Below are 44,225 nucleotides of genomic sequence, written 5' to 3'. Positions count from 1 at the left end.
GTCGAAAAATATTTTTTTGACATCCCACCAACGGGTCAAACCGTTGATATATCAATATTTATAGAGGGAGGTATAGATATGGATCAGATAAAGAGTGCATTTGGTAAGGATCGAAATTATATATGGCATGCCATGAACCGTTTCTCACCTGACTCGAAACCTTTAATTATCGAAAGGGCTGATAGCGTTTTTGTCGAAGATATAGAGGGTGTAAGATATTTAGACGCTATGAGTGGACTCTGGTGTGTGAACTCAGGTTATGGGAGGACTGAATTTGCAAATGCTGCAGCAGAACAATTAAGTAAGATGGCTTATTTTCCTATGTCTCAAAGCCACATGCCTGCTATAAAGTTAGCAGAAAAATTAAATGATTGGCTTGAAGGGGAGTATATTATTTTCTTTTCGAATAGCGGATCTGAGGCTAATGAAACTGCCTTTAAAATAGCCCGCCAATATCATGAACAGAATGGTCAATCAGACCGATTTAAAGTCATTTCCCGTTACAGGTCCTATCACGGGAACACAATGGGAGCTCTTTCAGCAACCGGTCAGGCGCAAAGGAAATATAAATATGAACCACTTGCAGCAGGGTTCGTCCATACTGTCCCCCCAGATTGTTATCACTGCCCGGTTAATAATAATCCTGAAAATTGCAATATTGAGTGTGCAGGACTCTTAGAAAAAACAATAAATTGGGAAATGAACGAAACAGTGGCAGCGGTAATCATGGAACCTTATATCACAGGAGGCGGAGTGCTGATTCAGCAAGACGGGTACTTGAAAAAGGTTGAAAAAGCCTGCAAAAAAAGCGGTGCCCTGCTGATTATGGATGAAGTAATTTGCGGTTTTGGCAGGACAGGTAAAAAATTCGGTTTTATGCATGAAGGAATCAGCCCGGATATAATTACAATGGCAAAGGGCATTACAAGTGGCTACCTTCCTTTAGCAGCAACTGCAGTACGAAAAGATATATTCGACACTTTTAAAGGAAGTGAAGAGTATGACCATTTTCGCCATGTTAATACGTTTGGCGGTAATCCCGCTGCCTGTGCTTTAGCATTAAGGAATCTGGAGGTTATGGAAGACGAGAGATTAATAGAAAGATCAAAGTCAATGGGAGTGCAGCTAATGGATTTAATGAAAGAGATGTTGTCTCATTCAAACGTTGGTGATATTCGTCAAAAAGGACTTTTGATGGGAATTGAGTTAGTTGAAGATAAAATCACTAGAGTGCCTCTTAATACAGGGAAAGTTAATCAAATCATTGAATCATGTAAAAGTTTCGGCGTGCTCATTGGTAAAAATGGAGATACCGTCGCAGGATTTAATAATGTGCTCACAATTGCTCCTCCATTAACCATTAGTACCAGCCAATTACAGATTTTGACAGGTGTTGTCAAAAAATCCATCAATGAAGCGTGCAAGGGATAAAACACAAAAGGGGGGAATGGGATGAAGTATGAAGTTGATCAAAGAGATCCACGGTTTAAAATTTCGCATAGGGAAGCTTGGATTGGTATTATCCTGGTAACCATTAATTTCATATGGTGGTTTGGCTTTGCATATGGAATGGGATCGAAATCCGTAGAGAGCTATTCTTATGTTTGGGGTTTACCAGCATGGTTCTTCTATAGTTGTGTTGCAGGATTTGCAGTAATGGTTATTTTAGTTATACTCGCTGTGAAATTTTTATTCAAAGAGGTACCCTTTGAGGATGAAGGGGGCAATTCATAATGAATTTGGAAGTGATGATTCCGCTTATCATTTTTTTAATCGTGATTTTCTTTATTGGCTTTTGGGCCAGTAAACCATTGAAAAACACCAATACTTTCCTCGAGGAATATTTTCTAGGGGGGAGGCAGCTCGGCGGGTTTATCTTGGCGATGACAATGATAGCCACATATGGAAGTGCCAGCAGTTTTATCGGTGGGCCGGGGGTTGCATATAATCAGGGGCTAGGTTGGGTATTGCTCTCAATGGCACAAGTGGCAACTGGCTATTTTGTTTTAATGGTTTTAGGGAAAAAATTCGCGATTGTTGCCAGGAAATACAACGCTGTAACATTAATTGACTTTCTTAAAGAGCGCTATCAAAGCAAATGGGTGGTATTGCTTTCAGCACTTAGCATAATCATATTTTTGTTCTCTGCCATGGCTGCCCAATGGGTAGGAGGAGCAAGATTAATTGAGTCATTGACAGGTCTGTCATACACTGCTGCCTTGTTTCTTTTTGCAGCATCAGTAATGGTTTACGTAATTATTGGGGGATTTAGGGCAGTAGCACTTACGGATACAGTACAGGGACTTGTAATGTTCTTTGGTACACTTATTCTATTAATTGCAACTGTTATCGCGGGCGGTGGCCTATCCAATATCATCTTGGATCTGTCTGCTGAAAACCCAAATTTAATAACACCTTTTGGCCATGATGGAAGTCTGACGCCTCTATATGTTTCTTCCTTCTGGATTTTAGTAGGTGTCGGGGTAGTAGGGCTGCCGCAGGTAACAGTAAGGGCTATGTCTTATAAAGATTCAAAAGCGATGCACAAGGCTCTGATTATCGGAACCATTGTAGTTGGGTTCATTATGCTGGGAATGCATTTGATCGGTGTCTTTGCCAGGCCAATACTGCCGGGAATCGATGTCGGTGACAAAGTGATGCCTATGATTGCGATGGAAGTCCTGCCAGCATGGCTGGCTGGTATAGTTTTAGCAGCACCTATGGCGGCCATTATGTCAACGGTCGACTCACTTTTGTTAATTGTAAGTTCAGCAGTAGTTAAAGATGTTTATCTTAATTACATAAAGCCAGATGCAACCGATAATAACATAAAAAATATTAGTCTTACTGTGACGACTGTTTTGGGCGTATTAGTCTTTTTGATGGCCCTTAGTCCTCCTGATCTATTAATATGGCTGAATCTTTTTTCTTTTGGCGGTCTTGAAGCAGCTTTTATTTGGCCAGTTGTTCTCGGTTTGTATTGGAAAACCGGCAATAAATTTGGTGCAGTCACTTCGATGGTCCTAGGTGTAGGTTCCTATATACTTTTCCATACTTATTATCCAAACGCATTTGGAATGCATACAGTAGTTTTGCCAATTCTTATATCCTTAATAGGGTTTATTACAGTTAGTTTAGCCACCAACCATAGTTTTAACAAGCCTTCGGACAGTAAATTGCAGACTGATGGCAAGGAAGGAGTTTTTTAAAATGATCCAAACAAATGAAAGGCAAGCGCGACTGCAAAGGGATGGAAAAGAAGTCGTGGAATTAACAAAGAATTTGGTAAAGATTCCGAGTGTTTACCGACCTGGGGTAGAGGGAGGAAATGAAGAAAAGGCAGCCCAGTTTACAGCTGACTATTTGAAGGGGCTAGGAATCGAAGTTCATATAGAAGAAGTAGAGCCCGGAAGACCAAATGTTATTGGGATTGTAGACTCTGGAAGACCAGGAAAGACATTGTTGTTTGAAGGGCATACAGATGTTGTAACAGAAGGTGACCGTGATGCCTGGACACATGACCCCTTTAGTGCAGAAATAATTAATGGCAGAATGTATGGAAGAGGTACAAATGATACAAAGGGAAACCTGGCTTGTATGATCACTGCTGTTCATTCACTTCTGAGAGATAATGAAAAATGGAATGGAAAAATTATACTTTGTATTCCGTGTGATGAGGAAGGTATGATGATCGGCATAAAGAATTTTATTAAGCGTGGATGGGCGGATAATGTAGATGGGGCAATCATTTGTGAACCAGAAGAAAATCAAGTCTGCGTTACACAAAAAGGTGCTATGCGTGTAGTTGTAAATGTATTTGGTAAAATGGCCCATGGAGCAATCCCTTTAAGTGGAGTTAATCCTAACACGAGAATGGCGAAACTAATCTGTGAGCTGGATCGACTGGAACAGAAAGAGAAAGAAAGATTGGGGAATCATCCTATGCTGGGCTGGCCAAGTATCACTCCAACCATTTTGCAGGCTCCAGTCAGAGGCGATGCTCAAATTAATGTTATACCAGATCAGTGTATGACAACGTTGGATATAAGGACTGTACCCGGCCAGGACCACAGTGAGCTGAAGAGAGAGATTAGAGATATAATTAATCGATTATCCGAGCAGGATCCAGATTTTAAGGCCGAATTTGAAGTAATCGAAGACCGTCCATGGACTGAAACTGATATGGAAAATGCGATAGTAAAGGCAACAGCAAAAGCAGTATTTGAGGTTACCGGGAAAGAACCTGTTTATAATGGAGTTCCAGGTGCTACAGACGGCACTTTTCTCCATGTTGCGGGGGTTCCGATTGTAACTATTGGAGCTGGTGACCGAGAAGTTCCCCATCAAATAGATGAGTATGTAGATATTTTGGAACTTGCAGAGACCACAGAGATTTTTCGTACAGCAGCATTATTGTTTTTAAATGAAGGGGAGGAAGAATAGAATCATATAAAATAGCTATCCTAGAGATACAAAAAAGCATAGGGATATTGACGAAAAATATCCGATTGGAAAAATGTCCCGATTTTGGGACATTTTTTTTGAAAAGTTCTTTGTAAAACCATATAAATGGTATATTATATGAATTTTAAGGGGAAGAATACTATTCTTAAAAAAGAATATCGACTAGTAGCTAAAATATCCTTAACCAATTCTTGAAGGTGTTCCTGTAAGCAGCTGAAAAGGTGGTGACATATCGAAGGTCGGAATAATAGGGAATCGGAAGCTTATTTCCTAAATTTCATAATTATATATTATTAGCGCCTAAGGAGTACTGCAGCCTCTACATAAACGGGGGAACACCTTTGCTGATTTCTGAAACAAGAGAGGCGAGGGATTGCAGCTGCTGATCATCCAGGTCAAAGGCAGTTTTGATCTTGTTTTCTAGGTCTGCTGTGACTCTTCTTTTGCCTACCTCCACTAGAGCGATTAAAGAAAAGCTGCAGCTGACAATTCTTGCAAAGTCACGCTGTGTCATATTATAGCTTTTCCTGATCAGCTTAATTATTTCTTTATCCATTACAAATCATCCTCTAAAAAATTGTACCCATTATTTATGGGCCGTTCTGTTGTATTAATGAAGTTTCTTTAGCTATAAAAATAGCATTTGGTTTGGGCTTTGTCAAAGTAATTTATTGAAAGTGAAAATGAGGTTTAATAGAGTTAGAAAAGGTATAATTAATCCAATTATAGGAGCAGAATTAGGTAACCAAAAGGAAGGGAGAGATACATAATGAAAATACTCTGGGATTTTGATGGAACTTTGTTTGATACGTATCCAGCCTATACGGAAATTGTAAAAGAGGCAATAGGTGACACGAATATTACGGATAAAGAGATATTTGCCCAATTAAAATTTTTTCACAGATGCCTTCCAGTACTTCCAGCTTACTGAGGAACAAATTAAGACTATCCAAAAAAAGGCAAGGAGGCTTAAGCCTAAAAATTTAAAGCCTTTTCCAAATTTGGAGGATGTGCTTAAGCTGGCAGATAAAAATGTCATTATGACTCATAAGGAACGAGAGGATGTTGCAGCCATTCTTGCTTATCATAAGCTAGACGGTTATTTCGCGGATATGATAGCCGGCGATGATGGATATCCGCGAAAGCCCCATCCCGCTTCCTACCAATTTCTGCATGAAAAGCATAGGATTGATTTAGCGGTAGGGGATAGGGAAATCGATATACTTCCAGCCAAGCTCCTAGGAATTAAAACGTGCCTATTTCAAAATAAGACACCGGGAGCAAATTATTATTTAAATGATTATAGTGAATTTATTAGGGTTGTTAAATAGAAAAGTCAGCACTTCGGCCAGTGCTGACTTGTGATTTATTCTCCTGTTCCATCATCGTATTTATCGCCAAATAGCTTTTTCTTTTTTATGGTTTCAAAATCTGCTTTATACTTTTCCTCAGTAGATGAACTTCTTTTAATATTAGAGCCGTTTTTTTCCTCTTCTTTTTCCAGGTTTAAATCTTCTACAGGCAGTGGGTCAACATTTTTTTCACTTTCAAATTTATCAAATAAGCTTTCTTTTTCAGTTTTATATTGTTCCGGATTGTCCATTTTTCCTTTTTGAAGATTTTTATCTGCCATGTCAGTAATCCTCCTTATTTACCGTTCTCTTCCTGTGGTTTATCAGGCTCCCTTTGGGGCTCAATATCTTTGTTGTTTTCTTTCTTTTTTTCTTGTTCAACAGAGTTATTGTCTCCAGCTCTTTTTTTGGCCAGCGAATAAAACCTCCTTTTGGTAGTTAGTATTTATTACCCGCTGCAGGATAAGTGAAACGTATAAGCCGATATGCATCATTTGGATTAACCAGACTAAAAAAAGTGCACCTTTTTATGAAGGTGCACTTTCGTATGACTAAGCAGCTTTTAAGGTGGATTTATTTTTTCGAATTTGTTTTTGTTTCATAATTTGATAAACATACCAGCCTGCTATAGCTAGTGTAATAACCGATCCGATGATCATGGACAACTGATAATCCATCTGAAAGCCCTCAGGCGCATAGAAGATGTACGTAGATACAACACCTGTCATAAACATGGCTGGAGCTCCGCAAATCCAATGAAACTTATTGTTTTTCAATAGATACATTGCACCTGTCCAGAGCATAACCGTAGCAACAACCTGGTTTGTCCATCCTACATATCTCCATAAAAAAGAGTAATCAATTGTAGAAAGGTATAAAGTAGGAATTGCAACAGGCAGGGTAGTTAAGATAACTTTCCACTTGCCTTCCATATTCAAGAAGGAAGATAGTAAGTCTGTCAGCATCATTCTAGAAGACCGGAGAGCTGTGTCACCCGTTGTAATCGGGAGAATGATAACGCCTAATATTGCCAGGATTCCTCCTAGTGTGCCAAGCAGGCTTTTGGAAATTTCATTGACTGCTCCAGCCGGACCGCCGGCTGCGAGTGCCTCCTGAAGTCCTCCTGTACCTCCGAAAAAGGTCATTCCCGCTGCGGCCCAAATGAGTGCGATAACGCCTTCCGCGATCATGGCGCCATAGAAGACCTTTCTTCCATCGCTCTCCTTTTTTAACGTTCTGGCCACAATTGGACTTTGTGTTGAATGAAAACCTGAAATGGCACCACAAGAAATGGTAACCATTAATAGTGGCCAGATCGGAAGTTCCCCGGGATGGAAATTAGCCAGAGTCACATTTGGAATCGATTTTCCGCTAAAGAGCAAAGCAATCCCAATTGATACCGCCATAAAGATCAAAATTGCTCCAAAAAGAGGATAGATCTTTCCAATAATTCGATTTACAGGCAAAATGGCAGCCAGTAAAAAGTAAGCAAAAATGGCAAGCAGCGAGGCCATAAAGCTTAATGGCGTTAAACTGGAAATAAGCTGTGCCGGACCAGCTGTAAAAGCGGCAGCAACCAATACCATTAATATGAGGGAAATAATATTAATGGTCGTTTTAGCAGTCTTTCCTAAATATCTGCCAACAAGGCTTGGATATTGCTCGCCTTTGTGCCTCAATGAAAGCATCCCTGAAAAATAATCATGAACTGCGCCTGCAAAAATGGAACCTGCCACAATCCAGATAAACGCTACAGGTCCGTATAAAGCTCCCATAATTGCACCAAAGATTGGACCAAGTCCAGCAATATTCAATAATTGAATTAAGCTTCCTTTCCACCAGCTCATCGGAACATAATCCATTCCGTCTTTTTCTGTATATGCCGGTGTTGGGCTGCTGTCATTTATTCCGAAAATTCGCTCTACTACCTTTGAGTAAACTGCATACCCCGCCAAAAGCAAGACAATTGAGCCTAAAAATGTCACCATGCTAACATCCCCCTGTTGTAATATGTGTTTCCAGTCTAATATCTGAAACTTATGAATATGTGGAATATTGTACTAGCAAAACAGATGAAAAAGCAAGATATTTTCAGAAAAAAAGATATTTTACAAAAATAATAACGCTTTCACTTTAGCGATTAAAAGAGTCATTACATTTTTTTTCGCTATTTTTAGAGGAACCCTCCATAAGGGAACCCCATAACCTATTATAAGATTCATTTGAAGGGAGGAATACGATGATTGTCCTTGCAAATAATCAGAGTAAACCTGGGATTGACCGTTTTTTTGGTGTTCAGCGAGAGATATTTTTTGCTCTTGAAAACAGTCCCGAGGTTCATCAATATGATTCCATGCATGAATTGCTGTTCGAAATTATGCTAAGGGAAAATATTATAAATGCAGCAAGACAGTTACATGCAAGTCCTATAGAATTCGCCCCCTTTAACACTTCCCGGTTTAATCCGCTCATCTGGAGAAGAACTAAATACGGTTATCTTCTTGATCCTGCAGTTCTCCCATCAGATGCCATTATGGACGTATATATACACAGCAGGGAATATGCTTTTGAATGTACAACAGCCATTGTGCTGATTTTTTATAAAGCTGTATTAGGTTCCATCTCAGTCAGCCGTTTTAACACTCTTTTCCAGGGTCTTCTCGTATGGGATTGGAATTATGATTATGACTTATCCATTATCACAAAAAAAGGAAGAAATTTCATACCGGGAGATGTGGTCTATTTTTATAATCCTGATTATGAACATCCTGTTTGGATGGGGGAAAACGCTGTGTATTTGGGTGGAGGGATGTACTTTGGACATGGTATTGGCATGGAAACCGAAGCGGGAATGATTAGGGCACTTAACACATTAAGAAAACCTGGAAGCATGAGGGATGCCTATCTTATTTCCCAGCATAGCAGATTGAATGTCAAGTATTTATCCCAATTTGCCAAACGTCCTTTATCTTTTGCTTAAGATTTTCATCACAGGAAAAGGATCTAAAATCCTATAAAAATCGGTTCAAAATGCCGGGAGCAAGTGATTTGGAGAATTGAAGCCCCTGCAGGAATCGGACTGAAAGCAAGGAGTTGTTTAAAAAAGGTTGCAGACATGAGTCTGCAACCTTTTTTTAAACGATAAAAATAAGCTTTGAATATAGAAAATGGTCTAGCTACTGCGCTTACCCCCTTTCGGCCACAAGACATTGGTTAGCAGGGCGCTTGCGCTTTTCTAGTTGATAAGATCTAAATAATCAGCTGCGATTCCATCCAGGGGAAAATGCTTTAATTTATCAGCTTCACGTTTTGACCTGACAGTCCAGGATATGGCTTTCATGCCATTTGAATGAATTAGGTAAAGGACACGCTTATTAACGATTGTCCATTTTGGATTAACATAACTGGCGTACTTGGATATTTCTTTCATTTCGATTTTGTCCGGAGGATAATTAATCAGGATGCCTACAGGCACTTCAGGCAATAGCTTCTTAAACTTCTGCATGGATTCCTTTTCAAAAGACTGGACAATTATATGGTCGTTACCCTTGAGATGAAGATTCCGCTTTCTAAGCTCTTCCGCTAAACGCTCCTCGATTCCGGGATATAATGATGGCTTTTTCAATTCAATTAAAAGGCCGACGCGATCAGCATATAAATCGAGAACTTCTTCCAATAATGGGATAACGGCACCTCTGAACTTTGGAGAAAACCAGCTTCCTGCGTCCATCTTCCTTAGTTCATCAAACGTATAATCCGAAACCTTCCCCTTATGGTCAGTCGTACGGTCTACAAGCGTATCGTGAATGACAACCAGTTTTCCATCCTTGCTTAATTGGACATCAATTTCAAGATAATCTGCTCCCATCTCAAGCGCACGATCATAAGAAGGAAATGTATTTTCGGGACAATATCCGGCCGCGCCTCGGTGGCCAATTTTTTTTACTTTATGTGTAGAATTGGCCATCTTTTTTATGCCAAAGAAAGATATAACCGTAGCCAAAACTGTAAAAAATGCATTTTTCATAAAACTCACAGCCATTTCTCCTCACAATTTTTTGCTCATCTTAAAGGATACGAAAACATTTTGTCAAATATTCGCTTTAAGAATGCAAATTTATTCTAAAATCACCCCAATAGACCTGATACCTTTTCGGGTAATGATGAATTCGGCGTAGCTCTATCGAAATCTAAATAAATAGATTTGCTTATTGAAAGTTTCTGAATATTTTAAATATAATTAATATACATCAGGTGAGAACGGGAATACACAAATGAGAGGAGCGATTGAATGAAGAAAAAAAGAGTTTTGGGAGCAGCCTTACTGAGTATAACAATGGGATTATCCATGTTTTCAGCAGGTGCATTCGGTCAGCAGCCAGACTCGAAGGAAGATTACCGGGTATGGATCCAAGGGCCCTCAGCTGAAAAAAGTAAACTGAAAACCCAGTATGAAGCGAGATGGGATTTTGGTGAGACAGGTTTCACAGCCACTGTCAACATCAAACAATATCAGGCCTTGCTGAAAAACAAAAATTTAAAGGTTCAGCTTGTAACCGAACATACTGTTGATGCAAAGCCAGGAGCTGGGACAGAAGCAGTTCCTTCTGACGGCACTCCATGGGGAATAGAAGCGATCTATAATGACAGCAGCATTCAAGCGGCATCTGGCGGGGATGGCATAAAGGTGGCTGTTCTCGATACAGGTGTTTATACGGCCCATGCTGATTTAGCTGGAAGCGATGAGCAGTGCAAAGATTTTACTCAGAGAAAGAGTCCTCTTATAAATGGCTCCTGCAATGATAAAAATGGTCACGGGACGCATGTAGCAGGTACTGTTCTTGCTCACGGCGGTGCCAATGAGCAGGGTATTTATGGTGTCGCCCCGGATGCTGATTTATGGGCATATAAAGTGCTCAATGACCGCGGATCAGGTTATTCGGATGATATTGCGGGTGCTATCAGGCATGCTGCTGATGAAGCAAGCCGTACAAACTCCAAAGTTATCATTTCCATGTCTCTAGGATCGAGCGGGAAAGACTCGATGATAGCAAGCGCAGTGGACTATGCTTACAGCAAGGGCGTATTGGTTGTAGCGGCTGCTGGAAACAGCGGACCTGGAAGCAGCACAATCGGTTATCCGGGAGCACTCACGAATGCAATCGCAGTAGCAGCTCTTGAAAACGTGCAGGAAAACGGTACATACCGTGTAGCGGATTTCTCTTCACGCGGCAATCCGCTTACAGATGGAGATTATGTTATCCAGGAAAAGGAAGTTGAAGTATCTGCACCGGGACGTGCTATCGAATCGACATGGTACAATGGTTCTTACAACACAATCAGCGGGACATCCATGGCTACCCCGCACGTGTCAGGACTTGCGGCAAAAATCTGGGCTTCTAATCCAAACATGAGTCATGCCCAGCTTCGTACTGAACTGCAAAACCGTGCCAAGTCCAATGACATTATAGGCGGAAGCGGCGCTGCAGCAGGAGATGACTATGCATCCGGATTTGGCTTCCCAAGAGTAAAATAAAATTTATGAACAGACCCGGCTGATTATCAGGATTGGCCGGTTTTATTTTAATATCAGACAAAAGCATCTTTGCACATAAATTAGATGGATATAGACAATCCTCCCTTGATTGAGACTTTATTAATATATTTTTCACTAACAGTGATGCCTCTCACTTCTTATGGCTTGTTAAGATTCTATACTGAGAATAAATTTCAATATAAATCGTGATGGAGGTATCAGAATATGTCCAATCAGCTTAAAGATAAAGTGTTTGAGGCATTGGAGGAAGTAATTGATCCTGAGTTAGGAATAGACATTGTGAATCTTGGTTTAGTGTATGAAGTAAATATCACAGAAGATCAAGCACATATCGTTATGACGATGACATCTATGGGATGCCCGCTGGCCGGCCAAATAATGGCTGGGGTTAAATCGAGCGTCCTGGAAAATGTGGGAGAAATCAAATCTGTTGAGGTAGATGTTGTCTGGAGTCCGCCATGGACAAAAGACAGGATGTCTAGATACGCACAGCTTGCTTTAGGTGTCCACCGATAAATCATCAAAAAGAATGAGGTATTACCCTTATGGCGGCTTATTCCATTAAGCTGTTTTCGTAGAGTTTGTTTCTTTTGGTCAAACTTACTAGGTTTTACCTCTATGTTGATTGTAGTGGGGGACGCTTGATCCTCGAAAATGCTACCGCATTTTCTTCGTGCTGTGCTAATTCAAGGAAGCTTATTCAATGTCCTGCTGGGAGTGAGGAAGTGGGATACCCCATAGGCGAAGCCGTGGAGGCTCCCACTTTTCCCCGCGGAAAGCAAGTGCCCGTGCTGAAATCAACGGACAAAATATATAAGTAAAACACCAATCATGGAAAAAAGAGCTTTCCATTAAAATAAAAAATCTCTGCTTCATCATATGAAGCAGAGATTTTTTAATAAATAGAAAGAGTTATTCCCATTCCTCATAAACTATGATTCCTCCTGTCAAATCCAATGTATTTCTTTCCCCTTTGTAAAAGAGCTTTCCATCTTCTTTTACAACTAGGTTCTCATATGTAAAAACACTCTTGCCGGAAGGCAGCTGAATGACTATTTTTTGTCCGAGTTCTTTCTTAGGTGCTTCAATCGTAATGAGACTTTGAGAATAGAAATAAAGTGCTGTGAAAATGGCCAGTAAACTGCTCAATAGGATAATAGACACCAGCATAATTTTGCTCTTTGGTTTTTCCAGGTGCAGCTCGGTTCTTGTCATATTCCCTTTCCCTCCGCTAACTAAGTATATTTTTCTATTCCACCATTTCTCGGCTTTTAATCCGGAATACTGGTTTTTTATCCCTGAATAAGGTATTCAGCAAGAGGTTGAAAAATGACAAAAATGGGTTAAAAGGCAGGAAAGCTATTTAAAAATTTCATGGAGACGAAAGATAATTACTGACATAGGGGGGATTTTCATAGTGTATTTTACGGGAATATGGTTATCTGGATTTACAAGGAGGACCAAGGATCACTCAGAACGGAAGACAGATTTGCTTCAGCAAAATCCGGATCGAAGCGTTCAAGGCAAAAAAATCTATATGCCTATTTTTTTAAAAAAATCAGTCTGAAAATCCTGATATATAAGGTGAAATGGGAGCTTTCCGCAGAAAGGCTTCTTTTTTGCCGGGCAAATCTGTGCATTCGTCTATCGCACAATTTGGGTGAAGTGAATAGGATATATTGAATCAAACAAAGGAGGTAATTGACTATGTCAGACGGATGCGGATACGGTGGAGGTTTCGCCCTTTTAGTTGTATTGTTTATTTTGTTAATCATCATTGGTGCTTCTTGGGGTTACGGTGGCTACGGATACTAAAAGTTAACTGCAGACTAGAAAAGGAGGGGATTCGATTATGTATGGCTATGGCTACGGAGGCTGCGGTTATGGAGGAGCTGGATATGGCGGCGGTTTTGCTCTAATCGTTGTTCTATTCATCCTGCTTATTATTGTAGGCGCGTCTTGTTTTAAGTGGTAATAAAGTAAAAGAAAAGCAGGAGATGTCCTGCTTTTCTTTTACTTTTTAGAGATACATATGTTTTCCGGAGATGGAAAACCCATCTGTTATCAGTACTTTAGCTAAATATAAATCGTAAGGCTGCCGAAAAAAAAGGAAGATTGACAGCCGTTTTGAAAAATAGCCTGAAGGTTTCATAACCGGAAAAAGGTTTCAGTGAAAAATAATCAAAAGTATATGGAATTATGTGGAGGGAAAGAATCATTTATAAAATTACAGACTGGAATAATGTATTTGTATGGAAAAAATAAGAAATTAGGGGGAGGCAGTATTTTTTATGAATGATAAAATGAATAAAAAGGAGAACTTCCTAGAAGTGTTTTATTAAAAATGTAAAGAATGTGTTTCTTTTTTTTATCTAATTCGTCTAATACTATGCGAGGGGGCACCGCTAAATGGAGCGAATATCCGTAGAAGCATTTGAAGAAATGTACAACGAATATAGCGATCGCATTTATGGATACATATTTCTTCTCGTAAATGAAAAAGAAATTGCAGAAGATCTGACCCAGGATACCTTTATTAAAGCCTATAAATATATGAACCAATTTAATGGGGAGTCCCAAATCTTTACTTGGCTTGTAAGGATATCAAGGAATGTAGCCATTGATTATTTGCGCAAGAAAAACAGATTTAAATTTTTCTCTATTGAAAAGTTCCAGTTGCCATCAGATGAAGATACGCCAACAGAGATTATCATTAAGGGAGAAAAAGCTGCACTCTTATATGAAGCAATCCGCCATTTGAAACTAAGTTATCAAGAAGTTCTGATATTAAGAAAAATAAAAGAGTTTTCCATAAAGGAAACGGCGGAAATTTTGAATTGGAATGAAAATAAAGTAAAAATCACCACTTCCAGGGCACTCGCCGCGCTAAAAAAAGAACTGCAGAAAAGGGGGGAGATCCATGAAGAACTCATTCGGATTCGATAATTCTTTCCGCGAGCTGGACTATATCCCGCGTTCACAGAGACAAAAACGGAAGAGCTTTAGAAAAATAATAAATGAAGCAGAAACTCGGCAAAGGGGCAAGAAAGACATCCTCCCGCGATTATTATCTGCTGCCGCGGTATTGGCTGCCTGTTTTCTTTTTTCAATTATCATTTATTCTGATGATTATATGAACCGAGGCAGCAATAGCTCTGCTGTGATGGGCAATAGTGTTATTACAAAAACAGCAGTTTCTATATCTGAATCTGAAAAGTCTTTTTCAGCAGAAGGGCCATACTCTCCAGGCATAGCAACCATACAGGATGAAAAATGGGAAGAGGCAGCCAGAAAAGCCATTAATTCAGCACATTCTGTAAATACTGCACTGACATCGAAACCGCAGTATGATGTGCAATTTATGTTAAAAGGGAAGGAGCCGCTTAAACTAAAAATCTGGGAAGAGGATGGAGAGGTAATTTTCAGGACGCTGGCAAGTGAAGAGTACTATATCCTTTCTTCAGAAGAAAGCAATCTTTTTCTGCAATACTTAAAGGCCGTAACTAAAAGCGTAGAGAAAAATCCTTAAATGACTTCATTTTGGAGTCTTTTTTTGACTTAATATCTTATTTGTTTACATTCCTGATAAGAATTCCTAAAAAATGCTTAAAACTAAATATTAGTGGTACTTCTACTTTAAAGGTGTAAAGTTTATTCTTCTCCTTCCAAAGGCACTTTATTGAAGGCTCAAAAATTGCCTCAAGTACAAAGGGATGAAAAAACCGGCTAAGCTGCAGCTTAGCCGGTTATAAGTGAAATGATGAAAGTAAGATCCGCCAGTCTATTGAATTGGACAATATGTTCTCCATTCTCCTGCTACGCAAACCTTGTATCGGGGAACATAGCAATCAGGTGTAACACCATCTTCGGTTAATCCATTTTCATTCAGCTGGTAAGAAACAGATGCTGCTGATTGCAATTCTGCAGGAGCACAAGTGTGCCCTCCTCGCCACTCATATTTTGTACAATAGTAGCAAAGCTGGCCTGCAGCAGTAATATTTTCAGAAGGCTCCACTTTATTTTCATCTGCCTTCTCAATCGCTTGCTTCTTGTTTATTTCTACTTCTGTCAAATACTTTTGGAAAATGCTATCGTTAGAAACATCTATCTTGGTTTTCTCACCGATTCTTAGATCGTTTACATAAAAAGCTAAATCTTCCATGAGCCTGCTATAATCGACGAGGCGAACCTTCAATCCGTTATCAAATTCATAAGAAAAAGATATAAGGGAAGAGAAATTAACTAGGGCATCTTCGTTCAGAAAAAGATTCTTTTCATTATATTCAATTTCGTATTGGATCGTCCAGCCATACTGGGATCCGCTATCATCGATAAGAGGTTTTGGCTTTACAGCTGAATTGTTTAGGAAGGATGATTTAAAATCTTTAAACTCATCAGCCTTTTTGACTGCCTTCATAAATTCCTTTTCAGTAAAATCCGCATTACCGCTTTTAGGCTGTGCAAACGCATTGCCTGAAAAAACTAGTAAAATAGACAATAGCAAGAAAATATACTTTTTCATCCCATACCTCCTAAAAATATTATCCAATTTAAGGTTAACGCATATTTCCAATATAAGGAATGGTGCGAATTGATTATATTTATCTGGTAAATTAATACTATTTTGAAACATTTGGTTACTTAGAAAAGAAATAGACATGGGAAGGGGTACCATTGTTTTGGAAAAAAAAGCGGGGTCGAAGTGAACCAGCATTTCCGGGGAAAAGAGCCGCATGGTTTTATGTGTCTTCTGCGGACAGGAGATTTTAAGTCTAAAGAAAGATCAACATTCAAAACGGCCATTGACACCGAATGACCGTTTAAAAGCAACTGCTTAATCCTGCAAAACTTTAATTATAATAGAAGCTTACGGTATTATCATATATCTGCCTTTGAACGATTTCGGAAGGTATTTTCCTTATATGAGCCAATGCTTTGATGGACCGAAGAATCATAGCTGGATGGGTAGGCTGACCTTTAAAAGGACCTTCAAATGGCCATGGTCCATCCGTTTCAGCCATGAGCCGATCAAGCGGATAATATCGGACAATGTCTTGTATTTCCCGTTCGTAAATAATATCTGGAGTAAAGGAGATATAGTATCCATTTGAAATCAGTCTTCTGACAATCGCCGATTCACCTTTAAACCAATGGAAATGTGCTTTTTGTATAGAATGCTTCTCCAATAGATTGCAGACAATAGGGGCATCGTCATAAACAGCATGTAGAGCTATAGGTTTATCCCGCTTCTTAGCGAACTTGATAAATGCTTCGAGCAATTCTATATAGCCTTCAATCTGAAAAATGCCAGAATGCTTTTTTCTTAGATAATATGGAAGCCCGACTTCTCCAACAGCTGACATTTCCTCCTTATGGAGCTCCATCCAGCTGAAAAGTTCTGAAATAACCTGATCGCCGGGAAGACTTTGTTCAGGATGAAAACCAAAAGCGGGCCTCACATGAGGATATACATTAGAAAGGTCGAGGTTTCGTTTGCAGGAATCCAAATCATTTGAAACGGAAATAACAGAAAGCTGATGCGTTGTGCGATTGAAAATTTCTGTTATTGCATCATCATCATATTGATCAAGATGTATATGGGAATCTATGATTTTAGCCAAAAAGCATCACCTCTGCTGAAGTTTAAAAGCGGCATGGATGCCTCTTTTGCAAGCAAGGAAATTTTCATCAAGAAAAAGCTCTTCCTTTCTCGGCCTGGTAAAAGGTACGGTAACTTCTTGCACCACTTGAGCAGGCTTGGTGCTTAGAAGCAAAATGCGATCAGAAAGGTATATAGCTTCTTCAATATTGTGTGTAACAAACAGGATAGTCGGTTTGTGTTCATTCCAAATATCGAGCAGCCATGTTTGCATTTCGTGGCGTGTCAGTTCATCCAATGCTGAAAATGGTTCATCCAATAAAATAACTGGCTGGGGACTTAGAAGGGCCCGAATAAAAGCAGCCCTTTGCTTCATGCCTCCGGAAAGTTCCTGGGGGTAAGCATTTTCATAGCCTTTTAATCCGGCTTTATACAGCATTTTCCTGGCAGTTTCAGGATTCGTTTTGCCCTGAATCTCTTGTCCGAGCAATACATTTTGGAGAATAGTTCTCCATGGCAGCAAAGAAGGGGTCTGTGGCATATAGCTGATAGAACCCCGCTTCCCATTGATCTTCTCGCCTTTCAGCTGAATCGTGCCGCTATCTGGCAGAAGCAGTCCGCCAATCAAGTTGAAAATAGTGCTTTTTCCGCTGCCGGATGGTCCGAGAATAGACACAAATTCACCGTAGTTTATATGAAAGGTAAGATTGTTTAAAACAAGGGTTGAATCAAAACTTTTTGATAATTGATCAATTGATAATTGAATCATTTTTTCTTAGCCTCCCGTGGTTTCCACTTGACGAGCAAACGCTCTGCCAAAAGAATTGCCCCAAAAAACAGTAAGCTTAGACCCATGATGGCAAAAATGGCAACAAACACTCGGTCAGTCCGAAAAGAAGAGGAGGCGAGAGTCATATAAACGCCTATACCAGCTTTTGCCCCCAGCCATTCGGAAATGACTGCACCCATCACACTGTAGGTGGCAGAGATTTTCAACCCGGAAAACAGGGAAGGGAGGGAGTATGGAAGCTCCAATTTCCAAAATAGCTGATCTTTACTGGCTCCAGCCATTAACATATAGTGCTTAAGCTCCCCGGGTGTTTGCCTAAATCCATCTAATGCTGCAACGGTAATAGGGAAAAAGCAAACCAATGTGATAACGATCAGCTTTGGAAGTATGCCGAAACCAAGCCACACCACAAGCAAAGGGGCCAGAACAATAATGGGCACATTTTGCGAAAGGATGAGAAGGGGATAAATGGCTTCCCTTATAAATGGAATTAAGTGCAGCAAAACCGCTGTCAGCAAACCGATGCCTGTACCAATCGCAAATCCGAGCAAAGAAAGCATGACAGTCGATCGAAGGTGGAGCTGCAAACCATTCCACCCTTCAATAGCTTCCTTAAAAATATCAGTTGGAGGCGGAAGGAGCCAAGCTGGGACATCAGCCAGCTTGACAGCAATCTCCCACAGAATGAATAAAAGGAGGAGAACCGCAGCCGGTCTCCATCCTTTCACAAAAACATTTTTCATGAACGATATTTCCCCGTTAAATTTTCCATTTCGATTCCTGTTGGCTGATACAGTATTTTTACCTGAGAGATTACGTTGCTGCTTCCTATTTCAATCATTTTATTATTCATATCTGCTATTACTTTCAATAAATGGTCCAAATCGCCTTCCATGGTTGTTTCTAAAGGATGGACTTCATGCTTAACCCCTGAATCCTGTATTACCTTAATGGCTTCATCTACATATGGAATTACATTTTCCCCGTTTTTTGTTTTAGGTATGATTTGAATGCTTACAAGTGCGTTCGCCACTTCATCTACTCTCCTTTATTCCGGCAGGAAGTCATTTGTAAAAGCTTTGCCGGTGTCTAATTCTCCGTCTAAAAGCCCATTTTCATGCATCCATTCAGCATAGTTTTCCCAAACTTCAAGCTTTTGCTCGCCCCATCTGGCTGCATCGTCCTGATAGCGAGGAGAAAGCCAGGCCTGGCTCTTCTTCACTAGATCGCTATCAAGGTCTGGTGCATTGGTTAATAATATATCAGCTGCTTCTTCTGGTTTTTCAATTGCGAACTCATAACCTTTCGATGCGGCTTTAAGGAATGCTTTAACAGTCTCCGGATTATCTTTTATCATTTTTTCATTAGTTGCCAGTACAGGTGTATAATAATCCAATTTCTCAGAATAATCGGTAAGGTAAACCATATTAATTTTTTCCCCGCGGAGCTCAGCTTCTACACCTGTCCACCCATAATAAATCCAGGCAAAGTCTATGTCCCTTTTCACTGCGGTAAAAAAGTCAGCGTCACCCATGTTGACAATAGATACTTTTTTTACATCGGCATTTTCTGTCTTCATGAGTGACTCCATTACCGATTTTTCAACAGGAGCTCCCCAGCCGCCATAAGTTTTCCCCTCAAAATCCTTTGGAGTCTTAATATTTTTATCTGCAGGAGAGGCAAAACCAGATGTATTGTGCTGAATGACTGCGGCAATCGATACGAGGGGAACGCCCTGTACGCGTGCCTCTGTGATGCTTTCCTGATAGCTTACCCCGAAATCCGCCTTGCCTGAGGCTGTGAGCTGATCTGCACCAGCTTCGCCGGGCATAATAATTTCAACATCAAGACCTTCCTCTTTAAAATAGCCTTTGTCTTTTGCCACATATAAACCAGTATGGTTGGTGTTTGGAGTCCAGTCCAAAACGACTGTAATCTTTTTTAGATCTTCTTTCTTTTTTTCGCTGTTTTGTTGTGTCTCTTGCCCATTTCCTGAACAGCCGGCAAGAAGCAGTACAGAACAAACAGCTGCTGCAATCCAATTTTTCATCTTTAAACCTCCTGTATGTCTTTAGGTAATGTCGAACAAAGGAAAGATGATTATAGTTTGCCCTGCAAAACAAAAAACACCCAGGCATAATACCGGGGCGCATATAAACAATATTATAATGTTAAATAATATGTTCCCTACGCTGGTATTAGCCAGATCAGGTTCAAAGGGTCAACATCTAAAGGATGAAGTCTCAACCGGCATAACCGGTTCCCCCACATTCTAGTTATTCAATTATGTTGGCCAACAGACCCTGCGAAATAAATAATGATAACTGGCATGCTATTTCACTTTCCACCATTATTATATCAAAAAGTATTCGTATGAACAGCAAAAATTTGACTGTTGTTTGACATATCCGATAAACCCGATTGTTTTGCTGATTATGTTACGATTAGATTATTTCATTTCTATCGTGCGGCTTTCCTTCCAAATCTTAAACTTTTCAAGTTCCCCTGTAACTTGGCTAACAGCAAAGCCTAGCACAGCAGCATCATCAAGAATTCCAATTCCAGCTAAAAAATCCGGTACTATATCGATAGGTGAAACAAAGTATATTATGGAGGCAATAATAAAGAGTATTGATTTTTTTGAGATATGGCGGTAATCTCCTCTTGACCAAGCTTTAATCATATCGATCAAAAGCTGAAATTTATCCCATATATCACTTAAGGAAGATTTATTATGATTCGCTTTTGTCGTTGCCTTGTTTAACAGGCTTCTTGTCTTTTCGGGATCTTCTGCATACTTTTTGGCTTTGGAGGTAAATTTTTTAAAGCCTTTCCGATAGTCTTTTGTTTCCGTCTCTTGCATATTAATCACTCCCTATTGATAAGTAGCGTAAACAGTTATAATCTATTATTTACCGCAAATAAAGGAATAAATAAACATTTTATCCTTTTAAAATAATGGGAAAACCATTAAATGAAGCTGATATCTATGCTTGAGACATGGCTGAAGGAATCGGGGTATACGGTTATTTTAACAGGAGCGGGCATGTTAACGGAAAGTGGCCTCCCTAATTTTAGATATGCCAATAAAGGGTCTGTAATAAATAAAATGTTGACTATTGCTATGCTTTTTACTTTCTTTCTACTATAATGAACAGAGAACCGTGATTTTGCTTATTGTTTTTTGTATATTTCCATGTGATTTCGATATATAAGGAGTGTATAGCATGTTAACAAACATTGGTATTCCAGGTCTGATTCTGATATTGGTACTGGCTCTTATAATCTTTGGACCGAAGAAGCTTCCTGAAATAGGGAAAGCGTTCGGTGAAACATTAAAAGAATTTAAAAAGTCAACCCGTGAATTAACCAATGATGATGACGATGATAAAAAGAAAGAGCAGATGAAAAAAAATTAAAAGACGGCTTTGCAGACCAATTTTGGTCTGGAAGCCGTCTTTTTTTTAAATATCAGAAAGTATATCCCCTTGAATTTAGAGAACTGTCTAGCGCAAGCAGCCTATCCCCTCGAGGTCACAAGCCTGTTCTAGTTGCGGCTCCTAGGGGCTCGGGGTCATGCAGACGTTGCCACAGGACGTGGCGCTTTTAGTCTGCGTTCCTTCGTGGGCAAGGCGCCCTGCGCTTTTCATCTTTTTTTAGGGTAATATAACAGATGGAAAGTCACGGCAAAGAAAAAAAGTTGACGGACATGTATATACAAGATAAAATGAAAACGTAAACAACTCATGTATATACAAGTTGGTTTCCACTTAAAGGGTTAACGATTTGCATAATTAAAAAATTGGATTGGTATGTAAAGATCGAGAAAAATTATTAATAAAACCTTTAAGTTGTTTTTTTTAAAATAAAATGAAAACGGTAACAGGAGGAGAGAGAAGAATGGGTGCAAATAAACAGACAGCCGAGCAAATCGTCGAAGCAATTGGCGGCAAAGAGAACATTGCCGCGGCCACTCATTGTGTCACACGATTACGATTTGCTTTAAAAGATGAAGGAAAAGTAGATAAGGAAAAACTTGAAGATATAGAAGTTGTAAAAGGCTCCTTTTCCTCTAATGGGCAGTTTCAAGTTGTCATTGGACAAGGTCTCGTCGATAAAATTTACAAGGAAATGACAGAAGCAACAGGCATCGGGGAATCTTCTAAGGAAGAAACAAAAACAGCCGCTGCAGAAAATCTGAATCCATTGCAGCGTGGAATAAAAACACTGGCTGATATCTTTATCCCAATCTTGCCTGCCATTGTAACAGCAGGTCTTCTTATGGGGATTAACAATATTATGACAGCTCCTGATATTTTCTTTGATAATAAGTCGTTTGTTGAAGTTTATACCAACTGGGCTGATTTAGCGAGCATCATTAACCTGATCGCCAACACAGCGTTCGTATTCCTGCCAGGGCTAATTGGCTGGAGTGCCGTAAACCGTTTCGGAGGAAGCCCGTTATTAGGAATTGTATTAGGTTTAATGCTTGTTCACCCTGATTTATTAAATGCATGGGGATATGGAGCAGCAGAAGATATTCCAAAATGGAATTTGTTTGGACTTGAAGTCGAAAAAGTAGGCTATCAGGGTCAAGTGTTGCCTGTATTATTTGCTTCATTGGTGCTGGCAAAGATTGAAGTATTTTTACGAAAGAGAATTCCGGATGCAATCCAGCTGCTGACTGTAGCGCCAATCGCCTTATTGGTGACAGGATTTCTTTCATTCATTGCTATTGGGCCAATTACTTTTACAATCGGAAGCTGGATTACAAATGGTGTTGTCGGAATCTTTGAAGGAGTACCGGCTCTTGGCGGCCTAATTTATGGAGGGTTATATGCGCCACTTGTTATCACAGGGATGCACCACACATTCCTTGCGGTCGATTTACAGTTAATCGGCAGCATCGGAGGAACCTTTTTATGGCCAATGGTTGCGCTCTCTAATATCGCACAGGGTTCAGCCGCGTTCGCGATGATGCGGTTAAACAAAGGAAACGAAAAGCTGAAAGGTCTTGCGCTAACTTCTTCAATCTCAGTTTGGCTTGGTGTAACGGAGCCGGCAATGTTTGGGGTGAACCTTCGTTATAAATTCCCGTTCTTTGCAGCAATTATTGGTTCTGCGATCGCCGGAATTTTCATCACAATCAATGGAGTTAAAGCACCCTCCATCGGTGTAGGAGGATTGCCGGCATTCTTCTCGATTTTTGCGGAAAATTGGGGTGCATTCTTCATCGGTATGGGAATTGCACTTGTTGTCCCATTCGTTCTTACAATGGTCTTCTCAAAGTTTAAAAAAGCTTAGTCATTTATTGATACCATGGGATTTTTCGAATTCCATGGTATCGCCGTTTATTGGAATGGCTCAAAATAAAAAATATTGGAGGTTGCCAGATGAAGAAGCAATGGTGGAAAGAAAGTGTTGTTTATCAAATCTATCCGCGCAGCTTCATGGATAGCAATGGCGATGGAATAGGAGATCTTCAGGGAATCATCTCCAAGCTTGATTATTTAAATGAACTTGGAATAGATGTTATATGGCTTTCCCCTGTTTATAAATCACCCAATGATGATAACGGCTATGATATTAGCGATTATCAGGATATTATGAGCGAGTTTGGAACCATGGAAGATTGGGAAGAACTTCTTGGACAGATGCACAAGAGAGGCATTAAGCTCATTATGGATTTGGTTGTAAACCATAGTTCAGACGAGCATGCTTGGTTTGCTGAGGCAAAGAAATCGAAGGACAGCCCGTACAGGGATTACTACATATGGCGGGAAGGCAAAGATGGAAAAGAGCCGAACAACTGGGGAAGCAATTTTGGGGGCTCGGCATGGGAACTAGATGAAAATACCGGTGAATATTTTTTGCATTTGTTTTCGAAAAAACAGCCGGATTTGAATTGGGAGAATCCAAAACTAAGGTGTGAAATCTATGACTTGATGACATGGTGGCTTGATAAAGGCATTGATGGACTCAGAATGGATGTAATCAATTTCATTTCTAAAGTTGACAGCCTCCCTGAAGATGAACCGAAGCCAGGAAAAAAATATGCATCAGGCAGCAAGTATTACCGAAACGGACCAAGAATTCATGAATATTTGAAGGAAATGAATGAAAAAGCCTTATCGAGATATGATGTAATGACTGTAGGCGAAATGCCAGGGGTGACGCCTGAATGGGCCAGACAGTATACCGGTGAAGACCGGAAAGAATTAAACATGGTCTTCCAATTTGAGCATGTAAGCCTTGATAACGGTCCAAATGGCAAATGGGATCTTAAGCCGCTCGCTTTGCAGGATTTAAAGGCCAATCTTTCAAAATGGCAAATCGAGCTTGACGAAGTGGGCTGGAATAGCCTTTATTTCAATAATCATGATCAGCCGCGCTCCGTTTCAAGATTCGCCAATGACGGTGAGTACCGGGAAAAGTCTGCTAAAATGCTTGCAACGCTCCTTCATATGATGAAAGGGACTCCCTATATTTATCAGGGGGAAGAAATCGGAATGACGAATGTTCGTTTTGATTACATTGGCGACTATAAAGATATTGAAACACTTAATTTTTATAAAGAAGCGCTTCAAGATGGATGGACTGAACAAAAGGCCCTGGAAAGCATCCATGCAAAAGGACGTGACAACGCACGAACTCCGATGCAATGGAATTCTTCTGAACATGGAGGATTTACTAAAGGAACTCCCTGGATAAAAGTAAACCCTAATTATAAGAAAATTAATGCAGAACAGGCTTTAAAAGAACCAGGCTCCGTTTTTCATTATTATAGAAAGCTGATTGAACTAAGAAAGCAGCATGAAATTATAGTTTACGGAAGATATAACTTAATCCTCGAAAATCATCCGGAAGTTTATGCTTATACAAGAATCCTTGGCAATCAAACACTTCTTGTTTTGTGCAATTTTTACAATGGAAGCCATGAAGTAGAAGTCCCAGCACAATTACAGGGAACCAGCCCTAAAGTATTGATTGGGAATTATAAAGACTTACAGGGAAGCGGAACGATTAAGCTCCGCCCGTATGAAGCACAAGTTCTTCTTTTTAATTAAAAAATACTGAAAATAGGTGTGATTCAAATGAATGAAGCATGGTGGAAAAAAGCTGTAGTATATCAAATTTATCCGAAAAGCTTTAATGATACGACTGGCAATGGGATTGGGGATATTCCGGGAATTATTGCCAAATTGGACTATTTAAAGGAATTAGGTGTGGATGTCGTTTGGCTTACACCCATTTATAAATCTCCGCAGCGTGATAACGGTTATGATATTAGCGACTATTTCAGCATCCACAAACAGTATGGAACAATGGAAGACTTTGATAAGCTCCTTGAAGAGGCGCATAGCCGTGATATAAAAATCATTATGGACATTGTTGTAAACCATACATCTACTGAGCATGAATGGTTTCAGGAAGCAAAAAAATCAAAAGATAATCCATACCGTGATTTTTATATCTGGAAGGATCCTAAAGCGGATGGCAGTGAGCCTACAAACTGGGAATCGAAATTTGGGGGAAATGCCTGGGAGTATGATAAAAAAACAGAGCAATACTACTTGCATCTTTTTGACATTACTCAGGCAGATTTAAATTGGGAAAATGAAGAGCTCCGCCGGAAAGTCTATGATATGATGAGATTTTGGTTTGAAAAAGGAGTGGATGGTTTCAGACTCGATGTCATCAACCTTATTTCAAAGGACCAGCATTTTCCTGATGATAACGGCTCAGTTCCGCCAGGTGATGGGAGAAAGTTTTATACAGATGGCCCTCGTGCGCATGAATTCATGCATGAAATGAACCAAAATGTATTTTCTAAATACGATAGCATGACAGTCGGGGAAATGTCTTCAACCACCATTGATCATTGCATCAAGTATTCAAACCCTGAGCGTGAAGAATTAAGCATGACCTTTAACTTTCATCATTTAAAAGTGGATTATCCAAATGGCGAGAAATGGGCTTTAGCCGATTTTGATTTTCGTGCGTTAAAGCAGATCTTGTCAAAGTGGCAGACTGAAATGCATAGAGGCGGTGGATGGAATGCACTTTTCTGGTGCAATCATGATCAGCCACGTGTTGTTTCAAGGTACGGCGATGATGGAAAATATCATCTGGAATCAGCTAAAATGCTGGCGACAACCATCCATATGATGCAGGGCACACCATATATTTATCAGGGCGAAGAGTTTGGCATGACAAATCCTGGCTTTAACAGCATTGATGAATACCGGGATGTTGAGTCATTGAACATCTTTAATATCCTGAAGGATAAGGAAATGCCAGAGAGGGAAATTATTGAAATCTTAAAAAGTAAATCTCGCGATAACTCCCGTACGCCTGTCCAATGGGATAGCTCGGAAAATGCAGGTTTTACCGAGGGGAAACCATGGATCAATGTAGCACCTAACTACAAGGAAATTAATGCGGAAAGTGCTTTAAAGGATAAGGATTCTGTATTTTATCATTATAAAAAGCTTATCGATCTCCGTAAGCAGTTTGACATCATCACTTATGGTGATTATGAATTGATTTCTGAAGAACACCCTGAAGTTTTTGCCTATATTCGTAATGGCCAAAATGAATTGCTTCTTGTTGTTAATAATTTCTATGGTAAAGGGACATCATGTACCTTGCCAGCTTCAGTTGTTCTTGAAGGGTACAAGTCTGAGATCTTGCTATCCAATTATCAGGATTCCCCTTCAGCAAGTAGGGAAATCAACCTTCGTCCGTATGAATCAGTTATTTATCACTTGAAAAAATAAGATGAAAAAATCCTCCTTCAGACGGAGGATTTTGTTATTCAAGAGACATTTTTCAATATTTATGAAATGTCAATTAAAAAGATGTATTTATCAATGAAAAGCTTCAATATATCAATGGAAAATCTTATATATCATTGAACATATTTTATAGCCAGCCCTTAAAACAGCATGCCCGCAATCGCGGCACTTAGCATGGAGGCGAGGGCACCAGCTGCTACAGATTTAAGGCCTAGGCGTGCAATGTCTTTCCTGCGGTTAGGCGCTAATCCTCCAAGCCCTCCAAGCAGGATTCCCAGTGAAGATATGTTGGCAAATCCGCATAGAGCAAAACTGATAATCGCTACCGTTTTGTCTGATAAGTTGGGGATCTCAGGTGCAAATGCAGAATAAGCGACAAATTCATTCAAAATTAATTTTTGACCGATAAAGTTGCCTGCCTGTACTGCTTCCTCCCAAGGAACGCCAATCGCAAACGCAAGTGGAGAAAATAGATAGCCGAGAATGGTCTCTAGGGTCAGGCCGCCAAAACCAAACAATCCGCCAACCCAACCGAGAAGGCCATTTATTAAGGCTACAAGGGCGATAAACGCCAGGAGCATTGCCCCTATATTCAAGGCAAGTTCCAAGCCGACACTAGCTCCTTTTGCTGCGGCGTCAATGACATTGGCAGAATCTTTATCCACTTCCATATCAAACTCTTTAGGCTCTTCTTTATCTTCTGTTTCCGGGAGCATGATTTTAGCCAATATTAATCCTGCAGGTGCAGCCATAAAGCTTGCCGCAAGCAAATACTCGAGAGGAACACCAAGCAGGGAATATCCAATCAATACAGATCCTGCTACAGATGCAAGCCCCCCCGTCATGACAGCAAATAGTTCTGATTTCGTCATATTGGCGAGATAAGGGCGAACAACAAGCGGTGCTTCTGTTTGGCCTACGAAAATATTTGCAGCCGCAGACATAGATTCGGCCTTTCTTGTCCCAAGAAGCCAGGAAAGAGCGCCCCCTAAAATCTTTATGAAAAATTGCATGATCCTTAAATAATAGAGGACTGAGATCAATGAAGAGAAAAAGATAACGACCGGAAGCACCTGAAAGGCAAATACAAATGCTATTCCTGATTCCTCTGTGAAAAGGCCTCCGAATAAAAAGTTAATTCCTTGATTGGCATAATTAATAACATCATTTACCTTCAGAGTCAGCCAATTCAGTGCATTTTGGCCGGCTTCCCACTTCAAAACGAGAAAGGCGAAAATCAGCTGAATGGCAAGCCCGCAAGCAACAGTCCGAAGATTGATTGCCTTTTTATTGCTTGAAAGCAGGAATGCGATTCCCAGAACGACAATGATACCGAAAATTCCCCAAAGAAAATTCATTCTAACACCTCTTATACTCTGTAGTATTCCCTGCAAGACGTTTGGGCGGATTTTAGCCAATGCTTCTTTTCCCAAAAACCTCCGCCTTAAAGCTTAATAGTTTTATTATGTTCAAAGGGTGTAAATTCATGAAAAATAAATGATATTCGTTCAGGGCAAAAAAAGATGAGAACCGTGGTCTCATCTTTCTGTGTTTTTCTCGATATACTCAAATAAAAAAGACTGTCCGTTTCTGTAAAAACGGGGATCAAAAATACCGAGCCGCTCATCGTCATCAACAAGTACAACAAAGGGGGACCATTCATAAAGGGTTTTAGCTTCAGGGCGTTCTGAGAATAATTTGTCCAAATTTGCGAATTCATTTGATTCAAGCACATATTGAATTTCCTTTTCCTGAAACAGGCTGTCATTATAGATGGTGACTTTATCATCTTTTTTTGTGATGACTGAATAAGACCACGGAACAAAATCTGCTGACAATGCGATTTGATCATTTTGGCCATCATATTGTTTATAGATCAAGAAACCTTGTGTGGTTTGGATGATTACATGAAGAAGCATGAATATCCAAGCCATTTTATAGTAATAAGGAGATTTTGCTTTTTTTCCTTTTGATAAAATAAAGGCTGTTCCCATAATAATCCAAAATACAAAATCAACAATCGGAATCGTTCCAAACGTTACTCTCATATTTGAAAAAGGTTCCAAATAGCCCGTTCCCCAGGCATTGAATAAATCACTGGTATTATGTATGAACACGGCAAACCATCCTAAAAGGAAAAGCTTCCTATCCTTTACCTTGAACAGCAGGAGGGAAAGGAAGAAAAATAATAACGCCCAAATGGGAGTCAGAAAAAAAGAATGAGTAATGCCCCTGTGCCACATTTGATAAAGCCCTTCGGTGTCCCACAGGCGGGAAATAACATCAATATCGGGAATTTGGCTGGCACCGACGGCAGTCAGCAAATAAGCCCTTTTATGATTTTTATTCATCTTTTTCTTATCTACTGCACCGTAGAGGGTGAGGCCAAACAAAGTATGAGTAATGGTATCCATTCTTTCGCTTCCTTTGCTTTCAGCTTTATTTTCATTATTATAATCCTGAAAATGGAATATAAAAAGAAATAAGCAATTCTTAAATGCGTTGCAAACTTTACTCGCTCGCGATAGAATTGAAGGTATTGCAATAATTATTATTAATTAACCCGATCATTGCTTTAAAAACAAATTTTCATATAAGTAAGTGAGGAACGATTATGTCCAAAAATTTTAAAGAGGAAGTTTTATCACGCCGCACTTTTGCGATTATCTCCCACCCGGATGCCGGGAAAACGACGCTTACAGAACAACTGCTTTTATTCGGGGGCGCTATTCGTGACGCAGGTACGGTAAAAGGGAAGAAGACAGGTAAATATGCGACAAGTGACTGGATGGAAATCGAGAAGCAGCGTGGGATTTCCGTTACCTCCAGTGTTATGCAGTTTGAATTTGATGGAGCACGTGTTAATATCCTTGACACACCAGGTCATCAGGATTTCAGTGAAGATACGTATCGTACGCTAACTGCTGTTGACAGTGCAGTCATGATTATTGATTCTGCTAAAGGGATTGAGGAGCAGACTCTGAAACTATTCAAGGTCTGCCGAATGAGAGGAATCCCTATCTTTACTTTTATAAATAAGCTCGACCGCCAAGGGAAGCCACCTTTGGAATTGCTGGCAGAGCTGGAAGAAGTCATGGGGGTTGAATCTTACCCAATGAACTGGCCAATTGGCATGGGTAAAGAATTCCTTGGAATTTATGACCGTTTTAATAACCGAGTTGAACAATTTCGTGTTGAAGAAGATGCCCGTTTTGTTGCTTTAAATGAAGAAGGAGAAATTGAAGGGGACCATTCTTTAAAGGAATCAGGCCTTTATGATCAAACTATAGAAGAAATAATGCTATTAAATGAAGCGGGTAATGAATTTTCCAGAGAGAAGATTGCGAAAGGTGAGTTGACGCCTGTATTTTTCGGAAGCGCCCTGACAAACTTTGGTGTACAGACGTTCCTTGAATCCTATCTTCAATTTGCACCTCCGCCGCAGCCGCGCAGCTCGACAGCTGGTGAAATTGACCCGCTATCAGAAGAATTCTCAGGCTTCATATTTAAGATTCAAGCAAATATGAACCCAGCACATCGCGACAGGATTGCATTCTTGAGAATTTGCTCAGGCCAGTTTGAACGCGGAATGGCAGTCAATATACCGAGAATCGGAAAATCAATTAAGATTGCACAATCCACGCAATTCATGGCGGATGACAGAAGCACCGTTGATACTGCCGTTAGCGGAGATATTATCGGAATATATGATCCGGGAACATACCAAATCGGGGACACTTTAACAGTCGGAAAAAATAATTTTCAATATGAAAGGCTTCCGCAATTTACACCTGAACTTTTTGTTAAAGTTACAGCAAAGAATGTCATGAAACAAAAGCACTTTCATAAAGGCATTCAGCAGCTGGTTCAAGAGGGAGCCATCCAGTTGTTCAAGACAGTAAAAATGGAAGAATACCTTTTGGGAGCAGTAGGTCAGCTGCAATTTGAAGTATTTGAGCACCGGATGAAAAACGAGTACAACACAGAAGTATATATGGAAAGACTCGGTTCAAAAATTGCTCGCTGGGTAGAAGGGGAGGATGTTAACGAAAACCTCTCCAGCGCAAGAAGCCTATTGGTAAAAGACCGCTATGATAAAAATGTTTTCCTTTTTGAAAATGATTTCGCCCTTAGATGGTTTCAGGAGAAAAATCCCGATGTAAAACTTTATAATCCTATGGATTCACAATAAGGGAAAGCGGCCTCGTTTTGGGGCCGTGTTTTTGTTTGGAATGGTGGAGAGGCAACTAGTAAAACACACTATAAGCAAAGAGAGAATCCGCATGCAAAAATGAATAGACCCCATAACGCATCTGAAAATCTCCTATTAATTCCTCTTGACATATATTCAATTTAATAATATATTAGTAGCAGGCACGCTTTAACGCTAAAAAGCGTTTAAGTTTAAAAGTGGAATAAATTTGAATCTCAAATTAACATGTCCGCAGATCAGTAGATTAATTGCCGGCAGCAAGCAGAGACTGGATGGGAGCTGAAAATCCAGGCAGCAATTGGTTGAAGTATACCTGCATTAAAAAGGACATTATTTGTATTAAAGTGGATAGGCCAAATGGCTTATCAATTAGGGTGGTACCGCGGAGCTCTTCGTCCCTAAAAGACGAGAGGGCTCTTTTTGTTTTGCTTAGTTATCAAGCTATTCATTTTAGGAGGAATACAAGATGCATCAGGATCATGCAGCTTTGCGTTTAAAGCCCTTGGAGGCACTAATTGTCACTTTAATTATTTTAGGTGGTATCAGCTATTCAATTATTTTTGCAGGATCAGTTCCGCATATACCGGTTGTATTTGCGATTATGGGTTTATTTGCATACGGCCTAATGAAAAAGGTATCTGTTAAAGAGCTTGAAAATGGGCTGGTTGAAGGAGCAAAATCCGGACTAGGAGCCATTTTTATTTTTTTCTTTATCGGAATGCTGATCAGCAGCTGGATGGCGAGCGGGACCATTCCCACTTTTATATACTTGGCTTTGGAAGCTGTCAATGGAAAGTTTTTTTATGCGATTGTCTTTGTTGTGGCATCGGTAATTGGCATGAGTATCGGAAGCTCGCTGACAACAGCAGCTACTCTGGGAGTTGCGTTTATGGGCGTTAGCTCCGCTTTGGACCTGTCTGAGGCCATTACAGCTGGTGCTGTTATTTCCGGAGCGTTTTTCGGGGATAAAATGTCTCCTTTATCTGATACAACCAATCTTGCATCAGCAACTGTAAAAGTAGATTTATTTGATCATATAAAAAATATGGCCTGGACGACAGTACCTGCATTTGGTATTTCTCTCGTGCTATTTGCTATAGTGTCTCCCGATGAAGCGGCATCGAATTTCACGAAAATTGCCCTGCTGAAAGAAACCTTGCTCATCCAGGGGCTGGTTCACTGGTATTCGCTGATTCCTTTTGCCATCCTTGCTTTATTGGCTATTAAAAAGGTTTCTGCAATCATTACACTTTCTTCAGGTATATTGTCATCATTGCTGATAGCGATTTTTGTTCAAGATAGCTTTGGAGTACAAAAAATGTTGTCATTCCTTTTTTCGGGCTATGTCTCGGAGAGCGGTTTAGAAGAAGTAGACTCATTATTAACTAGGGGTGGGATGGAAAGCATGATGTTTTCCATTTCACTCGTGCTCTTGGCCTTATCTATGGGGGGACTATTTCTTAAGCTTGGTATTCTTCCAGCTTTGCTTGAAGGAATAAAAGGCATACTGGCACGTGTCCCTGCCCTAATTGCTTCTGCAGCTGGTACTGCTATCGGCATTAACTTTTTGGTCGGGGAACAATACCTATCTATCCTTTTGACAGGCAATGCTTTTAGGGAGCCATTTGAAAGAGCAGGGCTGCAATCGAAGAATCTTTCAAGGATTCTTGAGGATGCCGGGACTGTGGTTAATCCTTTGGTTCCATGGAGTGTTTGCGGTGTTTTCCTTACAAGTGTATTAGGAGTGGACACACTTGCTTATCTCCCGTTTGCATTTTTCTGTCTTCTCAGTCCAATCATAACATTAATTTACGGCTTGACGGGTATCAAAATTGCGAAAATCAATGAAAAAGCAGCTGCTTAAAGCTGCTTTTTCACTTTTTAACTGGGACTGCTTTGTCACTTTTTCGACACAGTTCCAGGCACACTCATTGCTTGCATAGTGCTAGTAGCTTTTATATAGTTAAAATGGGTTAATTCGTAAATTTGACTTTCATTATGGATATCGTATTTATACCATTTTAAGAGGGATTTGAAAGGCAGTTAAGACGGAACTGAGTTACTGCCATCGAAAGGAGCAGCATGAGTGCGTATAAGTGACTTTTCAATTAGAAGGCCTATATTTACATTGGTATCGATGTTTTTGGTGCTTGTTTTAGGGGTTGTTTCCCTTTTAAATATTCCATTAAAACTTATACCAGATATCAACCCGCCAGTTGGCGTAGTTGTTACCTCCTATCCTGGGGCAAGCCCAGAAGAAGTAGTTGAGAAAGTAACAAAGCCGCTGGAGGAGAATCTGGCTACACTGCCTGGAATCAAAACGCTAACCTCTACCTCTCAGGAAAGCGCTAATTTTATTTTAATGCAATTTTCTTGGACTACGAATATTGATGACATACAGAGTGAGGTTATACAGAGGCTTGATCAAACTCAGCTGCCGGATGATGCTAATGATCCGCGGTTCATGAAATTTGATCCGTCACAGTTCCCGATCATCCAATTATCTTTGAGTGCGGATGAGGATTCCCAGACCTTAAGAAAGCTCGCTGAGGAACTGAATCTGGAGCTCATGAAGGTTGAAGGAGTAGCCAGCGTCAATATGTCCGGAACGGCTATCAAAGAAGTGCGAGTTGAGCTTGACCAAGAAAAATTGCGGAATTATAAACTAAGCCAGTCTGACGTTGTGGATGTTATTCAGTCAAATAATATCTCCATGCCAGGAGATCCTGTATTAACTGAAGGAAAAGAACTATCAACCAGAATTATCAGCAGTATTGATTCGCTTGAGACATTAAAGGAGCTAACGGTTACCGTAAACCCTGCAACGGGTGAAAAAGTTAGCCTGCAGGATATCTCGGAAGTCCAATTAACAAATCAGGACGATAGAACAATTACTCGGACCAATCAGTCCCCTTCTGTGTTGTTAAGTGTGCTGCAGCAGTCGGATGCTAATACAGCAGAGGTATCGGAAGAATTTATCAATAAACTGGATGAACTGCTTGAGAAAGATCAATATGAAAACATAGAGTCTGAAATTTTATTTGATCAGGGAGATTATATCAAGCTGGCAATAGGAAATATTTCAAACTCGCTGCTTCTTGGCGGAGCTTTTGCGATGATTGTTCTCTTCTTCTTTTTGAAAAATATAAAGAGTCCGCTGATTATTGGTATTTCTATCCCGTATTCAGTCATCTTTACATTTGTTTTGATGTATTTTTCTGATTTCACTTTAAACATTATGACACTAGGCGGTCTTGCGCTTGGAATCGGAATGCTTGTGGATAATGCAATCGTCGTTATCGAAAATATATACCGGCATTTATCGATGGGGAAAGATCCCAAAACCGCTGCAAGTGAAGGTGCAAAAGAAGTTGGTTCAGCCATTACTGCTTCAACGCTAACCACGGTTGCAGTATTCCTTCCGGTTGTATTTATTACAGGGATCATTGGAGAACTGTTTACAGAATTTGCACTAACGATATCATTTAGCCTCTTTGCATCTCTTGTAGTTGCTCTTACGGTTGTTCCTATGCTTGCGAGCCGTTTATTAAAAGCACCTAAAATAAATCTTGAAGCAAAAAGGCAGGAATCCGGGTTAATGAGGATACTCGAAAGAACGATTATGTGGTCACTGCGCAATCGCGCTGCAGTTATTGCGATTACCATGCTGCTTCTTGCAGCAGGAAGCTTTGGATTGACGAGAGTTGGAACACAATTTTTGCCGAATACCGATGAAGGGTTTTTTACGGTTCGTATGGAGCTGGAAAATGGAACTGCGTTATCAGAAACAGAAAAGGTCATTGCTGCAGTTGAAGAAGAACTAAAAGAAGTGGATGAGATTGATGCGTATGTCAGCCTGATTGGAACTACCCAGGAAGGTTCCTTCCGAGGCTCGAAAAATGCTAATATTGCTGAGCTTTATATCAAGATGAAAGAATTGGATCAGCGAGAGCGGTCAACATTTGAATTTGTTGATGATATAAAGAAGGATTTGGAGAAGGCAGCTTCTAAAGTTAATGAAAGTGCGGATCTTTCCTTCAATATGCAATCATCATCAGGCACATCGCCAAATACACTTACTTTCAGTGTCAGAGATACTGATCCAAATCGTTTAAATGAGAATGTCGATAAAATATACAATGCATTAAAAGATTTAGAAGATGTGACAGAATTATCAACGGATCTTATGGATACGGTTGAGGAACTCCAAATTACGGTGGACCGGGAAAGAGCACTTGAGGAAGGGCTGGCACCTGCTCAAATAGCAATGGCCGTAAATGATGTGACAAGGGGCAACCATGCAATACAAATGATTGACAATGAATCAAATATTTATGGCGTTTTTGTTGAGTATGATAAAGATGTGACCCAGGATATTAACAATCTGAAGACCTTGCTTATTAAAAAGCCTGATGGCAATTACGTTGCATTAGATGAAGTAACGAATATTGAGAATGGCGAGGGACCTGTTAATATTCAGCGAATTAACCAGCAGGATGCAGTTCAATTTACACTGAAGTACAAGTCTTCAACAAATATGGGCGCAATCTCGAAGGAGGTTGACGAAGAAATCACCGGCCTCGATTTGCCAGAAGAAACAGAAGTGGTATTTAGCGGCGACAGGGAGCTGCTTGAATCCTCCATTGATGATATGGTACTGGCATTTATTTTGGCAATTGTATTTATATATCTTGTCATGTCGGCACAGTTTGAGTCATTAAAGTATCCGTTTGTTATTATGTTTACTGTCCCTCTGATGATCATTGGTGTGGCAATTGCTTTAACTGCAACCAGTACACCGATTAGTCTTACTGCAATCATTGGGATTATTGTACTCGCTGGGATTGTTGTCAATAATGCGATTGTTATAGTAGACTATATCAATCAAAAGAAAGAAAGTGGACTTAAGACCTATGATGCCATTGTTGTTTCAGTAAAAGACAGGGCAAGGCCAATCCTAATGACTGCATTAACGACTATACTCGGATTGGTGCCCCTTGCTTTAGGAATTGGAGAGGGAGCCGAAATTAATCAGCCCATGGGTATCACGGTCATTGGCGGATTGGTCAGCAGTACGTTTCTTACATTATTTGTCATTCCGGTCGTATATAGTTTCTTTGATAAAGATACAAGACGTTTAAATAAAATGTATGCGACTCCTGAAGGCCATTTAGTGCCGGCATATCTCCTTGAAGAAAGAGTGACAAGGGAAGAAGTACGAAAAGCAGAACAGGAAAGTAATCATCTGCCTGCCGCTGAGTCCAGGTCATATAGCCGGAATGATATGGCTGCTATGCTTGAAGAATTATTAAAAATTGTTAATGAAGAAGAAAGAGAAAAGAAAAAACATAACCAAGATGAAGAATCTTAATCAATTTAAGGCCCCTTTCATTTTAGAGGGGTCTTTAAATTTCCTTTTAAATTAATGCCGAAGCAATTTATAAATCCAGCTGTCCTTATATGAATGAATTAGCTCAGGAATGGCATAATATTTGTCAATGCGTCTTCAGGAAAATAATTGGAAAAAACCTGATAATTGGCTTATGAACAGAGCACAATAATACTATCGACTTGTAGCTGGTGATAAAAGAATGAAAAATCTCAGTAAACTAGAAGCAGTCTTATGGAGCATTGCACTTCCCGGTTTTAGCCAATTATTAATGGGCCAGCTTTGGAAAGGGACCTTATTTGTTGCGCTTGAATTTATCATTAATATATACAGCCATTTCAATTCCGCTATTATGCTTAGCTTTACGGGGGAAATTAACAGTGCCATCAATGTTCTTAACTATCAATGGCTTATGTTCTACCCGTGTCTGTATATGTTTGCAATGTGGGATGCCTACCGAAGCGCAATGCCAAAAGACGAACAATTGTCTTTTCTTCCCTTTGTATTTAGTGCCTACTTTATAACTGTAGGGCTTATGTACTCGACAAAACTAACTTTATTTGGCGTATTAGTAGGGCCGGTCTTTCTTCCTATGATTTTTGTTATTCCAGGTTTAATTACAGGATTTTTTATTAGATGGATACTTTTAAAATGGAGGAGGAATGCTGTACAGAATTGAAGCCAAGCGTCATTTTGTTTTATCCCTAAAAGCTATAAATGTTCTCCTTACTGGGTTATGCAGGTTTACAATGCAAGTCATAATGAAAGCTTTAACACACCAAGATGACCTGGTTCTGTTAAAGCTTTTTTTCTATTTTCAAATAAATTTTTTTTATACCCCCACAAAACCCCTTCCCATTTCCGTAACTTTGTAATGAATCAAGCGGCCGCTTAAAAAAAACATGGGGTGAAAGACTTTGAAATTTTTATCAAGCAAAGAAATGAATAAGATTGCCAAGAGCACACTAGCTATAGTAATTGCAGGAACATTTACATTCTCGACAACAAGTGTTTTTGCAAATGAAAATAATGATTCTGAATATAATACAGTTGACCTCGAAACAGAAATTGCTGGTGATCTAGCTGTTTCAACAGAAAAAGATCTGGATTCTGTTGCAGGTGTAGAAAATGCAAAGGAACACCTTCAAGGAATAGAAGCTGAAAAGCCGTCATTAATGCCTGGGAGCTTCTTCTACTTTGCAAAGCTTGCATTAGAGAAAATAAAGCTTGCTCTTACTTTTGATGAAGAAAAAGAAGCCAAGTTACTAGCTACATATGCTGCAGAGCGCCTTGCAGAAGCAGAAGCCCTTTTTGCTGAAGGAAAAGAGGAGGAAGCATTGACGGCGATTGAAAAAGCACTAGAAAACATAGAAAATGCGGACAGTATTGCAAATGATGACAAAGATGATGACAATGAAGAGCTAAAATCTGACGATGACAACACAAAAGAAAATATAGATGACGAGTTAGCTGAAGAAGAAGCTGCAGGTGAAGAAGACACAGCAAAAGAAGAAACAAATGATGAAGATGCTGCGGTTGAAGATGATGGCTCCTCAGAAGAAGTAGATGAAGTAGATGAAGTAGAAGAAGTACTAGCCCAGAATATTTATTCAATGAAGAAGAATTTGGAGAAATTCAAAGAAAGATTCGGTGAAGACCATCCAGCAATCACTGCACTTGAAAATAATCTTCAAAAATTTACTGAAAGATGGGCTGAAAAACTAGCTAAGCTTGAAGAAGAATATGCTGGAAATGATGAGCCGGAAGAAGCAACAGAAGAAAATCAGGCTGTAGTTGAAGAAGGGATAACCGAAGAAGGTGCAGTTGAGACAAATGCTGTAGCTGAAACGGAAGAGGAAGAGGAAGGTGCTGCAGCTGTTGCTCCAGTAAAAGTTTCAAAAGAAGAAAAATCCGAGGCAAAGGCTGAAAAGAAAGCGGAACATGAAGCTGAAAAAGCTAAAGAAGCTGCGGCGAGAGAAACAGCTAAAAAAGCACGCGAAGAAGCCAGAGAGGCTGAAAAGGCAGCCCGTGAAGAAGCCAAGAAGGCAGAAAGAGAAGCACGTGCAGCAGCTAAACAACAGCAAGCGCAAAAAGTTGAAGCAACACAAGAAGAAGCAAAGAATCATGCAAACAAAGGGAAAGAAAAAGCTCAGGAAGCTAAGGGCAAGGGGAAAGAAAACAAAGGTAAAAACGAATAGTCATGAACAAAGGAAAAGAAAGTGCTTAGCAGCTTTCTTTTCCTCATCCTATAGCCACCCTTAAAAAAACAGTTGGAACATCGTATGATATAATGTGTTTTGAAAAGAGGTGAGGCTAATGCTAAGTTTATTGTTCATGGCTAAAAAGCGGAAAAGATCGCTTGAAGAGAAAGTTGAGCTAATACAGCAAGGAGATATAGCATTACATAATGCATTGATTGATTCGTATAAACCGTTTATTGCTAAAACCGTTTCATCCGTATGCAAAAGATATATTCACGAATCGGATGATGAATTTAGCATTGGCCTCATTGCTTTTAATGAGGCAATTCAGAAATATACTCCAGAAAAAGGAAGTTCACTCATCAGCTTTTCCGAAGTATTGATAAAAAGGCGGGTCATTGATTATATTCGCAAGCAGGCAAAATATCAGAACTTAAGTTTTGATGGGAGTTCTATTTTGGACGAGGATGAATCGCCAGGATCCTCAATAGAAGAAGACTTGTCACTTGAAGACTATCGCAAGAAAACCGATGAAGAACTTAGAAGAGAAGAAATCCTGCAGTTTACACAAATTCTGCAAGCATATGATCTTACTTTCAACGATCTGATTGAGCAGTCTCCAAAACATGCGGATGCCAGAAAAAATGCGATGGAAATTGCCAAGATTCTGGTCGAAAATGATGATCTTAAAACGATCCTTTTTGAAAAGAAAAGGCTTCCAATAAAACAACTAGAAAGCTATGTAACGCTTAGCAGAAAAACAATAGAGAGAAATAGAAAGTACATTATTGCCATCTCATTAATTTTGGCTGGTGATTATGTTTATTTAAAGGATTATATCAAAGGGGTGTTGGAAACGTGAAAACAGGCATTATTTTGGAAATTAACGAACGTTTTTTAACGATGTTAACCCCGGAAGGAGAATTTCTGCGTGCCCGTAAACAAAACCGGGTATACGCAATCGGTCAGGAAATTGATTTCTTCCCAATAGAACAAAAAAGCGAAAATAAATCATCTCCTTTATCACTCATTAATGTATGTAAAGGTAAAGCCGTATTTGCAGCGGCTTTTGCGCTCATGTTAGCAGTTGTTTCCTTTCTGCCGTTCTATCAAAACGATGAAGTGTATGCCTATATGTCGATTGATGTGAATCCGAGTATTGAACTAGGGGTCAATGAAAAATATCAGGTCATCAAGCTTGAGCCTTTTAATGAAGATGGTGAGCGTATTGTCCAAAGTATCCAGGATTGGAAAAAGAAAAGCATTCAGGATGTTACCGACGAGATTTTTCATCAACTAAAAAAGCAAGGGTATTTGGCGGAAAACAAAGAAATTGTTATTGCTACCGTTTTTACAGAAGATAAAATAGAAACTGATAAACAATTGGAAGCAGAATTGGAAGTAATTAAAGAAACAGCCCAGACCGAACAGCTTAAAGTCATGGTGTTTGAAGGAACGGAAGAAGACCGGGAAACTGCAATTGAAAATGGGCAAACCACAGGATTATATAAAGAAAGTAAATTAAATGCAGACAGCAAGAAGCCGTCAAAAAAAGAAAAGCCTGCTTCAACTGATCAGCCAAATATTAAAGTAGAGAACCATAAAAATAACGATAAGCCTTCCGAAATTTCACCAGGCCTATTAAAGAAGCAGGAAAAGCCCGCTGCAACCCAGAAAAAGCCTTTGGAAAAGGAAATGAAGAATATCCCTTCCGGTCAGGCGAAAAAAGCCGGGAAGCAGGAAAGCAGACAAAACCAAAGGAATAATGGAAACCAGCAAGAACAAGGCGAAAAGAATAAAGGCAGCAATAGTAATAATAATAACGAAAAAAAAAATAGTAAGTCTCATGGCCCCAATAACGGAAAACAAGCAAAAGATAAGGGCCATAAAGAAAATAGCGGGAAGAAAAATGGACCTCCACATTCCCAAAAGTACAAAGAAAAAGATAACAATAAACATTAAAAGTCCGGATTGCTCCGGACTTTTTTCCATTTATATTTAATTTTTTATTGGTTGTTTTGGCCGGACATTTGAGCTTGAGCTTGCTGAACAAGTCTTTTGGTAATCTCTCCACCTACAGATCCATTTGCACGCGATACAGTATCAGAGCCTAATTGAACACCAAATTCCTGGGCAATTTCATATTTCACCTGATCCATATATTGTTCAATGCCAGGTACCAATAATTTATTGCTGCTTCTTGCCATCGTATTCAACTCCTTTTATGGTCTTACAGAGTTTCTGTCCCCTGTATTTGTAGTATGAATAATAATGGGAGTTTCATAAGTGGTAATTTTTTCGGCAAGGAATTAGGGGTTTTTTTGCTTCCAAATATCTGCAATAACAAATCTGTTACATGAACTGCATTTATTTTTCCAGACAAGCCTTTACTATATGATGCCCTATTTTTATTTCATTCATTGTTGGAACTTTAGGTAGTTTTCCGGCTGTTTTCTTGTTCCAATATATTAAAATAGGCTGTTTTCATAAAGTATGTTATTTTTCAATAACTTAGTTAAATTTGCTGAGTTGATTGGAGCGGAGGGTATTTAATCCTCGAAGATACATTCGCATGTTCTTCATGCGGTGTTGATTCGAGAAAGATTATTCAATGTGCTGCGGGAGACCACACAGATGCAGAGCGTCGAGGAGGCTTCCGTTCCTTCCCGCGGAAAGCAAGTACCTTGTGCTAAAATCAACGGCTAAATTCAAAAGCAAGAACAATAATCTATGAGAAAAGAACCTAAAATAAAAAACTTCTTGCAAATTACCTAATATCCCTTTTAAAAAAAGGGTATATTCATTATGATAAGGGTTAGGAAAAATTTCGAAAGGGACAGGTGCATTATGTGGAAAGACTTAAGACACTGGCTGGATAAACTATCGCCTGCCCAAGTAATATCAGGATATTATTTATTGGCAGTTTCTGTATCTGTTCTTTTATTAAGAATACCTGCAGTACATAAACCTGGGGTTGAAGTTGCATTTATCGACACGGTTTTTACTGCAGTTAGTGCTGTCAGTGTAACAGGCCTGACAGTACTAAACATTTCAGAAACATACAGCGTTTTTGGCTATTTTGTCATCATGTTTATTTTGCAGTTTGGCGGAATAGGGATTATGGCATTGGGTACCTTCTTTTGGCTATTGCTTGGACGCAAAATCGGACTCCGGGGGCGCCGCCTGATTATGGTGGATCATAATCAGTATGCATTATCAGGACTTGTAAACCTAATAAGGGAAATTATTAAAATTATCCTTGTGATTGAAACATTGGGAGCTCTAATCCTAGGCTTTCATTTTCTAAAATATTATTCCACCTTCGAGCAAGCCTTTCTTCACGCTCTATTCGCCTCTGTAAGCGCAACAACAAACGGAGGGATGGATATTACAGGTGTATCTTTACAGCCTTATGCTGGCGATTATTTTGTCCAAATCATTAATATCATCCTGATTACATTGGGAGCAATAGGCTTCCCTGTCCTTATTGAAACAAAGGCATATTTGTTCAGAAACCAATGGGATAATGAACAGCCATTTCGATTTTCGTTATTTGCAAAGCTGACGACAGTAACGTATGCCGTTCTTCTGGTGTTTGGTACAATCATTTTGATTGTTATGGAATTCGGACATTACTTTAATGATATGAGCTGGCATAAAAGCTTCTTTTATGCATTTTTCCAATCAGCTACAACAAGGAGCGGCGGCTTATCCACTATGGATGTCAGCGAGTTTACAATGCCGTCGCTCCTAGCAATGTGTTTTTTAATGTTCATTGGAGCTTCCCCAAGCTCGGTTGGGGGAGGAATACGGACAACTACTTTTGCCATAAATATTCTTTTCCTTTACCATTTTGCAAAAGGAAACCGGGATATTAAAGTATTTAAGAGGGAAATACATGAGGATGATATTCTTAAGTCGTTTGCAATCACTTTGCTGGCAATGGGGATGTGCTTTCTTTCCATTGTGATCTTAAGTATTACTGAACATGAACTGCATATTATTGAAATCCTCTTTGAAGTTTGTTCTGCTTTTGGAACAACAGGCTTATCAATGGGGATTACTCCTGAGCTATCTAATATAGGAAAATGCATTATTATGGCGTTAATGTTCATTGGACGCATAGGATTAACTTCTTTCTTATTTATCATAGGCGGGAAAGAAAAGCAGCCAAATTTCCATTACCCAAAAGAACGTGTAATTATAGGCTAAAAAAGCGCAGACCGGAAAGTTCGACTGCGCTTTTTGCTTTTCTTTAATCGGTTCCGCGGCTTACATCTTTTGTTGGATGCATAAAAGGGTAGCCTTGCGGCGGTTTCTTGCTTTCAAGCAGTTCTTTGTTTTCTGTTGTATTCCATCCAATATCATTAGTGGGATGGACCCATTGGTCTCCTGCCATTACTGCGGGATCTGTTTCGTCGCTCCAGTTTTCTAAAGGCGAGTTGCCTGAGGAATAATTACTGTCCCCAATTGTTACTCCAAATGAATTTTCAAAAGGGGGCTGAAGCTCCATTCCTGTATCCTTAAAGCTAGGTGCCTCAATCTGGTGCGGGAGAGTTTGATCAATGCCAATGTTCTTTTTGTTTGTGCTGTTCTTGTTAGTCACTGCGCTCATTCCTTTTTTGTTTATTTTTTGCTGAGAACTTGATTTTATGAGTTTTTTAAGCAGTAAAATAAGGAAGTTAGGATCAGGAATTAAATTTATATTTAAACGGAAACTAAAAAAGTAAAATTTTCTTGTCAGGAGGAATTAAAATGGCTAAACGAAAAGCTGAACATAAGGCGGTTGAGAAATACAGTAAAACACCTAAGAAAAATCTTCAGGAATCTGAATTTTCAGCAGAATTCAGCTACGGCGAAAACCCAATGAAACATGCAAACCGCAACTCCAAACATGGGAGTGAGGGAAGAGCATAGTGAATAAAAAGGAACATAAAAAAGCCATTCATAACAAATCTTCTAATGTTGAATTTGGTATGGAGTTTGGCGATATGAATGCGAACAAACTGTATGAACTGCCATTTATGAACAGTGAAAATAGTAAAAAGAAAAGTGAGGATAAATGCTAAAAAACCGGCTCATTAGGCCGGTTTTCTGCTCGTTTCATTGGTTAAGTGATCCGAAGAAGAGACTAACCTTTTCAGTACTTGGATCAAAATGGGCAAGAAGAGTCATTTCTTTCTTTTCAAGTTTTCCATCAATTAAATACGTGCCCAGATCAAAAGATAATCCTTCCAGCAAGGTATGCTTATAGATTTCCTTTTCGTTCAGCTTGAGGCTTGCAAAGCTTTCTCCAAGCTGATTCGGATATTGGAGGAGATTTTGGTAGATCTTTGATCTTTCAGCTCTTTCAAAGCTAGACTGCCACCATGGCTTTCTTGGCTTATATTTTTGACTGGAAATATAGTCATATTTCATTAAGCCCTCAACAACATCAAGATCTTCAATTCTTTTTGATTGCAGGAACTCCATAAGACGCCTGAAAAGATCCTCAAGCTGATGACCAATTCGGGACCATCCTTTTTGTTCCCAATAGCTGCCGAATTCCTGGAAGAAATCAAATGGAGTCGGAAAAACTTTTGTCACTAAATATTCAACAGATGTGTCCATTCTATGATCGTTCCAGTACTTTTCCAATACATCTTCAACCTGTTTAATCCGAATAATATCATCAAAAGACAAAACATTATTTCCCAGTATTTCATAAGGCGAATGGTCCATATAAATGTATTGATGTTCTTCTGCTCTTAGCCTTAGCCCAGTTCCCCGCAGCATTTTTAAAAAACCGAGCTGCAGCTCTTCTGGACGCATGGCAAAAACATCATTAAATGTTTTCTTAAAGGAATGATAATCTTCCTCAGG

The 44,225-nt window shown here is 39.6% G+C and carries 42 protein-coding genes, 2 pseudogenes and 1 riboswitch (1 of these 45 only partly in view); of the genes and pseudogenes, 27 read left to right on the top strand and 17 right to left on the bottom strand.

From position 1 onward, the window contains the following. Positions 1-78: 78 nt before the first annotated feature. From NCCP133_RS13335 to NCCP133_RS13320, 4 genes are read left to right on the top strand one after another with little or no spacing between them, the layout of a single operon-like run. Positions 79-1,431: an aspartate aminotransferase family protein gene (locus NCCP133_RS13335; protein WP_264805512.1), complete on the top strand. Its 1,353-nt coding sequence runs from the start codon at positions 79-81 to the stop codon at positions 1,429-1,431. 21 nt (positions 1,432-1,452) lie between these two features. Then, entirely contained in the window at positions 1,453-1,734 is a 282-nt protein-coding gene (locus tag NCCP133_RS13330; protein ID WP_264805502.1) for a YhdT family protein, read from the top strand. Next, positions 1,734-3,209 carry a sodium/pantothenate symporter gene (gene panF, locus NCCP133_RS13325; protein WP_264805500.1) on the top strand — a complete coding sequence of 492 codons (1,476 nt, stop codon included), beginning with the start codon at positions 1,734-1,736 and terminating at the stop codon, positions 3,207-3,209. The genes NCCP133_RS13330 and panF overlap by 1 nt, the downstream gene beginning before the upstream one ends. A 1-nt stretch (position 3,210) precedes the next feature. Further along, complete coding sequence (locus tag NCCP133_RS13320; protein WP_264805499.1) at positions 3,211-4,443, top strand: M20 family metallopeptidase; 1,233 nt, start codon at positions 3,211-3,213, stop codon at positions 4,441-4,443. 340 nt (positions 4,444-4,783) lie between these two features. On the opposite strand, the gene NCCP133_RS13315 is transcribed toward NCCP133_RS13320, so the two are convergent. After that, entirely contained in the window at positions 4,784-5,020 is a 237-nt protein-coding gene (locus NCCP133_RS13315) for a helix-turn-helix domain-containing protein (RefSeq protein ID WP_264805498.1), read from the bottom strand. A gap of 213 nt (positions 5,021-5,233) precedes the next feature. On the opposite strand from NCCP133_RS13315, the pseudogene NCCP133_RS13310 reads away from it, so the two are divergent. After that, positions 5,234-5,795 (top strand): annotated as a pseudogene (locus NCCP133_RS13310) (HAD hydrolase-like protein). A gap of 35 nt (positions 5,796-5,830) precedes the next feature. Here NCCP133_RS13310 and NCCP133_RS13305 read toward each other — a convergent pair. Both NCCP133_RS13305 and NCCP133_RS13300 read right to left on the bottom strand, forming a co-directional pair. Beyond that, a complete protein-coding gene (locus NCCP133_RS13305) occupies positions 5,831-6,097 on the bottom strand; it encodes a hypothetical protein (protein WP_264805497.1) in 267 nt (88 codons plus the stop codon). A gap of 270 nt (positions 6,098-6,367) precedes the next feature. Further along, positions 6,368-7,804 carry a carbon starvation CstA family protein gene (locus NCCP133_RS13300; RefSeq protein WP_264805496.1) on the bottom strand — a complete coding sequence of 479 codons (1,437 nt, stop codon included), beginning with the start codon at positions 7,802-7,804 and terminating at the stop codon, positions 6,368-6,370. A gap of 251 nt (positions 7,805-8,055) precedes the next feature. Here NCCP133_RS13300 and NCCP133_RS13295 point away from each other — a divergent pair, with 251 nt between their 5' ends. Further along, positions 8,056-8,796, top strand: a complete 741-nt coding sequence (locus NCCP133_RS13295) for a protein-glutamine gamma-glutamyltransferase (RefSeq protein ID WP_264805495.1) — start codon at positions 8,056-8,058, stop codon at positions 8,794-8,796. Positions 8,797-9,051: 255 nt separating this feature from the next. On the opposite strand, the gene NCCP133_RS13290 is transcribed toward NCCP133_RS13295, so the two are convergent. Beyond that, entirely contained in the window at positions 9,052-9,858 is an 807-nt protein-coding gene (locus NCCP133_RS13290; RefSeq protein WP_442874262.1) for a glycerophosphodiester phosphodiesterase, read from the bottom strand. A gap of 249 nt (positions 9,859-10,107) precedes the next feature. Between NCCP133_RS13290 and NCCP133_RS13285 the strand changes: the two genes are divergently transcribed. Next, entirely contained in the window at positions 10,108-11,352 is a 1,245-nt protein-coding gene (locus NCCP133_RS13285) for a S8 family peptidase (RefSeq protein ID WP_264805494.1), read from the top strand. Positions 11,353-11,577: 225 nt separating this feature from the next. Further along, the gene (locus tag NCCP133_RS13280; protein WP_264805493.1) at positions 11,578-11,889 is read left to right on the top strand and encodes a metal-sulfur cluster assembly factor; all 312 of its coding nucleotides are present in this window, start codon (positions 11,578-11,580) and stop codon (positions 11,887-11,889) included. Positions 11,890-12,285: 396 nt separating this feature from the next. On the opposite strand, the gene NCCP133_RS13275 is transcribed toward NCCP133_RS13280, so the two are convergent. Beyond that, a complete protein-coding gene (locus NCCP133_RS13275) occupies positions 12,286-12,588 on the bottom strand; it encodes a hypothetical protein (protein ID WP_264805492.1) in 303 nt (100 codons plus the stop codon). A 492-nt stretch (positions 12,589-13,080) separates the two neighbouring features. On the opposite strand from NCCP133_RS13275, the gene NCCP133_RS13270 reads away from it, so the two are divergent. The 4 genes from NCCP133_RS13270 (at position 13,081) to NCCP133_RS13255 (ending at position 14,902) form a co-directional block, all read left to right on the top strand. After that, the gene (locus tag NCCP133_RS13270) at positions 13,081-13,188 is read left to right on the top strand and encodes a YjcZ family sporulation protein (protein ID WP_110067459.1); all 108 of its coding nucleotides are present in this window, start codon (positions 13,081-13,083) and stop codon (positions 13,186-13,188) included. Between the two features lie 37 nt (positions 13,189-13,225). Beyond that, positions 13,226-13,348 carry a YjcZ family sporulation protein gene (locus NCCP133_RS13265; RefSeq protein ID WP_076256871.1) on the top strand — a complete coding sequence of 41 codons (123 nt, stop codon included), beginning with the start codon at positions 13,226-13,228 and terminating at the stop codon, positions 13,346-13,348. Between the two features lie 434 nt (positions 13,349-13,782). Beyond that, positions 13,783-14,319 (top strand): RNA polymerase sigma factor, encoded by a 537-nt coding sequence (locus NCCP133_RS13260; protein WP_264805491.1) that lies wholly within the window; start codon positions 13,783-13,785, stop codon positions 14,317-14,319. Next, positions 14,294-14,902 carry a hypothetical protein gene (locus NCCP133_RS13255; RefSeq protein ID WP_264805490.1) on the top strand — a complete coding sequence of 203 codons (609 nt, stop codon included), beginning with the start codon at positions 14,294-14,296 and terminating at the stop codon, positions 14,900-14,902. The genes NCCP133_RS13260 and NCCP133_RS13255 overlap by 26 nt, the downstream gene beginning before the upstream one ends. Positions 14,903-15,154: 252 nt before the next feature. Here the strand turns inward: NCCP133_RS13255 and NCCP133_RS13250 are convergent, their stop codons facing one another. The 7 genes from NCCP133_RS13250 to NCCP133_RS13220 form a co-directional block, all read right to left on the bottom strand. After that, positions 15,155-15,895, bottom strand: a complete 741-nt coding sequence (locus NCCP133_RS13250) for a hypothetical protein (protein WP_264805489.1) — start codon at positions 15,893-15,895, stop codon at positions 15,155-15,157. Positions 15,896-16,223: 328 nt separating this feature from the next. After that, a complete protein-coding gene (locus NCCP133_RS13245) occupies positions 16,224-16,994 on the bottom strand; it encodes a TatD family hydrolase (protein WP_264805488.1) in 771 nt (256 codons plus the stop codon). A 6-nt stretch (positions 16,995-17,000) separates the two neighbouring features. Next, positions 17,001-17,741 (bottom strand): ABC transporter ATP-binding protein, encoded by a 741-nt coding sequence (locus NCCP133_RS13240; RefSeq protein ID WP_264805487.1) that lies wholly within the window; start codon positions 17,739-17,741, stop codon positions 17,001-17,003. Further along, complete coding sequence (locus NCCP133_RS13235) at positions 17,738-18,505, bottom strand: ABC transporter permease (protein ID WP_264805486.1); 768 nt, start codon at positions 18,503-18,505, stop codon at positions 17,738-17,740. Before NCCP133_RS13235 ends, NCCP133_RS13240 begins: the two co-directional genes overlap by 4 nt. Then, complete coding sequence (locus NCCP133_RS13230; protein ID WP_264805485.1) at positions 18,502-18,795, bottom strand: thiamine-binding protein; 294 nt, start codon at positions 18,793-18,795, stop codon at positions 18,502-18,504. Before NCCP133_RS13230 ends, NCCP133_RS13235 begins: the two co-directional genes overlap by 4 nt. A 15-nt stretch (positions 18,796-18,810) precedes the next feature. Beyond that, positions 18,811-19,812 (bottom strand): ABC transporter substrate-binding protein, encoded by a 1,002-nt coding sequence (locus NCCP133_RS13225; protein ID WP_264805484.1) that lies wholly within the window; start codon positions 19,810-19,812, stop codon positions 18,811-18,813. 117 nt (positions 19,813-19,929) lie between these two features. Continuing rightward, positions 19,930-20,039: riboswitch (TPP riboswitch) on the bottom strand. A gap of 172 nt (positions 20,040-20,211) precedes the next feature. Further along, positions 20,212-20,625, bottom strand: coding sequence for a YkvA family protein (locus tag NCCP133_RS13220; RefSeq protein ID WP_264805483.1), 414 nt, complete (start codon positions 20,623-20,625; stop codon positions 20,212-20,214). A gap of 126 nt (positions 20,626-20,751) precedes the next feature. Here NCCP133_RS13220 and NCCP133_RS13215 point away from each other — a divergent pair. The 5 genes and pseudogenes from NCCP133_RS13215 to treC all read left to right on the top strand — a co-directional run. Continuing rightward, positions 20,752-20,856, top strand: a pseudogene (locus NCCP133_RS13215) (NAD-dependent protein deacylase); the annotation flags it as partial. A gap of 133 nt (positions 20,857-20,989) precedes the next feature. Beyond that, positions 20,990-21,181 carry a twin-arginine translocase TatA/TatE family subunit gene (gene tatA, locus NCCP133_RS13210; RefSeq protein ID WP_264805482.1) on the top strand — a complete coding sequence of 64 codons (192 nt, stop codon included), beginning with the start codon at positions 20,990-20,992 and terminating at the stop codon, positions 21,179-21,181. 481 nt (positions 21,182-21,662) lie between these two features. Next, the gene (treP, locus tag NCCP133_RS13205; RefSeq protein WP_264805481.1) at positions 21,663-23,066 is read left to right on the top strand and encodes a PTS system trehalose-specific EIIBC component; all 1,404 of its coding nucleotides are present in this window, start codon (positions 21,663-21,665) and stop codon (positions 23,064-23,066) included. Between the two features lie 89 nt (positions 23,067-23,155). Then, entirely contained in the window at positions 23,156-24,829 is a 1,674-nt protein-coding gene (locus NCCP133_RS13200) for a glycoside hydrolase family 13 protein (RefSeq protein WP_264805480.1), read from the top strand. 27 nt (positions 24,830-24,856) lie between these two features. Then, the gene (treC, locus tag NCCP133_RS13195; RefSeq protein ID WP_264805479.1) at positions 24,857-26,542 is read left to right on the top strand and encodes an alpha,alpha-phosphotrehalase; all 1,686 of its coding nucleotides are present in this window, start codon (positions 24,857-24,859) and stop codon (positions 26,540-26,542) included. Between the two features lie 158 nt (positions 26,543-26,700). On the opposite strand, the gene NCCP133_RS13190 is transcribed toward treC, so the two are convergent. Further along, positions 26,701-27,918 carry a NupC/NupG family nucleoside CNT transporter gene (locus NCCP133_RS13190; protein WP_264805478.1) on the bottom strand — a complete coding sequence of 406 codons (1,218 nt, stop codon included), beginning with the start codon at positions 27,916-27,918 and terminating at the stop codon, positions 26,701-26,703. Positions 27,919-28,098: 180 nt separating this feature from the next. After that, positions 28,099-28,974: a metal-dependent hydrolase gene (locus NCCP133_RS13185; RefSeq protein ID WP_264805477.1), complete on the bottom strand. Its 876-nt coding sequence runs from the start codon at positions 28,972-28,974 to the stop codon at positions 28,099-28,101. A 200-nt stretch (positions 28,975-29,174) separates the two neighbouring features. On the opposite strand from NCCP133_RS13185, the gene NCCP133_RS13180 reads away from it, so the two are divergent. The 7 genes from NCCP133_RS13180 (at position 29,175) to NCCP133_RS13150 (ending at position 40,325) form a co-directional block, all read left to right on the top strand. After that, a complete protein-coding gene (locus NCCP133_RS13180) occupies positions 29,175-30,752 on the top strand; it encodes a peptide chain release factor 3 (protein WP_264805476.1) in 1,578 nt (525 codons plus the stop codon). Between the two features lie 487 nt (positions 30,753-31,239). Next, positions 31,240-32,637, top strand: coding sequence for a Na+/H+ antiporter NhaC (gene nhaC / locus NCCP133_RS13175; RefSeq protein ID WP_264805475.1), 1,398 nt, complete (start codon positions 31,240-31,242; stop codon positions 32,635-32,637). 222 nt (positions 32,638-32,859) lie between these two features. Then, a complete protein-coding gene (locus tag NCCP133_RS13170) occupies positions 32,860-36,144 on the top strand; it encodes an efflux RND transporter permease subunit (protein WP_264805474.1) in 3,285 nt (1,094 codons plus the stop codon). 220 nt (positions 36,145-36,364) lie between these two features. Further along, the gene (locus NCCP133_RS13165) at positions 36,365-36,841 is read left to right on the top strand and encodes a hypothetical protein (protein ID WP_264805473.1); all 477 of its coding nucleotides are present in this window, start codon (positions 36,365-36,367) and stop codon (positions 36,839-36,841) included. 238 nt (positions 36,842-37,079) lie between these two features. Continuing rightward, a complete protein-coding gene (locus NCCP133_RS13160; protein ID WP_264805472.1) occupies positions 37,080-38,360 on the top strand; it encodes a DUF5667 domain-containing protein in 1,281 nt (426 codons plus the stop codon). A 118-nt stretch (positions 38,361-38,478) separates the two neighbouring features. Then, positions 38,479-39,225, top strand: coding sequence for an RNA polymerase sigma factor SigI (sigI, locus tag NCCP133_RS13155; RefSeq protein ID WP_264805471.1), 747 nt, complete (start codon positions 38,479-38,481; stop codon positions 39,223-39,225). Beyond that, the gene (locus NCCP133_RS13150) at positions 39,222-40,325 is read left to right on the top strand and encodes an anti-sigma factor domain-containing protein (RefSeq protein ID WP_264805470.1); all 1,104 of its coding nucleotides are present in this window, start codon (positions 39,222-39,224) and stop codon (positions 40,323-40,325) included. The genes sigI and NCCP133_RS13150 overlap by 4 nt, the downstream gene beginning before the upstream one ends. Positions 40,326-40,369: 44 nt before the next feature. Here the strand turns inward: NCCP133_RS13150 and NCCP133_RS13145 are convergent, their stop codons facing one another. Then, a complete protein-coding gene (locus tag NCCP133_RS13145; RefSeq protein ID WP_009331086.1) occupies positions 40,370-40,570 on the bottom strand; it encodes an alpha/beta-type small acid-soluble spore protein in 201 nt (66 codons plus the stop codon). A gap of 640 nt (positions 40,571-41,210) precedes the next feature. On the opposite strand from NCCP133_RS13145, the gene NCCP133_RS13140 reads away from it, so the two are divergent. After that, positions 41,211-42,575 carry a TrkH family potassium uptake protein gene (locus tag NCCP133_RS13140; RefSeq protein WP_264805468.1) on the top strand — a complete coding sequence of 455 codons (1,365 nt, stop codon included), beginning with the start codon at positions 41,211-41,213 and terminating at the stop codon, positions 42,573-42,575. A 43-nt stretch (positions 42,576-42,618) separates the two neighbouring features. Here NCCP133_RS13140 and NCCP133_RS13135 read toward each other — a convergent pair whose 3' ends face one another. Further along, positions 42,619-42,978, bottom strand: a complete 360-nt coding sequence (locus NCCP133_RS13135) for a DUF3905 domain-containing protein (RefSeq protein ID WP_264805467.1) — start codon at positions 42,976-42,978, stop codon at positions 42,619-42,621. 140 nt (positions 42,979-43,118) lie between these two features. Between NCCP133_RS13135 and NCCP133_RS13130 the strand changes: the two genes are divergently transcribed. Together NCCP133_RS13130 and NCCP133_RS13125 are read left to right on the top strand one after the other, a co-directional pair. Beyond that, the gene (locus NCCP133_RS13130) at positions 43,119-43,280 is read left to right on the top strand and encodes a hypothetical protein (protein WP_264805466.1); all 162 of its coding nucleotides are present in this window, start codon (positions 43,119-43,121) and stop codon (positions 43,278-43,280) included. Further along, complete coding sequence (locus tag NCCP133_RS13125) at positions 43,280-43,432, top strand: hypothetical protein (protein WP_264805465.1); 153 nt, start codon at positions 43,280-43,282, stop codon at positions 43,430-43,432. The genes NCCP133_RS13130 and NCCP133_RS13125 overlap by 1 nt, the downstream gene beginning before the upstream one ends. A gap of 34 nt (positions 43,433-43,466) precedes the next feature. On the opposite strand, the gene NCCP133_RS13120 is transcribed toward NCCP133_RS13125, so the two are convergent. Then, positions 43,467-44,225, bottom strand: partial view of a B12-binding domain-containing radical SAM protein gene (locus tag NCCP133_RS13120; protein WP_264805464.1) — the 3' end only. 990 nt of this gene lie beyond the right edge of the window; the window shows 759 of its 1,749 coding nt (coding positions 991-1,749); its start codon lies beyond the right edge, outside the window; it ends in the stop codon at positions 43,467-43,469.

This window comes from Cytobacillus sp. NCCP-133 (genome assembly GCF_026011715.1).
GTDB lineage: Bacteria > Bacillota > Bacilli > Bacillales > Cytobacillaceae > Cytobacillus.
This window is presented reverse-complemented; position numbering and strand designations above follow the sequence as displayed.

Coding starts and splice junctions, on each gene's coding strand:
- NCCP133_RS13335 (WP_264805512.1), top strand. CDS start 79: ATGGATCAGATAAAGAGTGCATTTGGTAAGGATCGAAATTATATATGG.
- NCCP133_RS13330 (WP_264805502.1), top strand. CDS start 1,453: ATGAAGTATGAAGTTGATCAAAGAGATCCACGGTTTAAAATTTCGCAT.
- panF (WP_264805500.1), top strand. CDS start 1,734: ATGAATTTGGAAGTGATGATTCCGCTTATCATTTTTTTAATCGTGATT.
- NCCP133_RS13320 (WP_264805499.1), top strand. CDS start 3,211: ATGATCCAAACAAATGAAAGGCAAGCGCGACTGCAAAGGGATGGAAAA.
- NCCP133_RS13315 (WP_264805498.1), bottom strand. CDS start 5,020: ATGGATAAAGAAATAATTAAGCTGATCAGGAAAAGCTATAATATGACA.
- NCCP133_RS13305 (WP_264805497.1), bottom strand. CDS start 6,097: ATGGCAGATAAAAATCTTCAAAAAGGAAAAATGGACAATCCGGAACAA.
- NCCP133_RS13300 (WP_264805496.1), bottom strand. CDS start 7,804: ATGGTGACATTTTTAGGCTCAATTGTCTTGCTTTTGGCGGGGTATGCA.
- NCCP133_RS13295 (WP_264805495.1), top strand. CDS start 8,056: ATGATTGTCCTTGCAAATAATCAGAGTAAACCTGGGATTGACCGTTTT.
- NCCP133_RS13290 (WP_442874262.1), bottom strand. CDS start 9,858: ATGGCTGTGAGTTTTATGAAAAATGCATTTTTTACAGTTTTGGCTACG.
- NCCP133_RS13285 (WP_264805494.1), top strand. CDS start 10,108: ATGAAGAAAAAAAGAGTTTTGGGAGCAGCCTTACTGAGTATAACAATG.
- NCCP133_RS13280 (WP_264805493.1), top strand. CDS start 11,578: ATGTCCAATCAGCTTAAAGATAAAGTGTTTGAGGCATTGGAGGAAGTA.
- NCCP133_RS13275 (WP_264805492.1), bottom strand. CDS start 12,588: ATGACAAGAACCGAGCTGCACCTGGAAAAACCAAAGAGCAAAATTATG.
- NCCP133_RS13270 (WP_110067459.1), top strand. CDS start 13,081: ATGTCAGACGGATGCGGATACGGTGGAGGTTTCGCCCTTTTAGTTGTA.
- NCCP133_RS13265 (WP_076256871.1), top strand. CDS start 13,226: ATGTATGGCTATGGCTACGGAGGCTGCGGTTATGGAGGAGCTGGATAT.
- NCCP133_RS13260 (WP_264805491.1), top strand. CDS start 13,783: ATGGAGCGAATATCCGTAGAAGCATTTGAAGAAATGTACAACGAATAT.
- NCCP133_RS13255 (WP_264805490.1), top strand. CDS start 14,294: ATGAAGAACTCATTCGGATTCGATAATTCTTTCCGCGAGCTGGACTAT.
- NCCP133_RS13250 (WP_264805489.1), bottom strand. CDS start 15,895: ATGAAAAAGTATATTTTCTTGCTATTGTCTATTTTACTAGTTTTTTCA.
- NCCP133_RS13240 (WP_264805487.1), bottom strand. CDS start 17,741: ATGATTCAATTATCAATTGATCAATTATCAAAAAGTTTTGATTCAACC.
- NCCP133_RS13235 (WP_264805486.1), bottom strand. CDS start 18,505: ATGAAAAATGTTTTTGTGAAAGGATGGAGACCGGCTGCGGTTCTCCTC.
- NCCP133_RS13225 (WP_264805484.1), bottom strand. CDS start 19,812: ATGAAAAATTGGATTGCAGCAGCTGTTTGTTCTGTACTGCTTCTTGCC.
- NCCP133_RS13220 (WP_264805483.1), bottom strand. CDS start 20,625: ATGCAAGAGACGGAAACAAAAGACTATCGGAAAGGCTTTAAAAAATTT.
- tatA (WP_264805482.1), top strand. CDS start 20,990: ATGTTAACAAACATTGGTATTCCAGGTCTGATTCTGATATTGGTACTG.
- treP (WP_264805481.1), top strand. CDS start 21,663: ATGGGTGCAAATAAACAGACAGCCGAGCAAATCGTCGAAGCAATTGGC.
- NCCP133_RS13200 (WP_264805480.1), top strand. CDS start 23,156: ATGAAGAAGCAATGGTGGAAAGAAAGTGTTGTTTATCAAATCTATCCG.
- treC (WP_264805479.1), top strand. CDS start 24,857: ATGAATGAAGCATGGTGGAAAAAAGCTGTAGTATATCAAATTTATCCG.
- NCCP133_RS13190 (WP_264805478.1), bottom strand. CDS start 27,918: ATGAATTTTCTTTGGGGAATTTTCGGTATCATTGTCGTTCTGGGAATC.
- NCCP133_RS13185 (WP_264805477.1), bottom strand. CDS start 28,974: ATGGATACCATTACTCATACTTTGTTTGGCCTCACCCTCTACGGTGCA.
- NCCP133_RS13180 (WP_264805476.1), top strand. CDS start 29,175: ATGTCCAAAAATTTTAAAGAGGAAGTTTTATCACGCCGCACTTTTGCG.
- nhaC (WP_264805475.1), top strand. CDS start 31,240: ATGCATCAGGATCATGCAGCTTTGCGTTTAAAGCCCTTGGAGGCACTA.
- NCCP133_RS13165 (WP_264805473.1), top strand. CDS start 36,365: ATGAAAAATCTCAGTAAACTAGAAGCAGTCTTATGGAGCATTGCACTT.
- sigI (WP_264805471.1), top strand. CDS start 38,479: ATGCTAAGTTTATTGTTCATGGCTAAAAAGCGGAAAAGATCGCTTGAA.
- NCCP133_RS13145 (WP_009331086.1), bottom strand. CDS start 40,570: ATGGCAAGAAGCAGCAATAAATTATTGGTACCTGGCATTGAACAATAT.
- NCCP133_RS13140 (WP_264805468.1), top strand. CDS start 41,211: ATGTGGAAAGACTTAAGACACTGGCTGGATAAACTATCGCCTGCCCAA.
- NCCP133_RS13135 (WP_264805467.1), bottom strand. CDS start 42,978: ATGAGCGCAGTGACTAACAAGAACAGCACAAACAAAAAGAACATTGGC.
- NCCP133_RS13130 (WP_264805466.1), top strand. CDS start 43,119: ATGGCTAAACGAAAAGCTGAACATAAGGCGGTTGAGAAATACAGTAAA.